Genomic DNA, 57,467 nt, shown 5'->3' with positions numbered 1-57,467 from the left:
CAACGACGTGGATGCGCAGTACGGTTCTGCCAGCCCGCTGGACATGAGCAACCCGCAGTACGGTAATGCGAATGTGTCCGTCAACTTCCCGTACGCGGTACTTAACCGTATGGAGCAGACGGGGCTCTATGCGCAGGATCAGATCGAGTGGGATAAATGGGTACTGACGTTAGGTGGTCGCTACGATTACGCGAAAACGTCAACACTCACCCGCTCAAGCAACGATTTAGCGGAGAAGAACGACCAGCAGTTTACCTGGCGCGGTGGTTTGAACTATCTGTTTGATAACGGTATTTCTCCGTACTTCAGCTACAGTGAATCTTTCGAGCCAACTTCCGGCTCCACGAAAGAAGGCACCCCATTCGATCCGTCTCGTGGTAAGCAGTACGAAGCAGGCGTGAAGTATGTACCAAAAGACAGACCTATCGTGCTGACTGCGGCGTTGTATGAGCTGACCAAAAATAAAAACCTGACGGCGGATCCGAACGACCCAACGGGTCTGTATAGCGTACAGACAGGTGAAATTCGTTCCCGCGGCATTGAGCTGGAAGCAAAAGCGGCGTTGAATGAAAATATCAACCTGACTGCGGCCTACAGCTATACGGATGCAGAATATACGGAAGATACCATCTTCAAAGGTAAGCGTCCGGCAGAGGTACCGCGTAACCAGGCTTCCCTGTGGGCGGATTATACTCTCTATGATACCGTCTTGAGCGGTCTGACCTTTGGCGCAGGCGTTCGTTATACGGGCTCCACCGTAAGCTACTACAAAAACGATACCTCGACCGGGACGAAAAACGAGTCGTTCAATGTCGGCAGCTACACCGTGGCTGATGCGATGGTGAAATACGATCTGACGCGTTTTGGCCTGCCGGGTTCGTCTGTCGCGGTGAACGTCAACAACCTGTTTGACCGTGAATATGTCTCCAGTTGCTATAGCGAATATGCATGCTACTGGGGCGCGGAACGTCAGGTTGTCGCGACAGCGACCTTCCGCTTCTAATCTCTCCTATCGGGCGCGGTTTATCCGCGCCCTTTGACAAGTTGACGGCTATGCAGGACATCACAACCTCTCCCGATACCACCTTTGCGCTCGAAAACGTCACGTTTCGGGTTCCAGGCCGCACACTGCTTCATCCTCTCTCGCTCACTTTCCCTGTGGGGAAAGTTACCGGTCTTATCGGCCACAACGGCTCCGGTAAATCCACGCTGCTGAAAATGCTGGGGCGTCATCAGGCGCCGTCAGAAGGGGATCTCCTGCTGGACGGTCAGCCGCTTGAGAGCTGGAACAGCAAAGCATTTGCCCGCAAAGTCGCCTATCTGCCGCAGCAGTTACCGCAGGCGGAAGGCATGACGGTGCGCGAACTGGTGGCGATTGGCCGCTATCCGTGGCACGGTGCGCTGGGGCGTTTTGGCGTAGCCGACCGCGAAAAAGTGGAAGAAGCGATTACGCTCGTCGGTTTAAAACCGCTGGCTCATCGTCTGGTCGATAGCCTTTCCGGCGGCGAGCGTCAGCGCGCGTGGATTGCCATGCTGGTTGCGCAGGACAGCCGCTGTCTGCTGCTGGATGAACCGACATCGGCGCTGGATATCGCCCATCAGGTTGATGTGCTGGCGCTGGTGCACCGCTTAAGTCAGCAGCGCGGGTTGACGGTCATCGCGGTGCTGCACGATATCAACATGGCGGCACGCTACTGTGACTATTTAGTCGCGCTGCGCGGCGGCGAGATGATCGCTCAGGGCACGCCGGATGAACTGATGCGTAGCGAAACGCTGGAACATATTTATGGTATCCCGATGGGGATACTGCCACACCCGGCAGGCGCAGCGCCGGTGAGTTTTGTCTATTAATGGATGATTCCTCTTTGATTAGCCGTCGACGCCTGTTGACGGCGATGGCGCTCTCGCCGTTGCTCTGGCAAATGCGTAACGCGCAGGCGGCGACGGTTGATCCTCATCGTATTGTGGCGCTGGAGTGGCTCCCGGTTGAACTGCTGCTGGCGCTGGGCATCACGCCTTACGGCATTGCCGATATCCCGAACTACAGGCTGTGGGTTAACGAGCCCGTATTGCCGGAATCGGTCATTGATGTTGGCCTGCGGACTGAACCCAATCTTGAACTGCTGACCCAGATGAAACCATCGTTTCTGGTCTGGTCGGCGGGCTATGGCCCCTCACCCGAGACGCTGGCGAAAATCGCCCCAGGGCGTGGTTTCGCGTTCAGCGACGGCAAACAGCCGCTGGCGCAGGCGCGACGCTCGCTGATTGAGATGGCGCAACTGCTCGGGCGCGAGCCGCAGGCGCAGCGTCACCTGCAGGAATATGACGCCTTTATTGAAAGCCTGAAACCTCGCTTTGCTGCGCGTGGCGACCGTCCGTTGCTGATGGTCACGCTGCTGGATGCGCGTCATATGCTGGTTTTTGGGCCAAACTGCCTGTTCCAGGAGATGCTCGACACGATAGGCGTCAAAAACGCCTGGCAGGGCGAAACCAACTTCTGGGGCAGCGTAGTGGTCGGCATTGACCGACTGGCGGTCTACAAAGATGCGGATGTGCTCTGCTTCGACCACGGCAACGACCCGGAAATGCGTAAGCTGATGGCAACGCCGCTGTGGCAGGCAATGCCCTTCGTGCGGGCAAATCGCTTCCAGCGAGTCCCGGCGGTCTGGTTTTATGGCGCGACGCTCTCAACGATGCATTTTGGCCGCGTACTGGACAACGCGCTGGGAGGTAAAGCGTGAGAACAAAAATCTCCCCGTTTGCTGCGCTGCTGTTAATGGTGCTGTTTATTGCCTCGCTGGCGCTCACCTGGTTTAACTTCAATATCGCATTGCCATACACGCAATGGGGACAGGCGCTGTTCCAGCCGAATATTGATTCCATCGCCCAGATGCTGTTCCACTACAGCCTGACGCCGCGCCTGGTGATTTCGCTGCTCGTCGGCGCGGGGCTTGGGCTGGTGGGGGTACTTTTCCAGCAGGTGCTGCGTAACCCGCTGGCGGAACCGACCACACTGGGGGTGGCAACTGGCGCACAGCTTGGAATGACCGTCACCACGCTGTGGGCGATTCCCGGTGCGCTTACCTCGCAGTTTGCCGCGTTGGCCGGCGCCTGCATTGTGGGGGCGCTGGTGTTTGGCGTGGCGTGGGGCAAGCGTCTCTCGCCGGTGACGCTGATTCTGGCGGGCCTGGTGGTCAGCCTCTACTGTGGGGCCATCAACCAGTTGATGGTGATTTTCCACCATGACCAGTTACAGAGCATGTTCCTGTGGAGTTCCGGTACGCTGACGCAGACTGACTGGAGCATCGTTCAGCGCTTGTGGCCACAATTGCTGGGGGGCGTCATTATCACGCTGCTACTCCTGAGGCCATTAACCCTGATGGGGCTCGATGACGGCGTGGCGCGCAACCTGGGGCTGGCGCTATCACTGGCGCGTCTGGCAGCGTTGACGCTGGCGATTGTGATCAGCGCCTTCCTCGTTAACGCGGTAGGCATAATCGGTTTTATCGGCCTGTTTGCGCCGCTGCTGGCGAAGATGCTGGGAGCCCGACGATTGCTGGCGCGCCTGATGCTGGCGCCATTGATTGGCGCGTTGATCCTCTGGCTCTCTGACCAAATTATTCTCTGGCTCACCCGCGTGTGGATGGAAGTCTCTACCGGCTCCGTTACCGCGCTGATCGGCGCACCGCTGCTGCTCTGGTTGCTGCCGCGGCTTCGTAGCATGACCGCGCCGTCGATGAATGCCAGCGACAGCGTCGCGCCGGAGCGTTATCACGTTCCAGCATGGGCGATAGCAGGGCTGGTGGTTTTGCTGGTCGCTGTCTTTGCGGCACTGGCGTTTGGTCGTGATGTTGATGGCTGGCGCTGGGCGAGTGGCTCACTGCTGGATGAATTGCTGCAATGGCGCTGGCCGCGCGTGCTCTCTGCGCTGATCGCCGGGATGATGCTGGCGGTGGCAGGCTGTATTATTCAGCGTCTCACGGGCAACCCGATGGCCAGCCCGGAAGTGCTGGGGATTAGCTCCGGCGCGGCGTTTGGCGTGGTATTGATGCTGTTTCTCGTGCCGGGGAATGCCTTTGGCTGGCTGCTGCCTGCCGGGAGTCTCGGTGCTGCGGTGACGCTGTTGGTGATTTTGATTGCCGCCGGGCGCGGCGGCTTTTCGCCTCACCGCATGCTGCTGGCGGGGATGGCGCTCAGTACTGCGTTCACCATGCTGTTGATGATGCTGCAGGCGAGCGGCGATCCGCGTATGGCGCAGATCCTGACGTGGATTTCCGGCTCAACCTACAATGCTACAGGTAAGCAGGTGCTGCAATCTGCGGTGGTGATGGCGGTGCTGTTCCTGCTGGTACCGTTGAGTCGCCGCTGGTTAACGATTCTGCCGCTGGGAGGCGATACTGCGCGGTCTGTTGGTATTGCGCTAACACCCGCACGAATTGCCTTACTCTTGTTGGCGGCCAGTCTGACGGCGGCGGCGACGCTAACCATCGGCCCGCTGAGCTTTGTTGGCCTGATGGCGCCGCATATCGCACGGATGATGGGCTTTCGCCGCACAATGCCGCATATTGTGATGTCTACGCTGGTAGGGGGCTTGCTGCTGGTGTTCGCCGACTGGTGCGGGCGTATGATCATGTTCCCGTATCAGATCCCGGCAGGGTTACTTTCGACCTTTATCGGTGCGCCGTATTTTATTTATTTGCTGAGAAAGCAGAGTCGCTAAAATGCGCATGGTCGGTTCCCTCTCCCGACGGGAGAGGGAAGGGGGAAAGGCTACAACTGCGCAAACACCTTCCGTGCCGCATCAATCGTTTTATTGATATCGTCCGGCGTATGCGCGACGGACATAAAGCCCGCTTCAAACGCCGACGGCGCCAGATAAATCCCTTCGTCCAGCATCATGTGGAAGAAACGCTTGAAGCGTTCAACGTCGCACTTCAGGACGTCCTGATAGCAGGTCACAGTTTGTGCATCGGTGAAGAAAATCCCAAACATTCCGCCAACGTGGTTAATAACCAGAGGAATGCCTGTCTCCTGTGCCGCTTCCAGCAATCCTTCCGCCAGTTGGGAGGTGAGCTCGTCTAAGGTTTCGTGAACGCCCGGCTGCGCCACCTGGGTCAGACAGGCGTAGCCTGCCGCCATGGCAATCGGGTTGCCTGAAAGCGTACCAGCCTGATAAACCGGGCCAGTTGGCGCCAGCGCGTTCATCACATCACGGCGTCCGCCGAATGCGCCTACTGGCATGCCGCCGCCGATGATCTTGCCAAGGCAGGTCAGATCCGGCACGACGTCATAGTAAGACTGCGCGCCCGCCAGAGCGACGCGGAAACCGGTCATGACTTCATCGATAATCAGCAGCGCGCCGAACTCATCGCACAGGGCGCGCAGGCCTGGCAGAAATTCCGGCAACGGTGGTACGCAGTTCATGTTGCCCGCGACCGGTTCCACGATGATGCAGGCGATCTCCTGCGGGAACTGCTCGAACGCCTCGCGCACGGAGGCGAGATCGTTATAGGTGCAGGTCAGGGTATGTTTGGCGAAATCTGCCGGAACACCAGGGGAGTTTGGCTGGCCGAGGGTCAGCGCGCCGGAACCGGCTTTCACCAGCAGGTGGTCGGCATGGCCGTGGTAGCAACCTTCGAATTTGATGATTTTATCGCGGCCGGTGAAGCCACGCGCCAGACGAATGGCGCTCATGGTCGCTTCCGTACCCGAGTTCACCATGCGTACCATATCCATGGTCGGCACCAGTTCGGTCACCAGTTCCGCCATTTTCACTTCCATTTCGGTTGGCGCGCCGAAGCTCAGGCCACGTTCGGCAGCTTCAATCACCGCGTTACGAATGGTGGCGTTATTATGGCCCAGCACCATCGGGCCCCAGGAGCCGACGTAATCCACGTAGGCTTTGCCGTCCGCATCATATAAGTAAGCCCCATCCGCACGTTCGATAAACAGCGGCGTGCCACCCACGCCGGTGAAGGCGCGTACCGGTGAGTTGACGCCGCCGGGAATGAGTTCCCGCGCTGCGTTGTAGAGGTTTTCCGATTTGCTCATGAAACGGCTCCTGATTCGGGGGAGAAAAAAGATTAACGGGCTATTCTAATTATTCCAGGAAGGTTATGAAAGTTTTGCCGAAATGAAACACCCGGCAATTCAGGGGATTTTTTACGCGACGAGGGGCGAGAGGCCCGCTAGAATGCCCCCTTCGGATTTGTATTACCAATTAATGATAAGCAGATGAAAGCAGATTCTTCCTCTTTTGAGTCACAGCAAATTGCACGCTTACGTCGTGGCGATACGATACGGCGGTTGTTGAACCGCGATAAAGCGCCGTTAAAAATTCTGTTGATGGCCGCGCTGGTCGGCACCGTCGCCGGTTTCGTCGGCGTGGCGTTCGAAAAAGCGGTCAACTGGGTGTCGAACCTTCGCATGGCGTCGATAGCCCAGGTGGCGGATCACTGGTTTATCGTCTGGCCGCTGGCGTTTATTCTTTCCGGGCTGCTGGCGATGGTGGGCTACCTGCTGGTGCGCCGCTTCGCGCCGGAGGCTGGCGGCTCCGGCATCCCTGAAATTGAGGGGGCGCTGGAAGAGTTGCGTCCGGTGCGCTGGTGGCGCGTGCTGCCAGTGAAATTTATCGGCGGGATGGGGACGCTTGGTGCCGGGATGGTACTGGGGCGCGAAGGGCCGACGGTGCAAATCGGCGGCAACATTGGGCGCATGATCGGCGATATCTTCCGCATGCGCAGCGCCGAAGCGCGTCACACCCTGCTGGCGACCGGGGCGGCGGCGGGGCTGTCGGCGGCGTTTAATGCGCCGCTGGCGGGGATCCTGTTCATTATTGAAGAGATGCGCTCGCAGTTCCGCTATAACCTGGTCTCCATCAAAGCTGTCTTTACTGGCGTCATCATGTCGAGCATCGTGTTCCGCATCTTCAACGGCGAAACGCCGGTGATAGAGGTGGGCAAACTGACCAACGCGCCGGTGAACACGCTGTGGCTTTATCTGGTGCTGGGGATGATTTTTGGTATCGTCGGCCCCATTTTTAATACGCTGGTGCTGAGAACGCAGGATATGTTTCAGCGCATTCACGGCGGCGAAATCAAAAAGTGGGTGCTGGTCGGCGGCCTGATTGGCGGGCTGTGTGGCGTGCTTGGGCTGATTGAACCGGCGGCGGCGGGCGGTGGTTTTAACCTGATTCCGATTGCGGCTGCGGGTAACTACAGCGTAGGTTTGCTACTGTTTATCTTTATCGCGCGCGTGCTGACCACGCTGCTGTGCTTCTCCTCCGGCGCGCCGGGTGGGATTTTCGCCCCGATGCTGGCGCTCGGTACGCTGTTGGGTACCGCTTTTGGCATGGCAGCCATGAATATCTTTCCGGGCTATCATCTGGAGGCGGGCACCTTTGCGATTGCAGGCATGGGCGCGTTAATGGCGGCGTCGGTGCGCGCTCCCCTCACCGGGATTGTGCTGGTGCTGGAGATGACCGACAATTATCAGCTCATTTTGCCAATGATTATTACCTGCTTAGGTGCAACGCTATTAGCGCAGTTCCTGGGCGGCAAACCGCTCTACGCCACCATCCTTGCGCGCACTCTGGCGAAGCAGGAAGCGGAGCAGGCGGCAAAAGCCCAGCAAGCGGCCGGGCAGAATACTTGAATGAATTACCAGGGTATTAGATAATGACCAAAAGAATCGGGTTATTATTTGCCCAGATTACAGCATTAATGGGAGCAAAAAATGAGTGATGACGTAGCGCTGCCGCTGGAGTTTACCGACGCCGCAGCCTCTAAAGTAAAAAACCTGATTGCGGACGAAGACAATCCGAATCTGAAATTGCGCGTGTACATCACCGGTGGTGGTTGCAGCGGCTTCCAGTACGGCTTCACCTTTGACGATCAAATCAACGAAGGCGATATGACCATTGAGAAACAGGGCGTTGGTCTGGTGGTTGACCCGATGAGCCTGCAGTATCTGGTCGGCGGTTCCGTTGATTATACCGAAGGTCTGGAAGGTTCCCGTTTCATCGTGACCAACCCGAACGCCACCAGCACCTGCGGTTGCGGCTCTTCGTTCAGTATCTGATACTCGCCGGTTTATCCGGCGTGGAAATGAATACCGTTCTACAGAAGCGGTAAATATAAAAAGCCTGAATACCTATGGTGTTCGGGCTTTGTTTTTATGGCTAATAACACGGAATGTAACTTTTTAATATTAAAGGACTTAATTATGAAATACGCTAAATTAGCGGCTGTTTTTGCATTTTCTCTGGCGGGCTCACACAGCGCAATGGCTCTGGATATTCAGCCTGGTGAATGGGTCATGGAAAGTCAGGGGACGGCTATCCATATGTGTTATACGGAAAAAATGGCCGAAGATTCGAAAAAAATCGCCAAAGGTTTTGAAACTACCGTAGAAGGTTGTACCACGAAGTTTACCGAAAGCACGGATACGCTGCTGGTAAACGAAACCACCTGCGATAAGCCAGGCAGCAAAATGCACACTGTCGTTGAGACGAAAAAAATCAGCGATACCGAGTTCCACATGACCATGAAGATGGATCTCGAAAACGGTGGTCAGAAGATGAGTAACAGCAGCGAAACCGTGCAGAAGTTTGTCGGGAAAGAGTGCTCAGAAGCCTCAAAAGGAAAAGTGCAGAAATAATTCCCCAGCCCGATGACGCCACGTCATCGGGCTGAATCACATCATTTCCCCGGCTCGTCCAGCGCAAATGTCGGCAGCTTCAGATGCCAGCGAATCGCTGCCAGGCGAATAACTAAGGTGATGACCATCCCAATCATGCTGGCGCTCTCCAGCGGAACGTCAAACGTATAAAACGCAGTCGCATGTACGATGCCGCCAATAATACAGGCGGTGGCGTAGATCTCCGTGCGCAGGATCATCGGCACTTCGCGCGCCAGAACGTCGCGAATAATGCCGCCGCCGACGCCTGTAATCACCCCCATACAAACGGCGACCAGTGGCCCGGTTCCGGCAAGAAACGCTTTATTGACCCCGATACCGACGAACACAGCCAGGCCGACGGCGTCCAGCACCGGCAGCACCCATTTGGGTAATCTGCGCGGCTGACGAATCAGCACGATGGTGAGCATACAGGTGACCATCGCCGCCACCAGGTCGGTGGGATCTTTCACCCAAAAGACCGGGCCGTGATCGAGCGCCATATCGCGGATTGTTCCACCGCCAACAGCAGTAACCACGCCCAACACCAGCACGCCGAAGGGATCCATACGCAGTTTTCCCGCCAGCAGAACGCCGGAGACTGCAAATACAATAGTGCCAAGAATATCCAGCCAGTAGACGAGCATATCCCGAATTACCTGATCAATTAACCTGCGCGAGGGCAGTACAGAGTTGTTTCGCGGCGAGGATGATACGTGGGCTTGCGCGCTCAAACCAGTCGCTATTGAGAGGAATCACCGGGATTGTGAGCTGACTACCCCAATACTGCTCAATTTTCGCTATCTGACTTGTGTCGCCCGCCACCACAATAGCCTGCGGCTGTTGCGTCAGCACCTGTTCGCGGCTGACCTGCGGCCAGGGGACGCGACTGTTGGCAAAGACGTTTTCACCGCCGCAAATCTCCAGCACCTGGCTTTGAATCGCGTTTTTATTACTGGTGAAGATAGGGTTGAAACCAAACTGAAGGAAAACACGTTTTTTCGCCTGCTGCGCATACTGCGCTTTCAGTTCAGTGTAATCATGCAGAAGCTGGCTCGCGGCCTGTTCCGCTTTTTCCGGATGCGGGCTCCAGCGGGCGATTTCCCGCAGCGTGCCGGCGATACTTTCAATGGTGTGGTTATCGATCCAGATAACTTTGATGCCGAGTGAACTCAACTGGTTAACCTGCCGTTCGGCATTTCCTTCGCGCCAGGCGAGCACGACGTCAGGCTTGAGCGCCACGATGCGTTCGAGGTTGATACCCTGCCAGGAGGCGACCTGCTCAATGTTTTTCGCGGCTTCGGGATAATCAGAGTAGTTGCTGACGCCAATCGGCGTGATCCCGGCAGCAAATGCCAGCTCCGTATTGGCCGGGGAGAGGGTAATGACCCGCGGCGCGGCACTAAGCCACGCCGGGGTAATCAGTGCAAGGGCGAGAAGCCCCGAAAGCCACGACTTAACCACGCGCCAGCTTCTGCACCAGGGTTTCCACCATCAGGGTGGACTGTTTTGCCGCAACAGCCAGGAACTCATCAAAGCTCAGGTGAGACTGTTGATCGGCGACGTCAGAGATTGCGCGAACCACCACGAACGGGACGTTAAAGTTGTGGCAGACGTGCGCGATGGCGGTCGCTTCCATCTCAACAGCCACCGCCTGCGGGAAGTTGTGACGGATTTTCGCCAGACCTACGGAGCCGTTGATGAAGGCGTCACCGCTGACGATCAGGCCGCGCACCGCATGCAGATTTAATGCTTCAATGCACTCTTCTGCCGCAGAGATCAGTTTTTCGTCAGCTTTAAAACCTGCCGGGCAGCCCGGAAGCTGGCCAAATTCGTAGCCAAACGCAGTGACGTCCGCATCGTGATAGCGCGCTTCATCGGAAACGACGATATCACCTACCTTCAGCGTCGGCGCCAGGCCGCCCGCAGAACCGGTGTTAACAATCACGTCCGGCTGGCAACGTTCCAGCAGCAGGGTTGCGCCCATTGCGGCAGCGACTTTACCGATTCCGGACTTCAGTAACGCGACATCCACCCCGTTAAGCTTGCCGATATAAATTTCACTTCCGCCGATTAAGAGAGTTTGACGGTTTTCGATTTTGTCACGCAGCAGCGTAACTTCTTCTTCCATTGCGCCAATGATGCCGATTTTCATAGATTTACTCGCGATATGCCCTATTTGGATGCATAGTCTACCATGGGGTTCAGGGGAAGCGCATTTCCCGCGATGGAGAGGCTATGGCTAAGATTGATTTTCGCAACAAGATTAACTGGGGTCGGCGCTATCGCTCGCCGGAAGGTGTGACCTCTGAGCATGAGATCCTGCAAATATTTGAAAGCGATCGCGGGCGTATTATTAACTCTCCGGCGATTCGCCGCCTGCAGCAGAAAACCCAGGTTTTTCCGCTGGAGCGTAACGCCGCCGTGCGCACGCGCCTGACCCATTCGCTGGAAGTGCAGCAGGTGGGGCGCTATATCGCGAAAGAAGTGCTCAGCCGCCTGAAAGAGAAAAATCTGTTAGCCGCTTATGGGCTGGATGAGCTGACCGGGCCGTTCGAAAGCATCGTGGAGATGGCCTGCCTGATGCACGATATCGGTAATCCGCCATTTGGCCATTTTGGCGAGGCGGCGATTAACGACTGGTTTCGCCAACGACTGGTTCCGGCGGATGCCACACAGCAGCCATTGAGCCACGACCGCTGCCACGTTGCGTCTCTGCGTTTACTTGAAGGGGATGAGACGCTAAACGAATTACGCCGCAAGGTGCGTCAGGATCTCTGCCATTTCGAAGGGAATGCGCAGGGGATCCGCATGGTGCATACATTAATGCGTATGAACCTTACGTGGGCGCAGGTCGGTTGTATTCTGAAATATACCCGTCCGGCCTGGTGGGCCTGCGATGTACCGGCAAGCCACAGCTATTTAATGAAAAAGCCTGGCTATTATTTAGCCGAAGAGCACTATATTGCGCGCTTACGTAAAGAACTGGATTTAGCCCCTTACAATCGTTTTCCCCTAACCTGGATTATGGAGGCGGCGGATGATATCTCCTATTGTGTGGCGGATCTTGAGGACGCGGTAGAAAAACGGATCTTTAGCGTTGAACAGCTTTATCAGCATTTATATGATGCCTGGCCTGAGCATGGGAAAGGCTCGCTGTTTGCGCAGGTGGTGGAAAACGCGTGGGATAAATCGCGTTCCAATTCATTAAGCCGCAGTACGGTCGATCAGTTCTTTATGTATTTACGCGTCAATACATTAAATAAACTGGTGCCGTTCGCCGCCCAGCGCTTTATTGATAATCTGCCGGATATCTATCGTGGTGACTTTAATCATGCGCTACTGGAAGACGAAAGCGATTATAGCCAGCTATTAGACCTCTATAAAAAAGTCGCTATAAAACAAGTTTTTAGTCATTCTGATGTCGAGATGCTTGAACTCCAGGGTTATCGGGTGATTAGCGGGCTGCTGGAGATCTATTCCCCTTTGTTGAATTTATCGCAACACGACTTCACCTTATTGGTTGAGAAAGAGCGTATCGTTTCACTGCCGATTGAGTCTCGTTTGTTCCAGAAACTCTCGCGCAACCATCGGCTCGCCTATATCGAGGCCGTAAATAAAGTGCCGCGTGAGTCGGTCGAATTTCCGGTGATGGAATACTATTACCGCTGCCGTTTGATTCAGGACTATATCAGCGGGATGACCGATCTCTATGCGTGGGATGAATATCGTCGCCTGATGGCCGTGGAATAATCGTGAGTTTTGTAAAGACAGACAATAAATTTTTACTTTTTCCAGCGCTTTAGGCGTGGAACTTCGCGTTATAAAATGACTCTGATAGTCACGTACACAGCAACTTTGCATAATCTGAAATTGAGATTGAAACACATGAAAAAAACCACGTTAGCAATGAGTGCACTGGCTCTTAGTTTAAGTTTGGCACTGTCTCCGTTGTCCGCTAGCGCGGCCGAGACGGCTTCATCCGCCGCTACCGCACAACAGATGCCAAGTCTGGCTCCGATGCTGGAAAAAGTGATGCCCTCCGTCGTCAGCATTAATGTTGAAGGCAGCACCACCGTAAATACCCCGCGTATGGGGCGTAACTTCCAACAGTTCTTCGGCGACAACTCGCCGTTCTGTCAGGATGGATCACCGTTCCAGAACTCTCCATTCTGCCAGGGCGGCGGAGCGCAGGATGGTGGCCAGGGCGGCGGCCAGCAGCAAAAATTCCAGGCGCTGGGTTCGGGCGTCGTGATTGACGCGGCGAAAGGCTACGTCGTGACAAACAACCACGTGGTGGATAACGCCACCACGATCAAAGTCCAACTGAGCGACGGGCGTAAATTCGACGCTAAAATTGTTGGCAAAGATCCGCGCTCTGATATTGCGCTGATCCAGATTCAGGATCCGAAAAACCTGACGGCGATTAAGATGGCAGACTCCGACGCGCTGCGCGTGGGTGACTATACCGTTGCTATCGGCAACCCGTTCGGCCTGGGTGAAACTGTGACCTCCGGTATCGTTTCTGCACTGGGACGTAGCGGCCTGAACGTTGAAAACTATGAAAACTTTATCCAGACCGATGCGGCGATTAACCGGGGTAACTCCGGCGGCGCGCTGGTGAACCTCAACGGTGAACTGATCGGTATCAACACCGCGATTCTGGCACCGGACGGCGGCAACATCGGTATCGGCTTCGCTATCCCGAGTAACATGGTGAAAAACCTGACCTCGCAGATGGTGGAATTTGGCCAGGTGAAACGCGGTGAGTTGGGTATCATGGGTACCGAGCTGAACTCCGAGCTGGCGAAAGCGATGAAAGTTGACGCTCAGCGCGGCGCCTTTGTAAGCCAGGTGATGCCGAACTCATCCGCCGCAAAAGCGGGTATCAAAGCGGGTGACGTGATCACCTCGCTGAACGGTAAACCGATCAGCAGCTTTGCGGCGCTGCGCGCGCAGGTTGGCACCATGCCAATCGGCAGCAAAATCAGTCTCGGCCTGCTGCGCGACGGCAAACCGGTCACTGTGAGCCTGGAACTGCAACAGAGCAGTCAGAACCAGGTTGAGTCCAGCTCCATCTTTAGCGGTATTGAAGGGGCGGAAATGAGCAATAAAGGCCAGGATAAAGGCGTGGTGGTTAACACGGTGAAAGCCGGTTCCCCTGCTGCGCAGATTGGCCTGAAAAAAGGTGACCTGATTGTCGGTGCGAACCAGCAGGCAGTGAAAAACATCGCTGAACTGCGCAAAATCCTCGACAGCAAACCGTCCGTACTGGCGCTGAACATTCAGCGTGGTGATAGCTCAATCTACCTGCTGATGCAGTAATCTCCTCACCCCTTTCCCCATCCTGGGAAAGGGGTTTATCACTGTTCTGTGAAGCCCCCCACAACTCCATATTTCTTACTCCGGCTTTGTGCATTTGCACAGTGCGACAGTTAACCATCTTCCTTATGCTGTAACCTGCTCACAGGAGGATTACATGGCTGGCTGGCATCTTGATACCAAAATGGCGCAGGATATCGTGGCGCGAACCATGCGCATCATCGACACCAACATCAACGTAATGGATGCCCGTGGTCGTATTATTGGCAGCGGCGATCGCGAACGAATTGGGGAATTGCACGAAGGCGCGCTACTGGTGCTGTCCCAGGGCAGGGTTGTCGATATTGATGATGCCGTGGCGAGGCACCTGCACGGCGTGCGTCAGGGGATCAACCTACCGCTGCGTCTGGAAGGTGAGATTGTTGGCGTCATCGGCCTGACTGGCGAACCGGAGACGCTGCGTAAATACGGTGAACTGGTCTGTATGACCGCCGAAATGATGCTTGAACAGTCGCGTCTGATGCACCTGCTGGCGCAGGATAGCCGTCTGCGTGAAGAACTGGTGATGAACCTGATTCAGGCGGAAGAGAATACCCCCGCCTTAACCGAATGGGCGCAACGTTTGGGTATCGATTTAAACCAGCCGCGCGTGGTGGCGGTGGTGGAAGTGGATAGCGGGCAACTTGGTGTTGACAGTGCGATGGCGGAGCTTCAGCAGCTACAGAATGCGCTGACCACGCCCGAGCGCAACAACCTGATTGCGATTGTTTCACTCACCGAAATGGTGGTGCTGAAACCCGCGCTCAATCAGTTTGGTCGCTGGGACGCGGAAGATCACCGTAAGCGCGTTGAGCAGCTTATTTCGCGCATGAAAGAGAACGGGCAACTGCGTTTTCGCGTCTCGCTGGGCAACTATTTCACCGGGCCGGGGAGTATTGCGCGCTCTTATCGTACCGCGCGCACTACCATGATGGTGGGTAAGCAACGGATGCCCGAGAGTCGCAGCTATTTTTATCAGGATCTGATGCTGCCTGTGTTGCTCGATAGCCTGCGCGGTGGCTGGCAGGCTAATGAACTGGCGCGCCCGCTTACGCGATTAAAAGCGATGGATAACAATGGCCTGCTGCGGCGCACGCTGGCGGCGTGGTTTCGCCATAACGTTCAGCCGCTGGCGACATCGAAGGCGTTGTTTATACACCGCAATACGCTGGAGTATCGTCTGAACCGGATTTCGGAGTTAACGGGGCTGGATTTGAGTAATTTTGACGACCGGCTGCTGCTGTATGTGGCGTTGCAGCTTGATGAGCAGCCGTAGCTGACGGCGTCACCCTCACCCTAACCCTCTCCCTGAGGGAGAGGGGATCGACGGTGCCATGGGTTAAATGTGTGTGCGGTTTTCACCCTCTCCCCGAGAGAGAGGACAGATGGTGCTATGGGTTAAATGTGTGTGCGGTTTTCACCCTCTCCCTGAAGAAGAGGGGATCGACGGTGCCATGGGTTAAAAGTGTGTGCGGTTTTCACCCTCTCCCCGAGAGAGAGGACAGATGGTGCTATGGGTTAAATGTGTGTGCGGTTTTCTTCCTCTCCCTGTGAGGGTGGGGACTGATAGTGCCATGGGTTAAATGTGTGTGCGGTTTTCTCCCTCTCCCTGAGGGAGAGGGCGGGGTGAGGGTGCTATTTATTCCGCGTCAGTTTTTCCAGATCGGCTTCAATCTCGCTGATCTTGTTGGTTACCACCGACTCCAGATGGCGCAGATCGTCCAGGATCTTACGCTTCAGATCCACCTCTGTACGATCGCGCTGACAGAGCTGATCCAGCTCATCAATCACATAACGCAGGTTGGGGCTAATCTCCTGCACCTCTTTGTAACCCTGACCTACACCGTCAGCCGCCACGGTTTTGCGGTGCCGCGGATACTTAAACTTCACGCTCTTGGCGAAAAACTCACCCTTATCCTTCTGAAAGTAGATTTTCAGGATATCGTTGTTGGCTTCCTGCCGGAGGCTGTAACGATCGATTTCATCAGGATTGGTAATGCCCAAACTTTTCAGATTATCGTACATAGCGGTACCTCAAAAGGAGTCAGTTAATTTTGATTATCTTATCATCCAGCCCGGTGGCTCCGGCTCGACTATTATCATGGCGTAAAAATTAGAAAATTACCTGTTTTATCTTAGCGATACCCCACGGAACGGGTTCGCTTCCTGTTGCCTCATCATTCATATAGTCAACGACGGGTTGCCAGTCGGGAACGTTGTTGTAGAGGCCGTGTTCGTTGAGTGTGAGGCCAAAGCGCCGGTGGAGATCGTTGTGCAGGCCGTGACAGTGGGAGGTGTGAAATTCACCGCCTATATCCAGACCCACAATATCGTATCCAAGGAACTGTTCATTGATATCATCATTCTCCGGTTGCCGGAGCATTAATTTTTGCGGGATACCCAACAGGCCGTCGCGCTCACTTTTCGGCTGCCAATGGGCGATAAATCTCCGGGCGTCGCTATCATTAAAGTAAAGACCAAAAAGGTAGCAATTTTGTGCGTGCTGGAAGAACTGTTTTTTATATTCAATAGCCGTGGCGGCTGACATAAAAACGCCACACCAACCGATAAGCTCCTGGTCGAACTTTTCATTCACCCAGATACGAATGTTTTCTCGTGCAATGTCGTCCAGCCCGAAGGCGGATTCAAGGTGGTCAAAGAGCGTTGTTGAGGCATCATAAAGCGTGTCTTTAACATCAATGCCCCAGCCATAGGACCAGGCGTTAAGCAGGCTTTCGTTAAAACAGGTACTGCACGTCAGTAGCGGTTTGCCATCCAACTGCGGGTGTAAATGGTTAACCGGTAAACAGCGCAATAAAAGATAGCCGCCCAAATAATAATCCATCATTTTTTCTCCCTTTAAAGCAATTCCAGAATCGTCACTTCTGGTCGGCAGTTTAACCGCAATCCATATAAGCTCCCCACGCCGCGCGTGGTGTAGATTTGGCGTTCGCCATATGCATTCAGCCCTGCGACATACCTTTTGTCCTGGACGGGAGCAAAAGGTTCGCCAATTAGCGGAATATGTATTTGCCCACCGTGGGTATGCCCACACAGCATCAAATCCCATACCCCATCGCGCAGTACGTCTTTGCTATCGGGATTATGTGCCAGCACCAGGCGCGGTAATTCTGCGTTGCGCCAGCCAGGGACGGCTGCACTATTACATTGCCCACACCATAAATCGCCCACGCCAGTTAATTCAAACTGCTGTTTTTCCTTCGTAATAACCGTAGTGTGATTAAATAAAAGGGTCACGCCCGCATTGATAAGCGCCTGACTTATCGCATCATTGTGCGCGCTTCCTGCTTTGCGATCATGGTTGCCGAAACAGGCAAAAACAGGCGCATGCGCCGCCAGTGGCGAGAGTACCTTACTGAATGCCGGAAAATTCAGCGGCATATCAAATAATACATAATCACCACCCAACAGAATGAGGTCAGGATCGTGTGCAAGCCCCAGAGTTATCGCTTCTGAAATCAAGGATAAAGGAACGTAGCGAGAGTAATGAAGATCCGCCAGAAACAGGATTTTAAAGGGTTGTGTAGAAGGTGAGGGGGAAGGAAAAAAAGAAATTCGCTGGCGGATAACCTCAAGCCAGCCGGGCTCCCGGTAATGGGCGTTTATACCGCTTGCTGTGCCGATCGTAGCGGCTGCCCCTAAAAGAAAACGCCTGCGAGAAATCATTGGTCGTCCATGATGTAAAAAAGGGTGACATCGTGTCACCCGTTGTTGCGCGATTAGTCGATAGTCCGCAGCAGTTCGTTGATGCCCACTTTACCGCGGGTTTTGGCGTCCACTTTCTTGACGATCACTGCGCAGTACAGGCTGTATTTGCCATCTTTCGACGGCAGGTTGCCGGAAACGACAACGGAGCCCGCCGGAACGCGGCCATAGAAGACTTCGCCGGTTTCACGGTCGTAGATTTTGGTGCTCTGGCCCAGGTATACGCCCATGGAGATAACAGAGCCTTCTTCAACGATCACGCCTTCAACCACTTCAGAGCGCGCGCCAATGAAGCAGTTGTCTTCGATGATGGTCGGGTTCGCCTGCAGCGGTTCCAGTACGCCGCCGATGCCAACGCCGCCGGACAGGTGGACGTTTTTACCGATTTGCGCGCAGGAGCCAACGGTCGCCCAGGTGTCAACCATGGAACCTTCATCAACGTATGCGCCGATGTTGACGTAGGACGGCATCAGCACGGTGTTGCGTGCGATATATGCGCCCTGACGAACGGCAGCAGGTGGCACCACGCGGAAGCCTTCTTTCTGGAAGCGCGCTTCGTCGTAGTCGGCGAATTTCATCGGCACTTTATCGAAGTAGCGGCTTTCCGCACCATCGATAACCTGGTTATCGTTAATACGGAAAGAGAGCAGAACCGCTTTCTTCAGCCACTGGTGAGTGACCCACTGTCCGTCGATTTTTTCCGCGACACGCAGTGCGCCGGAATCCAGTAAAGCGATAACCTGGTTTACCGCTTCGCGGGTTACGGTGTCGACATTGGCTGGGGTAATGTCGGCGCGACGCTCGAAAGCGGACTCAATAACGTTCTGTAATTGCTGCATTGTTACTCTTTCCATCTGTGTAAAAAAATGATTACCCTTTATCGTTTGGATTGAGGGCTGCTGTCAACCGTTGTTGTACCTCTAATTGCAGCGCATTATTAAGCGCACGCCGGTCGGCGGTGGCGATTATAAATAAATCTTCTACTCGTTCACCAATTGTCGTAATTCTGGCCCCGTGGAGGGAGATCCCGAGGTCGGCAAAGACTTTGCCGACGCGCGCTAACAGGCCTGGCTGATCGAGCGCAATCAGTTCAAGGAACGATTTTCGGTCTGTATGGGTCGGCAGAAAATTGACCTCCGTGTCGACAGAGAAGTGGCGCAGTTTTGCCGGCTGACGACGAGGTGGCGGTGCCTGCCAGCTACGCTGGGTAATCGTCTGTTCCAGCCCAAGACGGATAGCCTCATGGCGATCGGAAGAGAGCGGGCTGCCGTCAGGTTCCAGTACGATAAAGGTGTCCATCGCCATGCCGTCGCGAGTGGTGAAAATCTGCGCGTCGTGAACGCTGAGGTTACGTCTGTCCAGCTCCGCGCAGACTGCTGCGAAGAGGTAAGGGCGATCCGGGCTCCAGATGAAAATTTCTGTTCCGCCGCGCGTGGCTTGTGGGCTTAACAGGATCATCGGTTCTGTCAGATTATGCCTTAACAGGTGCCGGGCGTGCCAGGCGAGCTGGTTTGGGCTGTGGCGCACAAAGTAGTTCGCACGGCAGCGGCTCCAGATTTGATGTAGCGCTTCTTCATCTATATTGTCCATGCGCAGCAGGGCGAGCGCCTGCATCTGATGGTGACGCACCCGTTCGCGCATATCCGGTGTATTTTCCATGCCCCGACGTAGCTGTTTTTCAGTGGCGAAGTAGAGTTCCCGCAACAGGCTCTGCTTCCAGCTATTCCACAGGGTTTCGTTGGTGGCGCAAATGTCGGCCACCGTCAGGCATACCAGATACCGCAGGCGGTTTTCTGTTTGCACGATTTCGGCAAACTGCTTAATGACCTCTGGATCCTGGATGTCGCGACGCTGAGCGGTGACGGACATCAATAGATGATGGCGCACCAGCCAGGCGACCAGTTGCGTTTCGCGGGAGTTAAGGCCATGTAGTTCGGCAAACTTGAGTACGTCTTCCGCACCGAGAATCGAGTGATCGCCGCCGCGCCCTTTGGCGATGTCGTGAAACAGCGCGGCCATCAGGATCAGTTCCGGATGGGTGAGGCGTGGCCAGAGGTCGACGCACAGCGGGTGACGCGGGCGTGTCTCTTCTTCCGCAAAGCTTTCCAGCTTAAGCAGTACGCGAATAGTGTGTTCATCCACCGTGTAGGCATGGAACAGGTCAAACTGCATCTGGCCGACAATATGCGACCACTGCGGCATATAGGCCCATAGCACACTGTGGCGATGCATCGGCAGCAGGCCGCGTTTCACCGCGCCAGGGTGGCGTAGCATGCTGAGAAAAATTGAACGCGCCTCCGGGATGTAACACAACGGCTGCGCCAGATGGCGGCGCGCATGGCGCAGATGGCGCAGGGTGGTGGAGTAGATCCCGGTGATGTTGCTGTTGCGCACCATCAGCGAGAACATGCGCAGGATCGCCTGCGGCTCCCGCATAAACAGCGTGTCGTCACGCAGATCGATAAGCGAACCGCGTAGCTGGAAGTCATCATCAATCGGACGCGGCTTTTCATCTTCCGTCAGAGCGAGGATGGCTTCGTCGAACAGTTGCAGCAACATGTGATTGAGTTCGCCTACCCGGCGGGTAACGCGATAGAAATCCTTCATCATGTGCTCAACCGGCTGGTTGCCTTCGCCGCCGTAGTTCAGACGCTGGGCAACACTTAGCTGGCGGTCGAACAGCAGGCGGTTATCGTAGCGGCTGATTTCCAGGTGCAGGGCAAAGCGAATACGCCACAGCAGATGCAGACATTCGTTGAGTTCGTTACGCTCGGCTTCGGTCAGAAAGCCGAAACCGACCATTTCATCCAGCGATGTCGCGCCAAAATGACGACGCGCAACCCACTGTAAAGTCTGGATGTCGCGCAGGCCGCCAGGGCTACTTTTGATATCTGGCTCCAGGTTATAGCTGGTGCCGTGATAGCGCTGGTGGCGCGCGTTCTGCTCTTCTACCTTGGCAGGGAAGAATTTCTCCGACGGCCAGAAACCCTCGCTGAAAATATGTTTTTGCAGTTCGAGGAACAGGGCGACGTCGCCAATCAGCAGACGTGATTCAATCAGGTTGGTGGCAACGGTCAGGTCTGAAAGACCTTCCAGCAAGCACTCTTCCAGCGTTCGCACGCTGTGACCCACTTCCAGTTTGAGATCCCAAAGGAGCGTTAACAGTTCGCCGATTTTCTGTGCCTGCTCATCGGGCAGTTTTTTCCGGCTTAAAATCAGCAGGTCGATGTCCGAAAGCGGGTGCAGTTCGCCGCGACCGTAGCCGCCTACGGCAACCAGCGCCGCATCTTCAACATCGCCAAAACCGTACTGAAGCCACAGGCGTTGCAGAAGCTGGTCGATGAACTCGGTGCGGGCTTCAATGAGCTGTTCGGCGGAAATTCCATTATCAAAGGCCGCGCCCAGCCAGCGCTGGAAATCGTCGAGATGGGCTTTGATTGTTGTAATGGTCAGTGCGTCAGCAGGCCAGGCGCCCGGATTTTGCGGCTGGTCAGGAAGGGTGGGAAGAGCGGTGTTTGCGTGTTGTTCAGGAAGAGTTTTCATTGATTATGCGCCACCCATATAAAAAGCCGGATGGCGGCGCACGCGTTATCCGGCCTAAGATGCATCCGCATCGCCATCAGGCAAATCAATTATTCGTCGTGCGAGATGACCGCCGGGATGGTGTCATCCTTACGCAGCGTCAGAATTTCGCAGCCGTTCGCCGTTACCACAATAGTATGCTCGTACTGAGCAGACAAGCTGCGGTCTTTAGTTTTTACCGTCCAGCCATCTTTCATGGTGCGGATGCGGTAGTCACCGGCGTTCAGCATCGGTTCGATGGTGAACGTCATCCCCTCTTTCAACACCACGCCGCCGTCGTCCGCATCATAGTGCAGTACCTGCGGTTCTTCGTGGAAGCCGCGACCGATACCGTGACCGCAATATTCACGTACTACAGAGAAACCTTCCGCTTCCGCGTATTTCTGAATGGCGGCGCCGATGGTGCGCAGGCGAATGCCCGGTTTCACCATTTTGATGCCGAGATACAGGCTTTCCTGAGTGACGCGGCACAGACGCTCGCCCAGAATGGTCGGTTTACCGACGATAAACATTTTTGAGGTATCGCCGTGGAACTCGTCTTTAATCACGGTGACATCGATGTTGACGATATCGCCATCTTTCAGATGTTTAGCATCGTCAGGGATCCCGTGGCAGACCACTTCGTTAATCGAGATGCACACCGATTTTGGGTAACCGTGGTAGCCAAGGCAGGCGGAGATCGCGTGCTGGTGGTTGACGATCCAGTCGTCACAGATGCGATCCAGCTCGCCGGTGCTCACGCCCGGTTTGATGTGCTGCTCGATCATCTCCAGCACTTCGGCTGCCAGACGACCCGCGACGCGCATCTTTTCAATTTCTTCAGGTGTTTTAATAGAAATAGCCATGGAGTTTGTCCATCAGGGTCGAATTTATCGACAATAATTGTGTAAGTGCTGTCAATGTTAACAGTCTGAAGCATCCACTACCAGATTGAGAATCAGTTACAGCATCGAGTGCCAACAATTATTGGTGTCGGCGGCGTATTTGTGGTATAAAGCGCGCCGGACTTCCGTTCCATTTGATATACACAGAATGGACTGAAGCGACAATCTCACTTTGTGTAACAACACACACGTATCGACACATGTTCCGGGGTGCCCTTCGGGGTCGGTAATATGGGATACGTGGAGGCATAACCCCAACTTAATCTATAGAGGTTTTAAATCATGGCAACTGTTTCCATGCGCGACATGCTCAAGGCTGGTGTTCACTTCGGTCACCAGACCCGTTACTGGAACCCGAAAATGAAGCCTTTCATCTTCGGCGCGCGTAACAAAGTTCACATCATCAACCTTGAGAAAACTGTACCGATGTTCAACGAAGCTCTGGCTGAACTGAACAAGATCTCTGCTCGTAAAGGTAAAATCCTTTTCGTTGGTACTAAACGCGCTGCAAGCGAAGCGGTGAAAGAAGCTGCTAATAGCTGCGATCAGTTCTTCGTGAACCATCGCTGGCTGGGCGGCATGCTGACTAACTGGAAAACCGTTCGTCAGTCCATCAAACGTCTGAAAGACCTGGAAACTCAGTCTCAGGACGGTACTTTCGAAAAGCTGACCAAGAAAGAAGCGCTGATGCGTACTCGTGAGCTTGAGAAACTGGAAAACAGCCTGGGCGGTATCAAAGACATGGGCGGCCTGCCGGACGCACTGTTTGTAATCGATGCTGACCACGAGCACATCGCTATCAAAGAAGCGAACAACCTGGGTATCCCAGTGTTCTCTATCGTTGATACCAACTCCGATCCAGACGGCGTTGATTTCGTTATCCCGGGTAACGACGATGCAATCCGTGCTGTAACCCTGTACCTGAGCGCTGTAGCGGCTACCGTTCGTGAAGGCCGTTCTTCTGACCTGGCTTCCCAGGCTGAAGAAAGCTTCGTAGAAGCTGAATAATAAGGAACGCTCGTTAGAGCCCCCTTATAGACCAGGTAGTATCAAGTTTGGTTAAGGGGCCCTTTATGGCCCCTTTTTCACTTTTTTAAATCCGTTCGGTTATCAGGCCGGGCGGATCACTCTTCCGAGGATTTTAGAATGGCTGAAATTACCGCATCCCTGGTAAAAGAGCTGCGTGAACGTACCGGCGCAGGCATGATGGATTGCAAAAAAGCACTGACTGAAGCTAATGGCGACATCGAGCTGGCAATCGAAAACATGCGTAAATCTGGTGCGATCAAAGCGGCTAAGAAAGCAGGCAACGTTGCTGCTGACGGCGTGATCAAAACCAAAATCGAAGGCAACTTCGGCGTGATTCTGGAAGTTAACTGCCAGACTGACTTCGTTGCTAAAGATGGTGGTTTCCAGGCGTTCGCAAACAAAGTTCTGGACGCGGCTGTTGCTGGTAAAGTAACTGACGTTGAAGTTCTGAAAGCTCAGTTCGAAGAAGAGCGTGTTGCACTGGTTGCTAAAATCGGTGAAAACATCAACATCCGTCGCGTTGCAATCCTGGAAGGCGACGTTCTGGGTAGCTATGAGCACGGTGCGCGCATCGGTGTTCTGGTTGCGGCTAAAGGCGCTGATGAAGAACTGGTTAAACACCTGGCAATGCACGTTGCTGCAAGCAAGCCAGAGTTCGTTAAACCAGAAGACGTATCTGCTGAAGTAGTAGAAAAAGAGTACCAGGTTCAACTGGACATCGCGATGCAGTCCGGTAAGCCGAAAGAAATCGCAGAGAAAATGGTTGAAGGCCGCATGAAGAAATTCACCGGCGAAGTTTCTCTGACTGGTCAGCCGTTCGTTATGGATCCAAGCAAAAACGTGGGCCAACTGCTGAAAGAGCACAACGCTGACGTGACTGGCTTCATCCGCTTTGAAGTGGGCGAAGGCATCGAGAAAGTCGAAGCTGACTTCGCAGCAGAAGTTGCTGCAATGTCCAAACAGTCTTAATTGCACTGTCCGGAGCCGCCTCAGGGCGGCTCCTTTTTGTACCCGTCATGTGAAAATCAGCCAGCTCTTATAGGGGCGAACCGGCAGGAAGCGCATGATGTCACCTGATTTAAATCATCCCATTCGTGACACTCGCAGGAAAGAAAATGGCTACCAACGCAAAACCCGTCTACAAACGCATTCTGCTTAAACTGAGCGGCGAAGCATTGCAGGGGACTGAAGGTTTCGGTATTGACGCAAGCATCCTTGACCGTATGGCACAAGAGATTAAAGAACTTGTTGAACTGGGCATTCAGGTTGGCGTAGTGATTGGCGGCGGTAACTTGTTCCGCGGTGCAGGTCTGGCGAAAGCGGGTATGAACCGCGTTGTGGGCGACCACATGGGCATGCTGGCGACAGTAATGAACGGCCTGGCAATGCGTGACGCACTGCATCGCGCCTATGTGAACGCCCGCCTGATGTCCGCCATTCCGCTGAACGGCGTGTGCGACAACTATAGCTGGGCAGAGGCTATCAGCCTGCTGCGCAACAACCGCGTGGTGATCCTCTCCGCAGGTACCGGCAATCCATTCTTCACCACAGACTCCGCAGCCTGCCTGCGTGGTATTGAAATTGAAGCCGATGTTGTTCTGAAAGCGACCAAAGTGGACGGCGTGTTTACCGCTGACCCGGCGAAAGATCCAACCGCCACCATGTACGAGCAGTTGACCTATAGCGAAGTACTGGATAAAGAGCTGAAAGTCATGGATCTGGCGGCGTTTACGCTGGCTCGTGACCACAAATTGCCGATTCGCGTCTTTAACATGAACAAGCCTGGCGCACTGCGTCGCGTGGTCATGGGTGAAAAAGAAGGCACTTTAATCACGGAATAATTTCCGTGAGCGCCAAATACGGGTAAGATTCCGCTTTAATTATGCCGGTCACTTACCCGGTGGCATATTTTAAACGAGACTATACTTAGCGCATCAGTGCTACCGTCTGGTCTGTCTGAGACTAGTTTTCAAGGATTCGTAACGTGATTAGCGATATCAGAAAAGATGCTGAAGTGCGCATGGAAAAATGCGTTGAAGCGTTCAAAACCCAAATCAGCAAAATACGCACGGGTCGTGCTTCTCCCAGTCTGCTGGATGGCATTGTCGTTGAATATTACGGCACCCCGACCCCACTGCGTCAACTGGCAAGCGTAACGGTAGAAGATACCCGCACGCTGAAAATCAACGTGTTCGACCGTTCAATGGGCCCGGCCGTTGAAAAAGCGATCATGGCATCAGACCTCGGTCTGAATCCGAGCTCCGCGGGTACCGATATCCGTGTTCCGCTGCCTGCACTGACCGAAGAGCGTCGTAAAGATCTGATCAAAGTCGTGCGTGGCGAAGCAGAACAGGGTCGTGTCTCTGTGCGTAACGTTCGTCGTGACGCTAACGACAAAGTTAAAGCGCTGCTGAAAGATAAAGAAATCAGCGAAGATGACGATCGTCGTTCTCAGGACGACGTGCAGAAACTGACCGATGCCGCCATCAAGAAAATTGATGCGGCGCTGGCAGATAAAGAAGCGGAACTGATGCAGTTCTAATCTGCATTTGTTTCCAGCAAACGCCGTACAGGAAGCGTAATGCTTTGCTGACGGCGTTTTGCTTTTTAGCGCCTCAAATAGCAAGCTGGACCTCACATGAAGCAAATAACCGTACTGGGCTCAACGGGCTCTATTGGCTGTAGCACGCTGGACGTGGTGCGCCATAACGTCGACCGCTTTGCCGTTGTTGCACTGGTGGCCGGGAAAAACGTTAACCGGATGGTCGAACAGTGCCTGGAGTTTTCCCCGCGTTTCGCGGTGATGGATGACGCCCGGAGCGCCGAGGCTGTAAAAATTGCGCTGCGTGAACATGGCAGCGCGACGGAAGTGCTCTGCGGAAAGCAGGCTGCCTGCGAGGTCGCGGCACTGGATGAGGTTGATCAGGTGATGGCGGCGATTGTCGGCGCCGCGGGTTTAGTTCCGACCCTTGCCGCGATTCATGCCGGAAAAACGGTTTTACTGGCTAATAAAGAGTCGCTGGTGACTTGCGGACGCCTGTTCCTGGAAGCCGTTAAGTCGAGTGGGGCGCAGCTTTTGCCCGTGGATAGCGAACATAACGCCATCTTTCAGAGTTTGCCGCAAACTTTTCAGCAAGACCTGGGTTACGCTGATCTCGGGCAGCATGGCGTCACGTCCATTCTGCTTACCGGGTCTGGTGGCCCGTTCCGTGAGACGCCAATCAGCGATCTGCGCGCAATGACGCCGGATCAGGCTTGTCGTCATCCGAACTGGTCGATGGGGCGTAAAATTTCCGTCGACTCTGCCACCATGATGAATAAAGGTCTGGAATACATTGAAGCCCGCTGGCTGTTCAACGCCTCCGCCGCGCAAATGGAAGTGGTGATTCACCCGCAGTCGGTTATCCACTCTATGGTGCGCTATAAAGATGGCAGCGTGATCGCGCAACTGGGTGAGCCCGATATGCGCACGCCTATCGCCAACGCGATGGCCTGGCCGGGGCGCGCAGAGTCTGGCGTGAAGCCGCTTGATTTTTGTAAGCTGGGCGCACTGACATTTAGCGAACCGGATTACGGCCGCTATCCTTGCCTGAAACTGGCGATGGATGCGTTCGACCAGGGGCAGGCGGCAACGACCGCACTCAATGCCGCGAACGAAATCACCGTCGCCGCATTCCTGGATTCGCAGATTCGCTTTACCGATATTGCGGCGGCTAATCTGGCCGTGCTGGAAGCGATGTCGCTTGCGGAGCCGCAGTCCGTCGATGAGGTGCTGAAGATTGATGCCCTTGCGCGTGATGTGGCGCGAAAACAAGTGACGCGTTTCGCAAGCTGAGGATTATCAGCCTGGGAACTGTCATGGTATTTGTTAGCGTCTGGCTTCAGTGATATAGTCTGCGCCACCGATTGCGCCTCTGTTATCAGGGGGAATCGTGAAAGCCGTGCTTCAACACGGCTTTTTTGCGAGAGAAATATCAGTATTCCGGGGTACCGCTCATTCCTTTTCATGGACTAAAAACGCGTTATGTTGTCTGCTAATCAACCAATCAGCGAAAATGTGCCTGCCCACGGGTGTCGCCATGTGGCAATCATCATGGACGGCAATGGTCGCTGGGCGAAGAGACAAGGGAAGATTCGCGCCTTTGGACATAAAGCCGGGGCGAAGTCTGTTCGCCGCGCCGTATCGTATGCGGCGAATAACGGCATTGAAGCATTAACCCTGTATGCGTTCAGCAGTGAAAACTGGAATCGCCCCGAGCAAGAAGTTAGCGCATTGATGGAGCTTTTCGTGTGGGCGCTGGATAGCGAAGTAAAAAGCCTGCACCGCCACAATGTTCGGTTGCGTATCATCGGTGATACTAGCCGGTTCAACGTCCGCCTGCAGGAGCGTATCCGTAAAGCGGAAGCGTTGACTGAAAATAATACCGGGCTGACGTTAAACATCGCCGCCAATTATGGTGGTCGATGGGATATTATTCAGGGAGTTCAGCGACTGGCTGAACAGGTTCAGGAAGGGTTACTCCGTCCCGATCGCATCAGTGAAGAGATGCTAAGTCAGCAAATCTGCATGCATGAACTGGCTCCCGTAGATTTGGTAATTAGGACAGGGGGAGAACATCGCATCAGTAATTTTCTTATCTGGCAAATTGCCTATGCTGAACTTTACTTTACCGATGTTCTTTGGCCCGATTTCGATGAACAAGACTTTGAGGGTGCGCTGCATGCTTTTGCAAATCGCGAACGTCGTTTCGGCGGCACCGAGCCTGGTGGCGAAAAGGCCTGATGGGGGTAGCTTTTGCTGAAGTATCGCCTGATTTCTGCATTAATTTTAATACCCGTTGTTATTGCGGCGCTGTTTTTGCTGCCGCCAGTGGGGTTCGCCATTGTTACGCTGGTCGTCTGTATGCTGGCGGCGTGGGAATGGGGACAACTGAGCGGATTTAGCTCGCGTACGCAGCGGGTATGGCTGGCGGTACTTTGCGGCCTGTTGTTGGCGGTGATGCTCTTCTTGCTTCCTGAGTATCATCATAACCTCCATCAACCGGTTGTTGAGATTTCGCTATGGGCCTCACTGGCCTGGTGGGTTGTGGCGCTATTACTGGTGCTGACCTATCCAGGTTCAGCGTCGTCATGGCGTCATTCAAAAACGCTGCGTCTGCTGTTTGGCCTGCTGACTATTGTGCCGTTCTTCTGGGGCATGGTGGCGCTGCGCGCCTGGCACTATGACGATAACCACTATAGCGGCGCGCTGTGGCTGCTGTATGTCATGATCCTCGTCTGGGGCGCGGATTCCGGCGCGTATATGTTTGGCAAACTGTTTGGCAAGCATAAGCTGGCGCCGAAGGTCTCGCCGGGGAAAACCTGGCAGGGATTCATCGGCGGGCTGTTTACAGCAGCGATCATTTCCTGGGGCTATGGAATGTGGGCAAATCTGGACGTAGCCCCCTCAACGCTATTAATATGCTCCATTGTCGCCGCGCTGGCCTCTGTGCTGGGTGACTTGACTGAGAGCATGTTTAAGCGTGAAGCCGGTATCAAGGACAGTGGACATTTGATCCCCGGTCACGGCGGTATTCTGGACCGAATTGACAGCCTGACGGCGGCGGTACCAGTGTTTGCGTGCTTGCTGTTGTTAGTTTTCAGGACGATTTAACGGATGGGTCTATGCTGAGCATACTCTGGAATCTGGCGGCATTTATTGTTGCCCTGGGTGTATTGATCACCGTCCATGAATTTGGTCACTTCTGGGTTGCTCGCCGCTGTGGCGTTCGCGTAGAGCGTTTTTCCATTGGTTTTGGCAAATCGCTCTGGCGACGTGTCGATAAACACGGCACTGAATTTGTTATCGCCCTCATTCCCCTGGGCGGCTACGTCAAAATGCTGGATGAGCGCGTCGAGCCGGTTGCACCGGAGATGCGCCACTATGCATTCAACAATAAAACGGTGGGACAACGTGCTGCCGTTATTGCTGCCGGCCCTGTCGCTAATTTCCTTTTTGCTATCTTCGCCTACTGGCTGGTGTTTATCATCGGCGTCCCTGGCGTTCGTCCTGTTGTTGGTGAAATAACCCCCAATTCGATTGCGGCGGAAGCACAAATTGCACCAGGTACGGAACTAAAAGCCGTAGATGGTATCGAAACGCCTGATTGGGATGCAGTGCGTTTGGCGATGGTCGCGAAAATTGGCGACGAGCGCGCGACCCTTACTGTTGCCCCTTTCGGCAGTGAACAGCGTCAGGATAAAATCCTGAATTTGCAGCACTGGGCGTTCGAACCGGATAAAGAAGATCCTATCGCTTCACTCGGTATTCGCCCGCGCGGTGCGCAGATTGAACCTGTTCTCGCCGAGATTCAGGCCGACTCTGCTGCCAGCAAAGCCGGTTTGCAAGCAGGCGACAGGATCGTTAAAGTCGATGGTCAGCCGCTGGAAAACTGGATGATGTTTGTCACGCTGGTGCGTGATAACCCCGGTAAAGGACTGCGGTTAGATATCGAAAGGCAGGGGAGTCCCTTGTCTTTGACGCTGATACCGGATACAAAACACGGTAACGGAAAAGCGGAAGGGTTTGCGGGTGTGGTTCCAAAAGTGATCCCGCTGCCTGACGAATACAAGACAGTGCGCCAGTATGGGCCGTTCAGCGCCATCGCACAGGCCACGGATAAAACGTGGCAGTTGATGAAGCTGACGGTAAGCATGCTGGGAAAATTGATTACCGGTGACGTCAAACTGAACAACCTCAGTGGGCCGATTTCGATCGCTCAGGGGGCTGGGATGTCAGCGGAGTACGGGTTGATTTACTATCTGATGTTTCTTGCGCTCATCAGTGTGAATCTGGGTATCATCAACCTGTTCCCGCTCCCCGTGTTAGACGGGGGCCATCTGCTGTTTTTGGCGATTGAAAAGCTGAAGGGCGGTCCGGTATCCGAGCGAGTTCAAGACTTTAGTTATCGCATTGGCTCAATACTGCTGGTGCTGTTAATGGGGCTTGCACTTTTCAATGATTTCTCTCGGTTATGAGAGTTAGTTAGGAAGAACGCATAATAACGATGGCGATGAAAAAGTTGCTTATAGCGTCGCTGCTGTTTAGCAGCGCGACCGTATACGGTGCTGACGGGTTCGTGGTGAAGGACATTCATTTCGAAGGCTTGCAGCGAGTCGCTGTTGGTGCGGCCCTCCTCAGTATGCCAGTACGTCCTGGTGATACCATAACTGATGACGATATCAGTAATACCATTCGCGCACTGTTTGCCACTGGCAACTTTGAGGACGTTCGCGTCCTGAGAGACGGCGATACGTTACTGGTTCAGGTTAAAGAGCGTCCAACGATTGCCAGCATCACCTTCTCCGGCAACAAGTCGGTGAAAGATGACATGCTCAAGCAGAACCTTGAAGCATCTGGCGTTCGCGTGGGTGAATCTCTTGACCGCACCACCCTCTCGGATATCGAAAAAGGGCTGGAGGACTTCTACTACAGCGTCGGTAAGTACAGCGCAAGCGTCAAAGCCGTTGTCACTCCGCTGCCGCGTAACCGTGTTGACCTGAAACTGGTCTTCCAGGAAGGCGTCTCCGCGCAGATCCAACAGATTAACATCGTGGGTAATCACGCGTTCAGCACCGAAGATCTCATCTCTAACTTCCAGTTACGTGATGAAGTGCCGTGGTGGAACGTAGTGGGCGATCGTAAATATCAGAAACAGAAACTGGCGGGTGACCTTGAAACCCTGCGCAGCTACTATCTGGATCGCGGTTACGCACGTTTCAACATCGATTCCACGCAGGTGAGTTTGACGCCGGATAAAAAAGGCATCTACATCACCGTTAACATCACCGAAGGCGACCAGTACAAGCTGGAGAGCGTTCAGGTGAGCGGGAATCTGGCAGGTCACTCTGCTGAAATCGAAGCGCTGACCAAAATTGAGCCGGGCGAGCTGTATAACGGCACCAAAGTGACCAAAATGGAAGACGATATTAAAAAGCTTCTGGGTCGCTATGGTTACGCCTATCCGCGCGTTCAGTCTCAGCCGGAAATCAACGATGCGGATAAAACCGTTAAGTTGCATGTAAACGTCGATGCGGGTAACCGTTTCTACGTGCGCAAAATCCGCTTTGAAGGTAACGACACCTCGAAAGATTCCGTTCTGCGTCGCGAAATGCGTCAGATGGAAGGGGCATGGCTGGGCAGCGATTTAGTTGACCAGGGTAAAGAGCGTCTCAACCGTCTGGGTTACTTCGAAACCGTGGATACCGACACCCAACGTGTACCGGGCAGCCCGGATCAGGTGGATGTGGTTTACAAGGTGAAAGAGCGCAACACCGGTAGCTTCAACTTTGGTGTCGGTTACGGTACAGAGAGCGGCGTCAGCTTCCAGGTTGGCGTACAGCAGGATAACTGGTTGGGTACGGGCTACTCCGTTGGTATCAACGGCACCAAGAACGACTACCAGACCTATTCTGAGTTTTCTGTGACCAACCCGTACTTTACGGTCGATGGTGTGAGCCTCGGCGGGCGTATCTTCTACAATGACTTTAAAGCAGATGATGCGGATCTCTCCTCCTACACCAATAAAAGTTATGGTGTAGATGGAACGCTGGGCTTCCCGATCAACGAATACAACACGCTGCGCGCGGGTCTGGGGTACGTCCACAATGACCTGTCCAACATGCAGCCGCAGGTGGCGATGAACCGTTACCTGGAGTCAATTGGTCAGAATGCCAGCACCACGTCCGATGATAATAACTTCTCGGCGGATGACTTCACCTTCAACTACGGTTGGACGTATAACAAACTGGACCGCGGCTACTTCCCGACGGACGGTTCGCGCGTTAACCTGAACGGTAAGGTGACAATTCCGGGCTCTGATAACGAGTTCTATAAAATCACCCTGGATACCGCGTCCTACTTCCCGATTGATGACGACCACAAGTGGGTTGTGCTGGGTCGTACACGTTGGGGTTATGGTGATGGTCTGGGTGGCAAAGAACTGCCGTTCTATGAAAACTTCTATGCCGGTGGTTCCAGCACCGTGCGTGGCTTCCAGTCGAACAACATCGGCCCTAAAGCGGTTTACTACGGGCCGGGTACGGATAACTGCGAAACCACGAAAACTGGCGTATGTTCTTCTGATGATGCAGTCGGCGGTAACGCCATGGCCGTTGCAAGTATGGAGCTGATTGTTCCGACCCCGTTCGTGAGTGATAAATACGCGAACTCTATCCGTACATCCGTCTTCTGGGATGCGGGTACCGTATGGGATACTAACTGGAGCACGAAAGGGATGCCGAGCGATATCCCTGACTACAGCGATCCAAGCAACATCCGTATGTCTGCGGGTATCGCATTACAATGGATGTCCCCATTGGGGCCGTTGGTCTTCTCCTACGCCCAGCCGTTCAAGAAATACGATGGAGACAAAGCCGAGCAGTTCCAGTTTAACATTGGTAAAACCTGGTAATTGCTCACTAGCAAAGGAATGCAGTGCAGTGTAGTGACGCTGTATAGGCATAGCGTTAAGTGGCCTTCGGGCCACACAAAAAACGGTACCTTCGGGTACGCATGGGATGGTAAGGAGTTTTATTGTGAAAAAGTGGTTAGTAGCTGCAGGTTTAGGTTTAGCAATGGCTGCGTCTGCTCAGGCAGCAGATAAAATCGCAATTGTTAACATGGGCAACCTGTTCCAACAAGTTGCACAGAAAACCGGTGTTTCCAGCACGCTGGAAAATGAGTTCAAAGGCCGTGCCAGCGAACTTCAGCGTATGGAAGGCGACCTGCAGTCTAAAATGCAGCGTCTGCAATCCATGAAAGCAGGTGCAGACCGCACCAAGCTGGAAAAAGACATCACTTCTCAGCGCCAGACTTTCGCTCAGAAAGCCCAGGCATTTGAGCAGGATCGTCAGCGTCGCACCAACGAAGAACGTGGCAAACTGGTTACCCGTATCCAGACTGCTGTGAAATCTGTTGCAAGCAGCCAGAGCATCGACCTGGTTGTTGACGCTAACGCCGTTGCATTCAACAGCAGCGATGTTAAAGACATCACCGCTGATGTACTGAAACAGGTTAAATAAGTAATGCCTTCAATTCGACTGGCTGATCTCGCGCAGCAGTTGGATGCGGAATTACACGGTGATGGCGATATCGTCATCACCGCTGTCGCGTCCATGCAATCCGCGACCACAGGCCATATTACGTTCATGGTGAATCCTAAGTACCGTGAACACCTGGCCGCTTGCCAGGCCTCTGCTGTCGTCATGACCGCAGACGATCTTCCTTTCGCCAAAAGCGCGGCGCTGGTAGTGAAGAATCCCTACCTGACTTATGCCCGCATGGCTCAAATTTTAGATACCACGCCGCAACCGGCGCAGGATATCGCCCCCAGCGCGGTCATCGACCCTACGGCGACGCTCGGTAATAACGTCTCTATCGGCGCGAACGCGGTGATTGAATCCGACGTTGTGCTTGGCGACAACGTGGTGATTGGGGCCGGCTGTTTTGTCGGTAAAAAGACGAAAATCGGCGCAGGCTCGCGTCTGTGGGCAAACGTCAGCATTTACCACGACATCGAGATCGGTGAAAATTGCCTGATCCAGTCCAGCACCGTGATCGGCGCGGATGGTTTTGGCTACGCTAACGATCGTGGCAACTGGATTAAGATCCCACAATTAGGTCGCGTCATTATTGGCGATCGCGTGGAGATTGGCGCCTGTACCACTATTGACCGCGGTGCGCTTGACGATACGGTAATCGGCAATGGTGTTATTATTGATAACCAGTGCCAGATTGCACACAACGTGGTGATTGGCGACAATACCGCGGTGGCAGGCGGCGTTATTATGGCCGGCAGCCTGAAAATTGGCCGTTACTGTATGATTGGCGGCGCCAGCGTCATTAATGGTCATATGGAAATTTGCGACAAGGTTACAGTAACCGGCATGGGCATGGTGATGCGCCCGATTACTGAACCTGGCGTTTATTCTTCTGGTATTCCGCTACAACCGAATAAGGTGTGGCGTAAGACAGCAGCACTGGTGATGAATATTGATGATATGAGCAAGCGTCTGAAAGCTATAGAACGCAAGATCAGTCAACAAGACTAAACAGTCACCCACATTGAACTGTCCCCGACTCCCCGGGTTTTGCTCTGGTGTGACGGCGTGACATTTATCGGCCTGTCGGATTTCTTCAAATCTGGCAGGCCGTGTTATTATTGCCATTCAGTATATTTTGACAGGAAGAGTATTTTGACTACCGACACTCATACTCTGCACATTGAAGAGATTTTAGAACTTCTGCCGCACCGTTACCCGTTCTTGCTGGTCGATCGCGTGCTGGATTTTGAAGAAGGTCGTTTTCTGCGCGCAGTGAAAAATGTTTCCGTAAATGAGCCGTTTTTCCAGGGCCACTTCCCTGGTAAGCCGATTTTACCTGGCGTGCTGATTCTGGAAGCGATGGCGCAGGCTACCGGTATTCTGGCGTTCAAAAGCGTAGGTAAACTGGAACCTGGCGAACTTTACTACTTCGCAGGTATTGATGAAGCGCGCTTTAAGCGCCCTGTTGTGCCTGGCGATCAGATGATTATGGAAGTCACCTTCGAGAAAACCCGTCGCGGCCTGACGCGCTTTAAAGGCGTTGCGCTGGTTGACGGCAAAGTTGTCTGCGAAGCGACTATGATGTGTGCGCGTAGCCGGGAGGCCTGATCCGTGATTGATAAAACCGCCTTTATCCATCCTACCGCCATTGTTGAAGACGGCGCCGTTATCGGTGCTAACGTTCACATTGGCCCATTTTGTATTGTGGGGGCCAACGTCGAAATTGGCGAAGGTACCGTTCTGAAGTCTCACGTTGTAGTTAACGGCAACACCAAAATTGGCCGTGATAACGAGATTTATCAGTTTGCCTCCATTGGTGAAGTGAACCAGGATCTGAAATATGCTGGCGAACCTACCCGCGTGGAGATTGGCGATCGCAACCGCATTCGCGAAAGCGTCACCATTCATCGTGGCACAGTACAGGGTGGTGGATTGACGAAGGTGGGCAGCGATAACCTGCTGATGATCAACGCGCACGTCGCGCATGATTGCCAGCTTGGCGATCGCTGTATCCTTGCCAACAACGCCACGTTGGCAGGTCACGTTACGCTGGATGATTTTGTGATTATCGGCGGTATGACTGCGGTTCATCAGTTCTGCATCATTGGTGCGCACGTGATGGTTGGCGGTTGTTCCGGCGTTGCGCAGGACGTTCCACCGTTCGTGATCGCGCAGGGCAACCATGCCACGCCGTTTGGGGTGAACATCGAAGGTCTGAAACGTCGCGGATTTAGCCGTGAGGCGATTACTGCTATCCGTAATGCGTACAAAGCGTTGTACCGTAACGGTAAAACGCTGGATGAAGCGAAAGCTGAAATCGCTGAACTGGCAGAGCAGTATCCGGAAGTGAAAGCGTTTACGGAATTTTTCGCGCGTTCTACCCGCGGTCTGATTCGTTAATGACTGAGCGTCCATTAACGATTGCACTGGTCGCCGGAGAAACTTCCGGCGATATTCTTGGTGCTGGCCTGATCCGTGCCCTCAAGGCACGGGTGCCCAATGCGCGGTTTGTCGGCGTTGCCGGCCCGCGCATGCAGGCTGAAGGTTGTGAAGCCTGGTATGAGATGGAAGAGCTGGCGGTGATGGGGATTGTCGAAGTCCTTGGCCGTTTGCGTCGACTGTTGCACATTCGTGCCGATCTCACTAAGCGTTTTAGCGAACTGCAGCCGGATGTTTTCGTCGGCATTGATGCCCCGGATTTTAACATCACGCTTGAGGGCAACCTGAAGAAGCAGGGCATTAAAACCATCCACTACGTCAGCCCGTCCGTCTGGGCCTGGCGACAGAAACGTGTTTTCAAAATAGGCAGAGCCACCGACCTGGTGCTCGCATTTCTGCCTTTCGAAAAAGCGTTTTACGACAAATTTAACGTTCCCTGCCGCTTTATTGGACACACCATGGCCGACGCCATGCCGCTGGATCCGGATAAAAACGCGGCGCGGGATGTGCTGGGTATTCCCCATGATGCTCACTGTCTGGCTCTGCTGCCGGGCAGTCGCGGCGCGGAAGTGGAAATGCTCAGCGCTGATTTTCTGAAAACGGCGCAAATTCTGCGTCATCACTATCCGGATCTGGAAGTGGTGGTGCCGCTGGTTAATGCTAAACGTCGTGAACAGTTCGAACGCATTAAGGCCGAGATTGCGCCGGATCTCCACGTTCACCTGCTGGATGGCATGGGGCGTGAAGCGATGGTTGCCAGCGATGCGGCACTGCTGGCCTCAGGTACGGCAGCGCTGGAGTGCATGCTGGCGAAATGCCCGATGGTGGTGGGCTATCGCATGAAACCGTTCACCTTCTGGCTGGCGGAACGACTCGTTAAAACTGATTATGTGTCGCTGCCTAACCTGCTTGCCGGGCGCGAGCTGGTGAAAGAGCTGCTGCAGGACGAGTGCCAGCCGCAGGCGCTTGCAGATGCGTTACTGCCGCTGCTGGCGAATGGCAAAACCAGCCACGCTATGCACGACACTTTCCGCGAGCTACATCTGCAAATCCGCTGTAACGCCGATGAGCAGGCAGCCGACGCGGTTCTGGAGTTAGCACGATGATTGAATTTGTTTATCCACACACCCATTTAGTGGCCGGTGTGGATGAAGTTGGCCGCGGCCCGCTGGTCGGTGCCGTGGTGACGGCGGCGGTGATCCTCGATCCCGCCCGTCCGATTGTGGGTCTGAATGACTCCAAAAAACTGAGTGAAAAACGCCGTCTGGCGCTGTTTGATGAAATCAAAGAAAAAGCGCTGTGCTGGAGCCTGGGTCGTGCAGAGCCGCATGAAATCGATGAACTGAATATTCTGCATGCGACAATGCTGGCGATGCAGCGCGCTGTCGCAGGTCTGAGCATTGTGCCGGAGTATGTGCTGATTGATGGCAACCGTTGCCCCGCATTACCGATGCCCTCGATGGCGGTGGTGAAGGGCGACAGCCGTGTGGCGGAAATCAGTGCCGCCTCGATCATGGCGAAAGTGACGCGTGATGCTGAAATGGCCGCACTTGACGGTATATTTCCGCAATATGGCTTTGCCCAGCACAAAGGCTATCCAACCGCTTTCCATCTGGAAAAGCTGGCAGAATACGGTGCCACCGAGCACCACCGACGCAGTTTCGGCCCGGTCAAACGGGCGCTGGGTCTGGTATCCTGAATCTCTACGCCCTCAGTAAGCAACGCGGGATCTAACAATGGCTGAACCACGTTTCGTACACCTTCGGGTGCACAGTGACTACTCCATGATCGATGGCCTGGCGAAAACGGCGCCGCTGGTAAAAAAAGCGGCGGCATTAGGCCAGCCAGCTCTGGCGATCACCGATTTTACTAACCTCTGTGGTCTGGTGAAGTTCTACGGCGCAGGCCATGGCGCGGGGATCAAACCGATCGTCGGCGCGGATTTCCACGTGCAGTGCGATCTGCTCGGCGATGAGATGACGCAGCTTACCGTACTGGCGGCTAACAACGTCGGCTATCAGAATCTGACGCTGCTGATTTCGCGTGCCTATCAACGTGGCTACGGTGCCGCAGGCCCGTGGATTGACCGCGACTGGCTGGCGGAGGTGAAAGAGGGGTTAATCCTCCTTTCCGGCGGCCGGATGGGCGATGTCGGTCGCTGTCTGCTGCGCGGGAACATGCCGTTGGTAGAAGAGTGCGTCTCGTTCTATGAAGAACACTTCCCGAACAGCTATTTTCTGGAATTAATTCGTACCGGTCGTCCGGACGAAGAGAGTTATTTGCACGCTGCCGTTGAACTGGCTGAAACCCGTGGCTTACCTGTCGTCGCAACCAACGACGTTCGTTTCCTTGAAACGGGCGACTTTGATGCACATGAAATTCGCGTTGCCATCCATGATGGTTTTACCCTTGATGACCCGAAACGCCCGCGTAACTATTCGCCGCAGCAATACATGCGCACTGAGGAGGAGATGTGCGAACTGTTTGCCGACCTCCCGGAAGCGCTGGAGAACACGGTAGAAATTGCCAAGCGCTGTAACGTTACGGTGCGTTTGGGCGAATACTTCCTGCCGCAGTTCCCCACCGGAGATATGAGCACCGAAGACTTCCTGGTGGCTAAATCCCGCGAAGGGCTGGAAGAACGTCTGGCATTCCTGTTCCCGGATGAAGCGGTGCGTCAGGAGCGCCGTCCGCCGTATGACGAACGTCTGGAGACTGAACTTAAAGTTATCAACCAGATGGGCTTCCCCGGCTACTTCCTGATCGTTATGGAGTTTATCCAGTGGTCGAAAGATAACGGCGTGCCCGTCGGCCCTGGCCGTGGTTCCGGTGCGGGTTCGCTGGTGGCGTATGCGCTGAAGATAACCGACCTCGATCCGCTGGAATTTGATCTGCTGTTCGAACGTTTCCTTAACCCTGAACGTGTATCCATGCCTGACTTCGACGTTGACTTCTGTATGGAGAAACGCGACCGGGTTATCGATCACGTAGCAGAAATGTATGGCCGCGACGCGGTCTCGCAGATCATCACCTTCGGTACCATGGCGGCGAAAGCGGTTATCCGCGACGTCGGCCGCGTGTTGGGTCATCCGTATGGCTTTGTGGATCGCATCTCCAAACTGGTGCCGCCCGATCCGGGAATGACGCTGGCAAAAGCGTTTGAAGCAGAACCTCAGCTACCGGAAATCTACGAAGCAGACGAAGAAGTTAAAGCGCTTATTGATATGGCGCGCAAGCTGGAAGGTGTCACCCGTAACGCCGGTAAGCACGCGGGTGGGGTCGTTATCTCACCCACCAAAATCACCGATTTTGCGCCACTTTACTGTGATGAAGCGGGTCAGCACCCGGTAACTCAGTTTGATAAAAGCGATGTTGAATACGCAGGCCTGGTGAAGTTCGACTTCCTTGGCCTGAGAACGCTCACCATCATCAACTGGGCGCTGGAGATGATCAACGCCCGGCGTGAAAAACAGGGCGAGCCGCCGCTGGATATCGCGGCTATTCCGCTTGATGACAAGAAAAGTTTCGACATGCTGCAACGCTCGGAAACCACAGCGGTATTCCAGCTTGAATCGCGCGGCATGAAAGACCTGATTAAACGCCTGCAGCCTGACTGCTTCGAAGATATGATAGCCCTGGTGGCCCTGTTCCGCCCGGGCCCGTTGCAATCGGGGATGGTAGATAACTTTATCGACCGTAAGCATGGTCGCGAAGAGATCTCTTATCCGGACGTTCAGTGGCAGCACGAATGCCTGAAACCGGTACTGGAGCCGACCTACGGCATCATCCTGTACCAGGAACAGGTTATGCAGATTGCCCAGGAGCTTTCCGGCTATACCCTCGGCGGTGCAGATATGCTGCGTCGCGCAATGGGTAAGAAAAAGCCGGAAGAGATGGCCAAACAGCGCGGCGCGTTTGAAGAAGGCGCCAAAAAACGCGGCGTTGACGGCGAACTGGCGATGAAAATCTTTGACCTGGTGGAGAAATTCGCCGGTTACGGGTTTAACAAATCGCACTCCGCCGCCTATGCGTTGGTCTCTTACCAGACGCTGTGGCTGAAAGCACACTACCCGGCTGAGTTTATGGCGGCGGTAATGACCGCGGATATGGACAACACCGAGAAGGTGGTCGGGCTGGTGGATGAGTGCTGGCGTATGGGGCTGAAAATTCTGCCGCCAGATATTAACTCCGGTTTATATCATTTCCACGTTAATGATGACGGGGAAATCGTGTATGGTATCGGCGCGATTAAGGGCGTCGGTGAAGGGCCAATTGAGGCTATCATCGAAGCGCGTAACAACGGCGGCTATTTCCGCGAACTGTTCGACCTCTGCGCGCGCACTGATACCAAAAAACTGAACCGTCGCGTGCTGGAAAAACTGATCATGTCCGGCGCGTTCGACCGGCTTGGCCCGCACCGCGCGGCGTTGATGAACTCGCTTGGCGATGCGCTGAAAGCGGCGGATCAACACGCGAAGGCGGAAGCCATCGGGCAGGCCGATATGTTTGGCGTGCTGGCGGAAGAGCCGGAACAGATTGAACAATCCTACGCCAACTGCCAGCCGTGGCCGGAGCAGGTGGTGCTGGATGGTGAACGGGAAACGTTAGGTCTGTACCTGACGGGCCACCCGATCAACCAGTATTTAAAAGAAATTGAGCGCTATGTCGGAGGCTACAGGCTAAAAGACATGCATCCGACAGATCGTGGTAAAGTCACCACGGCTGCGGGGCTCGTGATTGCTGCAAGGGTTATGGTCACCAAGCGCGGCAATCGTATCGGCATCTGTACGCTGGATGACCGTTCCGGGCGGCTGGAGGTGATGTTGTTCACCGACGCGCTGGATAAATACCAGCAATTGCTGGAAAAAGACCGCATACTTATCGTCAGCGGACAGGTCAGCTTTGATGACTTCAGCGGTGGGCTTAAAATGACCGCCCGAGAAGTCATGGATATTGACGAAGCCCGGGAAAAATATGCTCGCGGGCTTGCTATCTCGCTGACGGACAGGCAAATTGATGACCAGCTTTTAAACCGACTCCGTCAGTCTCTGGAACCCCACCGCTCGGGGACAATTCCAGTACATCTCTACTATCAGAGGGCGGATGCACGTGCGCGGTTGCGTTTCGGTGCAACGTGGCGTGTCTCTCCGAGCGATCGTTTACTTAACGATCTACGTGGCCTCATTGGTTCGGAGCAGGTGGAACTGGAGTTTGACTAATACAGGAATACTATGAGTCTGAATTTCCTTGATTTTGAACAGCCGATCGCAGAGCTGGAAGCGAAAATCGATTCTCTGACTGCGGTTAGCCGTCAGGATGAGAAACTGGATATTAACATCGACGAAGAAGTGCATCGTCTGCGTGAAAAAAGCGTAGAGCTGACGCGCAAAATCTTTGCCGATCTCGGCGCATGGCAGGTAGCCCAACTGGCGCGCCATCCACAGCGCCCGTACACCCTGGATTATGTCCGCCTGGCGTTTGATGAATTTGACGAACTGGCCGGCGACCGTGCTTATGCTGACGATAAAGCTATCGTCGGCGGTATCGCGCGTCTGGATGGACGTCCGGTGATGATCATTGGTCATCAGAAAGGCCGTGAAACCAAAGAGAAAATCCGTCGCAACTTTGGTATGCCAGCACCAGAAGGTTACCGTAAAGCCCTGCGTCTGATGGAGATGGCTGAACGCTTTAACATGCCGATCATCACCTTCATCGACACCCCGGGTGCATACCCTGGTGTGGGTGCGGAAGAACGCGGTCAGTCTGAAGCGATTGCGCGTAACCTGCGTGAAATGTCACGTCTGAGCGTGCCGGTTATCTGCACCGTTATTGGTGAAGGTGGCTCCGGTGGCGCGCTGGCGATTGGCGTGGGTGATAAAGTGAATATGCTGCAGTACAGCACCTATTCCGTTATCTCTCCGGAAGGTTGTGCCTCTATTCTGTGGAAAAGCGCGGATAAAGCCCCGCTGGCCGCAGAAGCGATGGGTATCATTGCCCCGCGTCTGAAAGAGTTGAAACTGATTGATTCTATCATTCCGGAACCGCTGGGCGGCGCGCATCGTAACCCGGAAGCGATGGCGGCCTCACTGAAAGCGCAACTGCTGGCAGACCTGGCTGACCTTGAAGTGCTGAGCAAAGACGACCTCAAAAACCGTCGCTATCAGCGTCTGATGAGCTACGGCTACGCATAATCGAATCATTTTCTGAAAAGGCCACGTAATGTGGCCTTTTTTTGATCTTCATAATGGCCAGTTTGTATCAATCTGGACTTTTTCCAGCCCGCTGTGGCGCTGTTTTTCCCGAATCCTGAGGTTATAATATACCCACTTTATTTGTGGTTATTGATTTTTTCTAAGGATGAGAAAGATGAAAACGATTTTGGGATTCGATCGTCTGTTAATGCCGAGCGTACTGGTCTTTTTTTACTGGATTTCCATGCTCGTTATTTTGGTTGGCGGTTTGTATGTCATGTTTACCGTAAGCCTGGTCTACTATTTTTTCTGTACGATTTTTGGCCTGATTAGTTGCCGCATGACCTTCGAATTGATTATGGTGGCGTTCAAAAATAACGAGTATTTGCGTCGCATTGCTGAAAATACGCAGGAAACCTCCGCAGAGTAAGCTCGAGGATTTTCCTCATCTACTTTCTCAAAAGGGCTGATGATTCAGCTCTTTTTTTTCGTTGATATCCGCCGGTAAGAAAATGATGTCGCGATGAGCATTGATGATTAACGTTTTCGAACTGTCTCCCGTAAAACTGCCATTACTGTCAGGCACCTGGCCTGGATAGAAAATTAACGAAATTCAAGGAGAATCACGATGGCATTACGGAAAACGATGGCGTTAAGCGCGGTAGCGGCCGGGGTATTATTAAGTGTATCTGGCGCGCAGGCTGCATCACTGCTGAGCAGCAGTGAGCCAATGACAATCAAAGCGAGCGAATTAGCGGCAAAAGAGAAAGCGCTGACCAGCTTCCCTTTAATGAACGCAGTGAAAACGTCAATTGCGACGCTGCCTAACAGCGAAGTTGAACTTATCGCGCCGGGTCGCGCAGCTAACCCGGCTAACGTTAAACGTGTTGAAAGCATGCTGAAAGAGAGCGACTGGGATTATCTTTTCCCGATGCGCGCTCCGGAATATACCTATACCAACTTTTTGAAAGCAATTGGCAAGTTCCCGGCAGTTTGCGGTACCTATACCGATGGTCGCGACAGCGATGCTATCTGTCGTAAAACCCTGGCGACCATGTTTGCTCACTTTGCCCAGGAGACGGGCGGACATGAAAGCTGGCGTGATATTCCTGAATGGCGTCAGGCGCTGGTTTATCTGCGTGAAGTTGGCTGGGTGGAGGGCCAGAAGAATGGCTATAACGGCGAGTGTAACCCGAACGTCTGGCAGGGACAGACCTGGCCTTGTGGCAAGGACAAAGACGGCGACTTCCTGAGCTACTTTGGCCGCGGGGCAAAACAGCTCTCTTATAACTATAACTATGGCCCCTTCTCGGAGGCGATGTACGGCGACGTTCGCACGTTGCTCGATAAGCCTGAACTGGTCGCGGATACCTGGATGAACCTGGCCAGCGCGGTATTCTTCTTTGTTTACCCACAGCCGCCGAAGCCTTCTATGCTGCACGTTATCGACGGCACCTGGCAGCCGAATGACCGTGATAAGGCCAATGGCCTGGTGACCGGTTTTGGCGTGACCATTCAGATCATCAACGGCGGCGTAGAGTGCGGCGGCGCAGAAGAAAATGCGCAGTCTCTGAACCGCATCGCTTACTACAAAGAGTTCGCGAAATATCTGAAGGTGCCGGTTCCGGCAGATGAAGTGCTGGGCTGTAAGAAGATGAAGCAGTTCGACGAAGGCGGCGCGGGCGCTCTGCCAATCTACTGGGAACAGGATTGGGGATGGAGCAACGATACGGCTGACGGTAAGACGTATTCCTGCCAACTGGTAGGCTATCAGACGCCGTATACCGCATTTAAAGAGGGCGATTACACCAAATGCGTACAGCACTACTTCAATGTCAACATTGTGGATGACAAGGGAGAGACGACTCCGGCAGAGGATAAAACTCCGGACAATCAGCCTGCTCCGGTCACCAACGTGGCGCCAGTTGCCCACATCGCCGGGCCGGTTGGTGCGGTAGCCGCTGGCAGCCAGGTTTCCCTGAGCGCGGAAGGCTCCACGGACGCCAATGGCGATAAGCTGAGCTATAAGTGGATGGCGCAGAATGGTCAGACCGTCAGTGGTCAGGATCGCGCGGTGATTAATTTCAATGCGCCGCAAAGCGATCGTGACGCGCAGTACGTGATTAGCCTGACGGTGAGCGATGGCTCTTTATCCAGCACGACCAGCTACACGCTGAACGTGAAAGCGAAAGCAACGGCTGATGAAGGTAAGGGCGGCACTGTCACTTATCCTTCCTGGAGCAGCAGCCAGAAATGGAATGCGGGCGATATCGTCAATAACCACGGTGCGCTGTATCAGTGTAAACCGCTACCGGTAGGCGCATGGTGTAATGTTGCGCCGGCCTACTACGAGCCAGGTGCCGGTCTTGCGTGGCAGGATGCGTGGAACGCCCTTTAATATTGATGTGGACAATACGCCAGTGCATAGCACTGGCGTGATTGTTACTATGCTTACCTCAGGGATTAGCCAGGAGGAGCGCATGAATATAATCGCCATAATGGGGCCGCACGGCGTCTACTACAAAGATGAGCCGATAAAAGAGCTGGAAGGCGCGCTGCTGGCGCAAGGCTTCAAAATTATCTGGCCGCAGAACAGCGCGGATCTGCTGAAATTTATTGAACATAACCCGCGTATCTGTGGCGTCATTTTTGACTGGGACGAATATAACGTCGAGTTGTGCAGCGATATTAATCAGTTAAACGAATATCTCCCGCTGTATGCTTTTATCAATACGCACTCGACGATGGATGTCAGCGTTCATGATTTGCGTATGGCGTTGTGGTTCTTTGAGTATGCGCTGGGACAGTCTGGCGATATCGCCACCCGCATTCGCCAGTACACCGATGAGTATCTGGATAACATCACCCCACCGTTTACCAGGGCGCTGTTTACCTACGTTAACGAAGGCAAGTACACCTTCTGTACGCCAGGCCATATGGCGGGAACGGCGTATCAAAAAAGCCCGATTGGCTGCCTGTTTTATGATTTCTTCGGTGCCAATACCCTGAAGGCCGATGTCTCTATTTCCGTCACTGAGCTGGGGTCGCTGCTGGATCACACCGGCCCGCATCTGGAAGCCGAAGAGTATATTGCCCGCACGTTTGGCGCTGAGCAGAGTTATATGGTGACAAACGGTACTTCTACCTCGAATAAAATTGTTGGTATGTACGCTGCGCCCGCGGGGAGTACGCTGCTGATTGACCGTAACTGCCATAAGTCGCTCGCACACCTGCTGATGATGAGCGATGTGGTGCCGCTGTGGCTAAAGCCGACCCGCAATGCGCTGGGGATTTTAGGCGGTATTCCACGCCGGGAATTTACCCGCGATAGCCTGCAACAAAAAGTCGACTCTACTGCCAACGCACAATGGCCGGTGCATGCGGTGATCACCAACTCCACCTATGATGGCCTGCTGTATAACACCAACTGGATCAAGCACACGCTGGACGTACCGTCGATTCACTTTGACTCGGCGTGGGTGCCCTATACCCACTTCCACCCGATTTATCAGGGCAAAAGCGGTATGAGCGGCGATCGCGTTCCGGGTAAAGTGTTCTTCGAAACTCAGTCAACACACAAAATGTTGGCGGCGTTGTCGCAGGCCTCGCTGATTCATATCAAGGGCGACTACGATGAAGATACCTTCAACGAAGCCTTTATGATGCACACTTCTACGTCGCCAAGCTATCCGATTGTCGCTTCGATTGAGACGGCGGCGGCGATGCTGCGCGGCAATCCGGGCAAACGTCTGATTAATCGCTCGGTGGAGCGCGCACTCCATTTTCGTAAAGAGGTACAGCGGCTGCGGGAAGAGTCAGATAGCTGGTTCTTCGATATCTGGCAGCCGGAAGAGATCGACGAAGCTGAATGCTGGCCCGTCTCGCCGGGAGCCGACTGGCACGGATTTACCGATGCTGATAACGATCATATGTTTCTCGATCCGGTCAAAGTGACCATCCTGACGCCGGGTATGGATGAGCAGGGCAACATGAGCGATGAAGGTATTCCTGCGGCGCTGGTGGCGAAATATCTCGATGAGCACGGCGTGGTGGTGGAGAAAACCGGGCCTTACAACCTGCTGTTCCTCTTCAGTATCGGCATCGATAAAACCCGTGCGATGGGCCTGCTGCGTGGCCTGACGGAGTTCAAGCGCGCCTATGATCTTAATTTACGGGTGAAAAACATGCTGCCGGATCTCTATGCAGAAGATCCGGATTTCTACCGCAATATGCGTATTCAGGATCTGGCGCAAGGGATCCACAAACTGATCCGCCAGCACGATCTGCCGCGGTTAATGCTACGCGCGTTCGATGTACTGCCAGAGATGAAAATGACGCCGCATCAGGCGTGGCAGCAACAGATCAAAGGCGAGGTAGAAACGGTGGCGCTGGAAGAAGTGGTGGGGCGTATCTCCGCGAATATGATCCTCCCCTATCCGCCGGGCGTACCGCTGCTGATGCCGGGGGAGATGATCACCGAAGAGAGTCGCTCGGTGCTCGATTTCCTGCTGATGTTGTGTTCTGTAGGGCGTCACTATCCTGGCTTCGAGACGGATATTCACGGCGCGAAGCGTGATGAGAACGGTGTTTACCGGGTTCGAGTCTTAAAAAGTGGCGAAGGGGTTGCGCGTTAAGCCCGGGCAAAGGTAATGTGCTGAAAACGATAAAGGAGAATAAGAATGCTGGGTTTAAAACAGGTTCACCATATTGCCATTATTGCGTCTGATTATGCGAAGAGTAAGGCCTTTTACTGCGATATTCTGGGCTTTACCTTACAGAGTGAGTTTTACCGTGAAGAGCGTGACTCCTGGAAGGGCGATCTGGCGCTGAATGGGCAGTATGTGATTGAGCTGTTTTCGTTCCCGTTTCCGCCTGCGCGTCCAAGCCGCCCGGAAGCCTGCGGCCTGCGGCATCTGGCCTTTAGCGTTGACTCTCTTGATACGGCGATTGCTCATCTGGAAGCGCACGGAGTAGCCTGTGAAGCCGTTCGTGTTGATCCGTTTACCGATAAGCGCTTCACTTTCTTCAACGACCCGGATGGCCTGCCGCTGGAACTATACCAGCAGTAGTCCTTGCAAGCGTAAGCCTTGCCCGGTAACGTGCCGGGCTTAGCCTCCCTAATGACAACATCATGACGACGATTTCCTCCCTTTCTCCACAGCGCCAGTTTCTGGTGGCTTTTAGCGGTGGCCTGGATTCCACGGTATTACTGCACCAACTGGTTTGCTGGCGGCAGAGAGAGCCTTCGGTCGCACTGCGGGCAATTCATATCCATCATGGGTTAAGTACTCATGCGGATGCGTGGGTGGAGCACTGCCGACAGCAATGCGAAGCGTGGAATGTCCCTTTGCAGGTGGAATACGTAAAGCTGGCGCAAAATGGTCTTGGCATCGAAGCCCATGCGCGTCAGGCTCGTTATCAGGTATTCAGTGACGCCTTACGGGCAGGAGAGGCATTGGTCACGGCACAGCATCTGGACGATCAGTGTGAAACCTTCCTGCTGGCTCTCAAGCGTGGCAGTGGCCCTGCGGGGCTGTCGTCAATGCCTGCCCGCATGCCGTTTGCCGATGGTTTCCTGGTTCGCCCGCTGCTTAATGAGACACGAGCCTCTCTGTTAGCGTGGGCGAAAAATCATCATCTTTCATGGATAGAAGATGAGAGTAACCAGGATGATGCCTATGACCGTAATTTTCTCCGTTTGCGCGTCGTGCCGCTGTTAACTGAACGCTGGCCCCATTTTGCACAGGCGACAGCGCGCAGCGCAGCGCTGTGTGGCGAGCAGGAACAACTGCTGGATGAACTGCTCGCCGATGAACTGGCAAATCTGATGACGCCGGAAGGGGCGCTGGAATTAGGGCCAATGCAATCGATGAGCGAGCCGCGCCGTGCCGCGCTGTTGCGCCGCTGGCTGGCGTCTCATCATGCCGCGATGCCTTCGCGCGATATGCTGGCGCGTATCTGGCAGGAGGTTGCTCTGGCGCGCGAAGATGCATCACCGTGTCTGCGTCACGGAGAGTATGAGATTCGTCGTTACCAGCAGCGACTCTGGTGGGTAAAAACGCTGGTTTCACCGGGGGATTCACCGATCTACTGGCCTGATATTACCCGACCTCTGACGTTATCCTTCGGAAGCTTGTCTGTAGTGAGCGGTGGTGATATCCGCCCGCCCCATGAAAATGAAACAGTCTCTATTCGCTTTAAAGCTTCTGGTACGCTGCACATTGTTGGTCGCAATGGTGGCCGCAAGCTGAAGAAAATCTGGCAGGAACTGGGGGTGCCGCCGTGGCTGCGCGACACCACGCCGCTGCTGTTTTATAACGATATTCTTATTGCGGCGGCGGGGCGATTTATTACACAGGAAGGGGCGGTTACGCCAGGTGCGGGTTTACGGCTGGAATGGGAAAAAACGGGCAGCTAAGCTGCCCGTTGTTCACTCAGGATTCGCTCACCACGACGGTGCCGATTTGCGGATGGCTGAAGCTTGCGATGCGGTCGAGGCGCACTTCGCGGCTCTCTCCACCGGTTTCAACCACCAGGTACTCGACGTTTTTACGCGAGAGCAGGTCGTTGGCTTTCGCCTGCAGCACTTCGCCGTCTTTCAGTTCCAGCGTCAGCACAAGGTGATGCTGGCAGGCGAGCTCGAGATTGTCATAGTCGTCACAATTGATAGGTTGATAGATCTCATTCATTGACATAATCGCTCACCAGTAAGTTTGCTGCCGCATAGGCCGCTTTTTCCCTGATCGACTCTGAAAGGGCGCTATCCGCCGCAACTTCGTTTAATACTTTCAGTACACAGCCCAGCGCATCCGGGATGTACCCTAAATCTCCGCTGGCAATTTCCGCATAGCGTTGACGAATCAACTCACAATAATTGTCCACATGCCCTCCTGTCAGCGTTCTGACTCAACCGTGGATGCAAGTTAAGCCTACGAAGATAAACTCTGTTTAGCAAGGTGACTATATCATACTCATTTAAGCATTATCAGCAGGATGAATGTCGGCCCCTGTAAATCCCGACAGCCTTTTACCGTTGATTTCGTTACAATGAGCGCCATTTTTACAGGAGCTAATATATGGCACTGAAAGCGACAATTTACAAGGCGGTGGTCAATGTGGCCGACATCGACCGCAGCCAGTTCCTCGATGCGTCCCTGACGCTGGCGCAGCATCCGTCCGAAACGCAGGAACGCATGATGCTGCGCCTGCTGGCGTGGATTAAATATGCCGATGAGCGTCTCCAGTTCACCCGTGGCCTGAGCGCCGATGATGAGCCGGAAATCTGGCTACGTAACGACCATCTGGGCATCGATCTGTGGATTGAACTCGGCCTGCCGGACGAGCGCCGCATCAAGAAAGCGTGCAGCCTGGCGAAGGAAGTGGCGTTGTTCACCTATAACAGCCGTGCGGCTGAAATCTGGTGGCAACAAAACCAGAGCAAACTGGCATCATTCGACAAACTGAGCATCTGGTACCTGGATGATGAGCAACTGGCGAAGCTCAGCGCCTTTGCCTCTCGCACCATGACGCTGCAGGCGACGTTACAGGAAGGCGCGATTTGGTTATCGGATGCTCAGAATAATCTGGAAATTCATTTTACGCCGTGGCAGCAACCGGCATGATTGTTCTCTCACGGGCGGTCAGTATCCCGGATGAAGAGATAACCATTACCGCCATCCGGGCGCAGGGGGCGGGGGGCCAGCACGTCAATAAGGCCTCGACGGCTATCCATTTGCGTTTCGATATCCGCGCTTCCAGCCTGCCGGACTATTATAAAGAGAAGCTGCTGGCAGCCAGTCACCACTTAATTTCTGCCGACGGTGTGTTTATCATTAAAGCGCAGGAGTATCGCAGTCAGGAGATGAACCGCGAAGCGGCCATTGCGCGGCTGGTGGCTGTCATTAAGGAATTAACGGCAGAACAGAAAAGTCGGCGTGCAACCCGGCCAACGCGCGCGTCCAAAGAACGCAGGCTGAATGCCAAAGCGCAAAAATCGAATGTAAAAACATTGCGTGGCAAGGTGAACTACTAACGACTGCGGACGTAATAAGAAATCAAAGAGGGAATTGATGGTGAAAAAAGCAATATTGACGATAGCTGCCGCCGGTATGCTGTTTGCACTGTTTGGGTGTAACAATCGTGCGGAAGTGGAAACGCTGTCCCCGGCACAAATGGCTGAATTGAAACCGATGCAGCAAAGCTGGCGTGGTATTTTGCCTTGCGCCGATTGCGAAGGGATCGAAACCTCGCTGTTCCTCGCCGAAGACGGCACCTGGGTAATGAATGAGCGCTATCAGGGCGTGACGAAAGAGCCGTCGTCGTTCGCCAGCTACGGTACCTGGGCGCGTACCGCCGGGAAGCTGGTGTTAACCGACAGTAAAGGTGAGAAGTCCTGGTATCGGGTGAAGGGGGATAACCTGGAGATGCTCGACCAGGAAGGTAACCCGATTGAGTCCACGCTTAACTACACGCTGGCACCGGTGAAGGCGAGCCTGCCGACAACGCCAATGGCGATGCGCGGGATGTATTTCTACATGGCGGATGCGGCAATCTTCACCGATTGCGCCACAGGCAAGAAGATGGCGGTGGCCAGCAATGCGCAGTTAGAGCGTGATTATGCGGTTGCGCGCGGCACGGAAACGAAGCCTGTACTGCTGGTGGTGGAAGGGCATTTCACCCTGGAAGCTAACCCGGACACCGGCGAGATGGTGAAAACGTTACAACCGGACAGCAATACGAAGTTTATTCCGGGGAAAGATTGTTACTGATCCGGAGTGCAGGACGGGTAAACCAGACAAAAAAAGCCTCGCAATCGCGAGGCTTTTTCACATCATAACCCAACTTAGCCTTTGATAGCTTTCACCAGGTAATCGACGATATCGCCGGTTTTAATCAGTTGCTTCTCGCCGCTACGACGATATTTGTATTCGATATCATCATTGTCGAGGTTACGGTCGCCCAGAACGATGGTATGCGGAATACCAATCAGCTCCATATCTGCGAACATCACGCCCGGACGCTCTTTACGGTCGTCCATCAGCACTTCGATACCCTGCGCACGCAGCTCAGCGTACAGTTTTTCAGCCAGTTCCTGCACGCGGTAAGATTTGTGCATGTTCATCGGCAGAATCGCCACCTGGAACGGTGCGATAGCTTCTGGCCACAGGATCCCACGGTCATCAAAGTTCTGTTCGATTGCGGCAGCAACAACGCGAGTTACCCCAATGCCATAGCAGCCCATGGTCAGGGTCTGGTTACGACCATCTTCACCTTGTACAGACGCTTTCATCGCTTCAGAGTACTTGGTACCCAACTGGAAGATATGGCCGACTTCGATACCGCGTTTAATCAGCAGGGTACCTTTGCCGTCCGGGCTTGGGTCGCCGGCAACGACGTTACGGATATCCGCCACTTCTGGTGTTGCGACATCGCGATCCCAGTTGATACCGAAGTAGTGCTTACCGTCGATGTTGGCGCCAGCACCGAAATCGCTCATTACAGCAACGGTACGGTCGATAACCATCGGAATCGGCATGTTTACCGGGCCCAGCGAACCCGGGCCTGCTTTCACCACAGAGCGAATTTCTTCTTCGGTGGCGAAGGTCAGCGGGCTGGCAACCTGCGCCAGTTTTTCAGCTTTGACTTCGTTCAGTTCGTGGTCACCGCGTACCAGCAGAGCAACCAGTGGAGATTTGCTGCCTTCTGCGGCTTTCACCAGCAGCGTTTTGACGGTTTTTTCGACAGGCAGATTAAACTGTTCAACCAGCTCGGCGATAGTTTTCGCATTCGGCGTATCAACCAGCGTCATCTCCTGAGTCGCTGCGGCGCGAGGCTCTTTCGGCGCCACGGCTTCAGCAAATTCGATGTTAGCCGCGTAATCGGAAGAGTCAGAGAAGATCACGTCATCTTCGCCGCTTTGCGCCAGCACCTGGAATTCATGGGATGCGTTACCGCCGATAGAACCGGTGTCAGCTTGTACGGCACGGAAATCCAGACCCATACGGCTGAAGATTTTGCTGTAGGCGGCGTACATGGCATCGTAAGTTTCCTGCAGGGATTCCTGAGAAGTGTGGAAAGAGTAAGCATCTTTCATCAGGAACTCACGGGAACGCATTACGCCGAAACGCGGGCGAACTTCGTCACGGAATTTTGTCTGGATCTGGTAGAAGTTCAGCGGGAGCTGTTTGTAAGAACTCAGTTCATTACGAATCAGGTCGGTAATAACTTCTTCGTGAGTAGGGCCGAGTACGAACGGACGCTCGCCACGGTCGGCGATACGCAGCAGTTCCGGGCCGTACTGTTCCCAGCGACCACTCTCTTGCCACAGTTCAGATGGCTGAACTACCGGCATCAACACCTCGATAGCACCGGCGTTGTTCATCTCTTCACGCACGATGTTTTCGACTTTTTTCAGGACGCGCACGCCGGTCGGCAGCCAGGTGTATAACCCGGAGGCCAGCTTGCGGATCATCCCGGCGCGCAGCATCAGTTGGTGACTGATTACCTCGGCGTCGGCAGGTGTCTCCTTGAGAGTGGAGAGCAGGTATTGGCTAGTACGCATGTTGTTACGATTCCAGTTGGACAATCGAACAGGCTCAACGAGAGCCTGATGCAAAAAAAGTGATTTAGTTTACCAGCGTGAAAGGGATGTCAAAAGAGAGCGCGGCGAAATTACCTGGCTTCCAGCACAAAGACTTCAAAGCCAGCAGACGTTACGCGCCAGCGCACGTTGAAATCAAGCAGCCAGACAGCGTAAGTTTTTCCCTCTTCTTCATTTTTACGGTAGGCCGGACGTGGGTCTTGTGCCAGCACTTCACGGATAAACTGTTGTAAACGCGGGTAGCGTTTCTCCAGATGCAAAAGCTGCTGCTGTACATCCGGCGTAAATGTGATATCGACGGCGGCCTGTGGCGCATCTTGCGCATAGCTGGCGTTTGCATGCGGCAGTGCTTCAGCAAAGGGCAGATAGGGTTTGATATCGACTACCGGTGTGCCATCGACTAAATCCAGGCTACCCAGTTCCAGAATCACCTGGTCTTTCTGCGTGCGGATCCCGCGTAGTTCAACCAGCGACATCCCAATAGGGTTTGGGCGAAAAGTTGAACGCGTGGCGAAAACGCCCATGCGGGTATTGCCGCCCAGGCGAGGAGGGCGAACCGTTGGGCGCCAACCGCCTTCCATCGTCTGGTGGAAAACGAACAACACCCATAAATGGCTGAAACCTTCCAGGCCGCGAACGGCATCCGCCTGGTTATAAGGTGCTATTAAGTGAAGTTCACCGCCACCGCTTTTCACAAGACCTGGCTGGCGTGGAACGGCAAACTTCTCTTTATACGGTGAGCGAATAACGCCTATTTGCTCAAACTGAAAGGTGCTCATTTTGCCGAAACGTTAAGCGCCGATCCAATGCAGACGGCCTGACGGTAGCAGCCTGGTGTACCACTGGTGACTTCGCAGCTATGTAGCAGAACTGCATTCGCTTTCATTTTAGAGGCGTTGATCTGCATACGTTTGCGAGCGGTAGGGATGTTTGGCGGAGAGTCCTGATTTGTCGCCTGGCAGGAATCGCCGGAGACTTCACCTAAATCACGGAAAGGTTTACCGACCAAATCTTCAGCCTTGGTGTAGATCCTGACCGGGGTAGCGCGGACAGGTTTTGGTTTTACGGTTTCCGTTTTAGGCGTAGACGCAGTGCTTTGAACAGGTTCAACGGGTGATCTGTTTAGCATCGAACAGCCGCCTAACATCAGTGCTAATAAACAGATCGGTAAAGCACGCATAATATATCCTCAATTTATGGTAGACCTGCGCTTATTGAATCAGGTGCTTGCAGAAATGACAAGACGGGCATGAGCCCGTCCTGAAAGATAGTGCTTAATGGGGGTAACTTACCAGCCTTTTACCGCGCCACCGTTGAAGACTTTGTTAGCAGCTTCGTACACTTCGTCAGACTGGTAAGCCTCAACGAATTTCTTCACATTTTCCGCGTCCTTGTTATCTTCGCGAGTCACGATCAGGTTAACGTACGGAGAGTCTTTGTCTTCAACAAAGATGCCGTCTTTCGCCGGGGTCAGGCCAATCTGGCTGGCGTAAGTGGTGTTGATTACCGCCAGCGCGATTTGTGCGTCGTCCAGAGAACGCGGCAATTGCGGCGCTTCCAGTTCAACAATCTTCAGGTTTTTCGGGTTCTCGGTGACATCCAGAACGGTTGGCAGCAGACCAATACCGTCTTTCAGTTTGATCAGACCCACTTTCTGCAGCAGCAGCAGGGAACGGCCAAGGTTGGTTGGGTCGTTAGGAACGGCAACCTGAGAACCTGGTTGCAGCTCATCCAGCGATTTGATTTTTTTCGAGTAGCCCGCGATCGGGTAAACGAAGGTGTTACCTACGGATACCAGTTTGTAGCCGCGGTCTTTGATCTGCTGATCAAGATAAGGTTTATGCTGGAAGGCGTTAGCATCGATGTCGCCTTTACTCAGCGCTTCGTTAGGCAGCACGTAGTCATTGAAGGTCACCAGTTCTACGTCCAGGCCGTATTTTTCTTTCGCCACTTTCTGAGCAACTTCAGCAACCTGCTGTTCTGCGCCGACAATCACGCCGACTTTGATGTGGTTGGGATCTTTCTCATCCTGACCGCAACCCGCCAGTGCCAGAGTACCGATCAGAGCGCCGACCGCCGCAAAAGTTTTAAACTTAAACGCCATGTTATTTCCTTAATTCTTCGAGTTGTGTTGTCTATACTCTTCATCCTTCAACTTGCTTCTGTGTTGGCTGCGGATTACTCGGCTCATCCATGAGCCTCGCCCTTACGGGCCACCGCTTTGCGGTGTTCAAACCTGTTCCTGACAGATTTGTCGCTCACCCCAGTCACGTACTTATGTACGCTCCTGGGGATTCACTCTCTTGCCGCCTTGAAGCAACTCGAATGATTTTGAGTATATTACGTTATTTATGAGTTACAGTCCGAACGATGCGATCGCCAGATAGCTGAATTAAATAAACCAGAACGACCAGTAATACCAGCACTGTATTCATTACCGTTGCGTTATAGCCGATATACCCGTACTGGTAGCCAATCTGACCCAGGCCGCCTGCGCCGACGGCACCGCCCATCGCAGAATAACCAACCAGCGTGATCAAGGTGATGGTGGCGGCATTCACCAGGCCCGGCAGCGCTTCCGGCAGCAGGACTTTGCGCACGATCTGCATCGGCGTGGCGCCCATTGCGCGAGAAGCCTCAATCAACCCGGTCGGGATTTCCAGCAGGGCGTTTTCAACCATACGGGCGATAAACGGCGCAGCACCAACGGTCAGCGGAACAATAGCGGCCTGCAAACCAATTGACGTACCGACGATCACGCGGGTGAACGGAATCATCCACACCAGCAAGATAATAAAAGGAATAGAACGGAAGATGTTTACCAGCGCCGACAAAATGCGGTAGAGCTTTGCGTTCTCAATAATTTGCCCCGGACGGGTGACGTACAGCAGCACGCCCGCCGGTAAGCCAATCACAAAACCGAAAAAGCCGGACACAAAGGTCATCGCCAGCGTTTCCCAGACGCCACGCGCCAGTAACCACATCATTGGCTCAGACATAACCCAGTACCTCTACTTTTACATGGTGTTGTTGCAGCCAGGCAATGGCGGCTTGTGTATCGTTTTGTTCGCCGTGCATTTCGGTCAGCATGATGCCGAACTTCACGCCGCCGGCGTAATCCATCTGGGCGCTAATAATGTTGTTGTTGACGTTGAAGCGACGCGCGGTTTCTGAGAGCAGCGGCGCATCCACGGACTGGCCAGTGAACTCCAGGCGCAGCATCGGCACGCTGTCAGCGAACGGTTCGACTTTCAGGCGGGCCTGATAGTCATCCGGAATGTCCAGATGCAGCGTAGACTGAATAAACTGTTGTGCCAGCGGGGTTTTCGGATGGGAGAATACTTCGCTTACCGTATCCTGTTCAATCAGCTCACCGTTGCTGATGACGGCCACGCAATCGCAGATGCGCTTCACCACATCCATTTCGTGGGTGATGAGCAGGATAGTCAGCCCCAGACGGCGGTTAATGTCTTTCAGCAGTTCGAGAATCGAGCGGGTGGTCGCCGGGTCAAGCGCGCTGGTGGCTTCATCGCACAGCAACACTTTCGGATTGCTTGCCAGTGCGCGGGCAATCGCGACGCGCTGTTTCTGGCCGCCGGAGAGATTTGCCGGGTAGCTGTCATGTTTGTCGCCAAGACCGACCAGATCCAGCAACTCGGTGACGCGACGTTTCACTTCCTCTTTAGAGGTGTTGTCCAGCTCCAGCGGTAATGCCACGTTACCAAAAACGGTACGGGAGGAGAGCAGGTTAAAGTGCTGGAAAATCATGCCAATTTGACGGCGTGCTTTGGTCAGCTCACCTTCAGAAAGCGCGGTCAGCTCCTGGCCGCCTACTTCAACGCTTCCCTGGGTTGGGCGCTCAAGCAGGTTCACGCATCGAATCAGCGTACTTTTACCCGCGCCGGATGCGCCAATGACGCCGTAAATCTGCCCGGCAGGAACATGCAGGCTAACGTTGTTCAACGCCTGTATGGTGCGGTTTCCCTGCTGGAACACTTTGGTAATATTCGAAAGTTTAATCATTAGACTATTTATTATCGCTTATGGGTTTGCCGTGGCATTTTCTTCTGCCAGAAACGGTCGATAGCCGTCAACTGAACGGATGTTAAGGCATCCAGACGTCTAAATCAATCCGGCTTTGTACGATCAGCACTTTATTGCCCGTCGAAACATGAGATACTAACGTCACATGCCTTATTCAGGAGCAACACGGTGGCAAAGTCTGTACCCGCTATTTTTCTCGATCGTGATGGCACGATTAATGTCGATCATGGCTACGTCCATGAAATAGACGATTTCGAATTTATCGATGGCGTGATCGATGCCATGCGTAAATTAAAGGAAATGGGCTACGCGCTGGTGCTGGTGACTAACCAGTCCGGAATTGCGCGTGGCAAATTTACCGAAGCGCAGTTTGAAACCCTGACCGAGTGGATGGACTGGTCGCTGGCCGATCGCGGTGTTGACCTGGATGGCATCTATTATTGCCCGCATCACCCGCAGGGGACGGTAGAAGAGTATCGCCAGGTGTGTGATTGCCGTAAACCGCATCCGGGAATGTTGAAATCCGCCCAGGAGTATCTGCACATTGATATGGCTTCTTCTTATATGGTGGGCGATAAACTGGAAGACATGCAGGCCGCTGCGGCAGCCAGTGTCGGCACGAAGGTTCTGGTTCGCACCGGCAAGCCGGTAACAGAGGAAGCGGAACAGGCGGCAGATATCGTGATTAACAGCCTTGCAGACCTGCCCACGCTCGTTAAGCCGCATAACTAAACCCTGTTTAAATGGCTAATTGTGGATAACTCTGTGGGCAAGTGGGTATAAAGTGGGGTGTTGCTGTGGAATGCAGCAGTCAGTCATTTTTCTGTCATTTTTCTATTGCGGCCTACAGAG

At 54.0% G+C, this 57,467-nt stretch carries 54 protein-coding genes (1 of these 54 running past the window's edge); 36 read left to right on the top strand and 18 right to left on the bottom strand.

Features of this window, described 5'->3' with window-relative positions; all coding sequences use genetic code 11:
* The 4 genes in view from fhuA to fhuB are tightly spaced (each overlapping or abutting the next) and all read left to right on the top strand, a layout consistent with a single transcriptional unit that may run on beyond the window.
* Positions 1-1,003 carry the end of a ferrichrome porin FhuA gene (fhuA, locus tag VSR74_RS09090; RefSeq protein ID WP_347794429.1) on the top strand. The gene continues 1,208 nt to the left of window position 1, outside the view, so only the last 1,003 of its 2,211 coding nucleotides appear in the window; the start codon falls outside the window, past its left edge; it ends in the stop codon at positions 1,001-1,003.
* Positions 949-1,851 (top strand): Fe3+-hydroxamate ABC transporter ATP-binding protein FhuC, encoded by a 903-nt coding sequence (gene fhuC, locus VSR74_RS09085; protein WP_411914245.1) that lies wholly within the window; start codon positions 949-951, stop codon positions 1,849-1,851. The genes fhuA and fhuC overlap by 55 nt, the downstream gene beginning before the upstream one ends.
* A complete protein-coding gene (fhuD, locus tag VSR74_RS09080) occupies positions 1,851-2,741 on the top strand; it encodes a Fe(3+)-hydroxamate ABC transporter substrate-binding protein FhuD (RefSeq protein WP_347794427.1) in 891 nt (296 codons plus the stop codon). Before fhuC ends, fhuD begins: the two co-directional genes overlap by 1 nt.
* Positions 2,738-4,720, top strand: a complete 1,983-nt coding sequence (fhuB, locus tag VSR74_RS09075; RefSeq protein WP_347794426.1) for a Fe(3+)-hydroxamate ABC transporter permease FhuB — start codon at positions 2,738-2,740, stop codon at positions 4,718-4,720. Before fhuD ends, fhuB begins: the two co-directional genes overlap by 4 nt.
* A 50-nt stretch (positions 4,721-4,770) precedes the next feature.
* On the opposite strand, the gene hemL is transcribed toward fhuB, so the two are convergent.
* Entirely contained in the window at positions 4,771-6,051 is a 1,281-nt protein-coding gene (gene hemL / locus VSR74_RS09070) for a glutamate-1-semialdehyde 2,1-aminomutase (protein ID WP_347794425.1), read from the bottom strand.
* Between the two features lie 183 nt (positions 6,052-6,234).
* On the opposite strand from hemL, the gene clcA reads away from it, so the two are divergent.
* The 3 genes from clcA to VSR74_RS09055 all read left to right on the top strand — a co-directional run bounded on the left by clcA (position 6,235) and on the right by VSR74_RS09055 (position 8,658).
* A complete protein-coding gene (gene clcA, locus VSR74_RS09065; protein WP_347794424.1) occupies positions 6,235-7,653 on the top strand; it encodes a H(+)/Cl(-) exchange transporter ClcA in 1,419 nt (472 codons plus the stop codon).
* Between the two features lie 81 nt (positions 7,654-7,734).
* Positions 7,735-8,079: an iron-sulfur cluster insertion protein ErpA gene (gene erpA, locus VSR74_RS09060; protein WP_108476977.1), complete on the top strand. Its 345-nt coding sequence runs from the start codon at positions 7,735-7,737 to the stop codon at positions 8,077-8,079.
* A 144-nt stretch (positions 8,080-8,223) separates the two neighbouring features.
* Positions 8,224-8,658: a DUF3617 domain-containing protein gene (locus VSR74_RS09055; RefSeq protein WP_411914244.1), complete on the top strand. Its 435-nt coding sequence runs from the start codon at positions 8,224-8,226 to the stop codon at positions 8,656-8,658.
* Between the two features lie 41 nt (positions 8,659-8,699).
* Here VSR74_RS09055 and VSR74_RS09050 read toward each other — a convergent pair whose 3' ends face one another.
* From VSR74_RS09050 to mtnN, 3 genes are read right to left on the bottom strand one after another with little or no spacing between them, the layout of a single operon-like run.
* Entirely contained in the window at positions 8,700-9,323 is a 624-nt protein-coding gene (locus tag VSR74_RS09050) for a TRIC cation channel family protein (RefSeq protein ID WP_347794423.1), read from the bottom strand.
* Positions 9,324-9,339: 16 nt separating this feature from the next.
* Positions 9,340-10,140: a vitamin B12 ABC transporter substrate-binding protein BtuF gene (gene btuF / locus VSR74_RS09045; protein ID WP_347794422.1), complete on the bottom strand. Its 801-nt coding sequence runs from the start codon at positions 10,138-10,140 to the stop codon at positions 9,340-9,342.
* Positions 10,133-10,831: a 5'-methylthioadenosine/S-adenosylhomocysteine nucleosidase gene (gene mtnN / locus VSR74_RS09040; protein ID WP_347794421.1), complete on the bottom strand. Its 699-nt coding sequence runs from the start codon at positions 10,829-10,831 to the stop codon at positions 10,133-10,135. Before mtnN ends, btuF begins: the two co-directional genes overlap by 8 nt.
* Positions 10,832-10,914: 83 nt before the next feature.
* Here mtnN and dgt point away from each other — a divergent pair, with 83 nt between their 5' ends.
* From dgt to cdaR, 3 genes are all read left to right on the top strand, one after another.
* On the top strand, positions 10,915-12,429 hold the full coding sequence (gene dgt, locus VSR74_RS09035; protein WP_347794420.1) for a dGTPase: 1,515 nt from the start codon (positions 10,915-10,917) through the stop codon (positions 12,427-12,429).
* A gap of 135 nt (positions 12,430-12,564) precedes the next feature.
* Positions 12,565-14,001, top strand: a complete 1,437-nt coding sequence (gene degP, locus VSR74_RS09030; RefSeq protein ID WP_347794419.1) for a serine endoprotease DegP — start codon at positions 12,565-12,567, stop codon at positions 13,999-14,001.
* 154 nt (positions 14,002-14,155) lie between these two features.
* The gene (cdaR, locus tag VSR74_RS09025; protein WP_347794418.1) at positions 14,156-15,313 is read left to right on the top strand and encodes a DNA-binding transcriptional regulator CdaR; all 1,158 of its coding nucleotides are present in this window, start codon (positions 14,156-14,158) and stop codon (positions 15,311-15,313) included.
* A 359-nt stretch (positions 15,314-15,672) separates the two neighbouring features.
* Here the strand turns inward: cdaR and VSR74_RS09020 are convergent, their stop codons facing one another.
* The 6 genes from VSR74_RS09020 to map all read right to left on the bottom strand — a co-directional run bounded on the left by VSR74_RS09020 (position 15,673) and on the right by map (position 22,190).
* Positions 15,673-16,062, bottom strand: a complete 390-nt coding sequence (locus tag VSR74_RS09020) for a DUF3461 family protein (protein ID WP_347794417.1) — start codon at positions 16,060-16,062, stop codon at positions 15,673-15,675.
* Between the two features lie 88 nt (positions 16,063-16,150).
* Positions 16,151-16,885 (bottom strand): hypothetical protein, encoded by a 735-nt coding sequence (locus VSR74_RS09015; RefSeq protein ID WP_347794416.1) that lies wholly within the window; start codon positions 16,883-16,885, stop codon positions 16,151-16,153.
* An 11-nt stretch (positions 16,886-16,896) separates the two neighbouring features.
* On the bottom strand, positions 16,897-17,724 hold the full coding sequence (gene yaeI / locus VSR74_RS09010) for a phosphodiesterase YaeI (protein ID WP_347794415.1): 828 nt from the start codon (positions 17,722-17,724) through the stop codon (positions 16,897-16,899).
* A 53-nt stretch (positions 17,725-17,777) separates the two neighbouring features.
* Positions 17,778-18,602: a 2,3,4,5-tetrahydropyridine-2,6-dicarboxylate N-succinyltransferase gene (dapD, locus tag VSR74_RS09005; protein WP_347794414.1), complete on the bottom strand. Its 825-nt coding sequence runs from the start codon at positions 18,600-18,602 to the stop codon at positions 17,778-17,780.
* Between the two features lie 31 nt (positions 18,603-18,633).
* Positions 18,634-21,306: a bifunctional uridylyltransferase/uridylyl-removing protein GlnD gene (gene glnD / locus VSR74_RS09000; RefSeq protein WP_347794413.1), complete on the bottom strand. Its 2,673-nt coding sequence runs from the start codon at positions 21,304-21,306 to the stop codon at positions 18,634-18,636.
* An 89-nt stretch (positions 21,307-21,395) separates the two neighbouring features.
* Positions 21,396-22,190, bottom strand: a complete 795-nt coding sequence (gene map / locus VSR74_RS08995; protein ID WP_108476968.1) for a type I methionyl aminopeptidase — start codon at positions 22,188-22,190, stop codon at positions 21,396-21,398.
* A 321-nt stretch (positions 22,191-22,511) separates the two neighbouring features.
* On the opposite strand from map, the gene rpsB reads away from it, so the two are divergent.
* The 22 genes from rpsB to tilS all read left to right on the top strand — a co-directional run bounded on the left by rpsB (position 22,512) and on the right by tilS (position 48,389).
* A complete protein-coding gene (gene rpsB / locus VSR74_RS08990) occupies positions 22,512-23,237 on the top strand; it encodes a 30S ribosomal protein S2 (protein WP_347794412.1) in 726 nt (241 codons plus the stop codon).
* A 138-nt stretch (positions 23,238-23,375) separates the two neighbouring features.
* Complete coding sequence (gene tsf / locus VSR74_RS08985; RefSeq protein ID WP_347794411.1) at positions 23,376-24,227, top strand: translation elongation factor Ts; 852 nt, start codon at positions 23,376-23,378, stop codon at positions 24,225-24,227.
* Between the two features lie 146 nt (positions 24,228-24,373).
* A complete protein-coding gene (gene pyrH, locus VSR74_RS08980; protein WP_015965845.1) occupies positions 24,374-25,099 on the top strand; it encodes a UMP kinase in 726 nt (241 codons plus the stop codon).
* A gap of 143 nt (positions 25,100-25,242) precedes the next feature.
* Complete coding sequence (gene frr, locus VSR74_RS08975) at positions 25,243-25,800, top strand: ribosome recycling factor (protein ID WP_231825333.1); 558 nt, start codon at positions 25,243-25,245, stop codon at positions 25,798-25,800.
* Positions 25,801-25,896: 96 nt separating this feature from the next.
* A complete protein-coding gene (gene ispC, locus VSR74_RS08970) occupies positions 25,897-27,093 on the top strand; it encodes a 1-deoxy-D-xylulose-5-phosphate reductoisomerase (RefSeq protein ID WP_347794410.1) in 1,197 nt (398 codons plus the stop codon).
* A gap of 189 nt (positions 27,094-27,282) precedes the next feature.
* Positions 27,283-28,041, top strand: coding sequence for a (2E,6E)-farnesyl-diphosphate-specific ditrans,polycis-undecaprenyl-diphosphate synthase (gene ispU, locus VSR74_RS08965; RefSeq protein WP_347794409.1), 759 nt, complete (start codon positions 27,283-27,285; stop codon positions 28,039-28,041).
* A 12-nt stretch (positions 28,042-28,053) separates the two neighbouring features.
* Positions 28,054-28,911: a phosphatidate cytidylyltransferase gene (cdsA, locus tag VSR74_RS08960; protein ID WP_347794408.1), complete on the top strand. Its 858-nt coding sequence runs from the start codon at positions 28,054-28,056 to the stop codon at positions 28,909-28,911.
* Between the two features lie 11 nt (positions 28,912-28,922).
* Positions 28,923-30,275 carry a sigma E protease regulator RseP gene (gene rseP / locus VSR74_RS08955; RefSeq protein WP_347794407.1) on the top strand — a complete coding sequence of 451 codons (1,353 nt, stop codon included), beginning with the start codon at positions 28,923-28,925 and terminating at the stop codon, positions 30,273-30,275.
* 29 nt (positions 30,276-30,304) lie between these two features.
* Positions 30,305-32,710, top strand: coding sequence for an outer membrane protein assembly factor BamA (gene bamA, locus VSR74_RS08950; protein WP_347794406.1), 2,406 nt, complete (start codon positions 30,305-30,307; stop codon positions 32,708-32,710).
* Positions 32,711-32,834: 124 nt separating this feature from the next.
* Positions 32,835-33,320, top strand: coding sequence for a molecular chaperone Skp (skp, locus tag VSR74_RS08945; RefSeq protein WP_041686314.1), 486 nt, complete (start codon positions 32,835-32,837; stop codon positions 33,318-33,320).
* Positions 33,321-33,323: 3 nt separating this feature from the next.
* Positions 33,324-34,349, top strand: a complete 1,026-nt coding sequence (lpxD, locus tag VSR74_RS08940) for a UDP-3-O-(3-hydroxymyristoyl)glucosamine N-acyltransferase (protein ID WP_347794405.1) — start codon at positions 33,324-33,326, stop codon at positions 34,347-34,349.
* Positions 34,350-34,493: 144 nt separating this feature from the next.
* Complete coding sequence (fabZ, locus tag VSR74_RS08935; RefSeq protein ID WP_004145858.1) at positions 34,494-34,949, top strand: 3-hydroxyacyl-ACP dehydratase FabZ; 456 nt, start codon at positions 34,494-34,496, stop codon at positions 34,947-34,949.
* Between the two features lie 3 nt (positions 34,950-34,952).
* Positions 34,953-35,741, top strand: a complete 789-nt coding sequence (gene lpxA, locus VSR74_RS08930) for an acyl-ACP--UDP-N-acetylglucosamine O-acyltransferase (protein WP_347794404.1) — start codon at positions 34,953-34,955, stop codon at positions 35,739-35,741.
* Positions 35,741-36,886, top strand: a complete 1,146-nt coding sequence (gene lpxB, locus VSR74_RS08925) for a lipid-A-disaccharide synthase (RefSeq protein ID WP_347794403.1) — start codon at positions 35,741-35,743, stop codon at positions 36,884-36,886. Before lpxA ends, lpxB begins: the two co-directional genes overlap by 1 nt.
* On the top strand, positions 36,883-37,479 hold the full coding sequence (gene rnhB, locus VSR74_RS08920; protein WP_347794402.1) for a ribonuclease HII: 597 nt from the start codon (positions 36,883-36,885) through the stop codon (positions 37,477-37,479). Before lpxB ends, rnhB begins: the two co-directional genes overlap by 4 nt.
* Positions 37,480-37,516: 37 nt before the next feature.
* On the top strand, positions 37,517-40,999 hold the full coding sequence (dnaE, locus tag VSR74_RS08915) for a DNA polymerase III subunit alpha (RefSeq protein ID WP_347794401.1): 3,483 nt from the start codon (positions 37,517-37,519) through the stop codon (positions 40,997-40,999).
* A gap of 12 nt (positions 41,000-41,011) precedes the next feature.
* The gene (gene accA, locus VSR74_RS08910; RefSeq protein WP_347794400.1) at positions 41,012-41,971 is read left to right on the top strand and encodes an acetyl-CoA carboxylase carboxyl transferase subunit alpha; all 960 of its coding nucleotides are present in this window, start codon (positions 41,012-41,014) and stop codon (positions 41,969-41,971) included.
* Positions 41,972-42,146: 175 nt separating this feature from the next.
* Positions 42,147-42,401 carry a DUF4282 domain-containing protein gene (locus tag VSR74_RS08905; RefSeq protein ID WP_347794399.1) on the top strand — a complete coding sequence of 85 codons (255 nt, stop codon included), beginning with the start codon at positions 42,147-42,149 and terminating at the stop codon, positions 42,399-42,401.
* Positions 42,402-42,599: 198 nt separating this feature from the next.
* Positions 42,600-44,369: a glycoside hydrolase family 19 protein gene (locus VSR74_RS08900; protein ID WP_347794398.1), complete on the top strand. Its 1,770-nt coding sequence runs from the start codon at positions 42,600-42,602 to the stop codon at positions 44,367-44,369.
* An 82-nt stretch (positions 44,370-44,451) separates the two neighbouring features.
* Complete coding sequence (locus tag VSR74_RS08895) at positions 44,452-46,605, top strand: lysine decarboxylase LdcC (RefSeq protein ID WP_347794397.1); 2,154 nt, start codon at positions 44,452-44,454, stop codon at positions 46,603-46,605.
* 45 nt (positions 46,606-46,650) lie between these two features.
* Positions 46,651-47,040 carry a VOC family protein gene (locus VSR74_RS08890; protein WP_347794396.1) on the top strand — a complete coding sequence of 130 codons (390 nt, stop codon included), beginning with the start codon at positions 46,651-46,653 and terminating at the stop codon, positions 47,038-47,040.
* Between the two features lie 62 nt (positions 47,041-47,102).
* Positions 47,103-48,389, top strand: a complete 1,287-nt coding sequence (gene tilS / locus VSR74_RS08885) for a tRNA lysidine(34) synthetase TilS (RefSeq protein ID WP_347794395.1) — start codon at positions 47,103-47,105, stop codon at positions 48,387-48,389.
* 16 nt (positions 48,390-48,405) lie between these two features.
* Here the strand turns inward: tilS and rof are convergent, their stop codons facing one another.
* Both rof and VSR74_RS08875 read right to left on the bottom strand, forming a co-directional pair.
* Complete coding sequence (gene rof / locus VSR74_RS08880) at positions 48,406-48,666, bottom strand: Rho-binding antiterminator (RefSeq protein ID WP_347794394.1); 261 nt, start codon at positions 48,664-48,666, stop codon at positions 48,406-48,408.
* The gene (locus VSR74_RS08875; RefSeq protein ID WP_015965826.1) at positions 48,653-48,853 is read right to left on the bottom strand and encodes a YaeP family protein; all 201 of its coding nucleotides are present in this window, start codon (positions 48,851-48,853) and stop codon (positions 48,653-48,655) included. Before VSR74_RS08875 ends, rof begins: the two co-directional genes overlap by 14 nt.
* Positions 48,854-49,047: 194 nt before the next feature.
* On the opposite strand from VSR74_RS08875, the gene VSR74_RS08870 reads away from it, so the two are divergent.
* The 3 genes from VSR74_RS08870 to nlpE are packed head-to-tail and all read left to right on the top strand — an operon-like array spanning position 49,048 to position 50,739.
* Positions 49,048-49,593, top strand: coding sequence for a YaeQ family protein (locus VSR74_RS08870; RefSeq protein WP_347794393.1), 546 nt, complete (start codon positions 49,048-49,050; stop codon positions 49,591-49,593).
* Complete coding sequence (gene arfB, locus VSR74_RS08865) at positions 49,590-50,003, top strand: alternative ribosome rescue aminoacyl-tRNA hydrolase ArfB (RefSeq protein ID WP_015965824.1); 414 nt, start codon at positions 49,590-49,592, stop codon at positions 50,001-50,003. The genes VSR74_RS08870 and arfB overlap by 4 nt, the downstream gene beginning before the upstream one ends.
* Before the next feature lie 37 nt (positions 50,004-50,040).
* Positions 50,041-50,739: an envelope stress response activation lipoprotein NlpE gene (nlpE, locus tag VSR74_RS08860; protein WP_411914243.1), complete on the top strand. Its 699-nt coding sequence runs from the start codon at positions 50,041-50,043 to the stop codon at positions 50,737-50,739.
* A 74-nt stretch (positions 50,740-50,813) separates the two neighbouring features.
* On the opposite strand, the gene proS is transcribed toward nlpE, so the two are convergent.
* The 6 genes from proS to metN form a co-directional block, all read right to left on the bottom strand.
* Positions 50,814-52,532, bottom strand: a complete 1,719-nt coding sequence (gene proS / locus VSR74_RS08855) for a proline--tRNA ligase (RefSeq protein ID WP_347794391.1) — start codon at positions 52,530-52,532, stop codon at positions 50,814-50,816.
* A 110-nt stretch (positions 52,533-52,642) separates the two neighbouring features.
* Entirely contained in the window at positions 52,643-53,350 is a 708-nt protein-coding gene (tsaA, locus tag VSR74_RS08850) for a tRNA (N6-threonylcarbamoyladenosine(37)-N6)-methyltransferase TrmO (protein WP_347794390.1), read from the bottom strand.
* The gene (gene rcsF, locus VSR74_RS08845) at positions 53,347-53,751 is read right to left on the bottom strand and encodes an Rcs stress response system protein RcsF (RefSeq protein ID WP_347794389.1); all 405 of its coding nucleotides are present in this window, start codon (positions 53,749-53,751) and stop codon (positions 53,347-53,349) included. The genes tsaA and rcsF overlap by 4 nt, the downstream gene beginning before the upstream one ends.
* Positions 53,752-53,859: 108 nt before the next feature.
* The gene (gene metQ / locus VSR74_RS08840) at positions 53,860-54,675 is read right to left on the bottom strand and encodes a methionine ABC transporter substrate-binding lipoprotein MetQ (RefSeq protein WP_347794388.1); all 816 of its coding nucleotides are present in this window, start codon (positions 54,673-54,675) and stop codon (positions 53,860-53,862) included.
* A 241-nt stretch (positions 54,676-54,916) separates the two neighbouring features.
* The gene (locus VSR74_RS08835; protein ID WP_015965818.1) at positions 54,917-55,570 is read right to left on the bottom strand and encodes a methionine ABC transporter permease MetI; all 654 of its coding nucleotides are present in this window, start codon (positions 55,568-55,570) and stop codon (positions 54,917-54,919) included.
* Positions 55,563-56,594 (bottom strand): methionine ABC transporter ATP-binding protein MetN, encoded by a 1,032-nt coding sequence (metN, locus tag VSR74_RS08830; RefSeq protein WP_347794387.1) that lies wholly within the window; start codon positions 56,592-56,594, stop codon positions 55,563-55,565. The genes VSR74_RS08835 and metN overlap by 8 nt, the downstream gene beginning before the upstream one ends.
* Positions 56,595-56,783: 189 nt before the next feature.
* Here metN and gmhB point away from each other — a divergent pair, with 189 nt between their 5' ends.
* On the top strand, positions 56,784-57,347 hold the full coding sequence (gene gmhB, locus VSR74_RS08825) for a D-glycero-beta-D-manno-heptose 1,7-bisphosphate 7-phosphatase (RefSeq protein ID WP_347794386.1): 564 nt from the start codon (positions 56,784-56,786) through the stop codon (positions 57,345-57,347).
* Positions 57,348-57,467: the final 120 nt, after the last annotated feature.

This window comes from Pseudocitrobacter cyperus (assembly GCF_039889165.1).
GTDB classification, from domain to species: domain Bacteria; phylum Pseudomonadota; class Gammaproteobacteria; order Enterobacterales; family Enterobacteriaceae; genus Pseudocitrobacter; species Pseudocitrobacter cyperus.
Note: the sequence above shows the minus strand (reverse complement) of the source record. Positions and strands in the feature narration are given on the sequence as shown.

What these genes read in the sequence shown, in the direction of transcription:
- rpsB (WP_347794412.1), top strand. Translation starts at nt 22,512, where the DNA reads ATGGCAACTGTTTCCATGCGCGACATGCTCAAGGCTGGTGTTCACTTC.
- hemL (WP_347794425.1), bottom strand. Translation starts at nt 6,051, where the DNA reads ATGAGCAAATCGGAAAACCTCTACAACGCAGCGCGGGAACTCATTCCC.
- nlpE (WP_411914243.1), top strand. Translation starts at nt 50,041, where the DNA reads ATGGTGAAAAAAGCAATATTGACGATAGCTGCCGCCGGTATGCTGTTT.
- VSR74_RS08890 (WP_347794396.1), top strand. Translation starts at nt 46,651, where the DNA reads ATGCTGGGTTTAAAACAGGTTCACCATATTGCCATTATTGCGTCTGAT.
- accA (WP_347794400.1), top strand. Translation starts at nt 41,012, where the DNA reads ATGAGTCTGAATTTCCTTGATTTTGAACAGCCGATCGCAGAGCTGGAA.
- VSR74_RS08900 (WP_347794398.1), top strand. Translation starts at nt 42,600, where the DNA reads ATGGCATTACGGAAAACGATGGCGTTAAGCGCGGTAGCGGCCGGGGTA.
- rof (WP_347794394.1), bottom strand. Translation starts at nt 48,666, where the DNA reads ATGTCAATGAATGAGATCTATCAACCTATCAATTGTGACGACTATGAC.
- VSR74_RS09015 (WP_347794416.1), bottom strand. Translation starts at nt 16,885, where the DNA reads ATGATGGATTATTATTTGGGCGGCTATCTTTTATTGCGCTGTTTACCG.
- ispC (WP_347794410.1), top strand. Translation starts at nt 25,897, where the DNA reads ATGAAGCAAATAACCGTACTGGGCTCAACGGGCTCTATTGGCTGTAGC.
- clcA (WP_347794424.1), top strand. Translation starts at nt 6,235, where the DNA reads ATGAAAGCAGATTCTTCCTCTTTTGAGTCACAGCAAATTGCACGCTTA.
- VSR74_RS08905 (WP_347794399.1), top strand. Translation starts at nt 42,147, where the DNA reads ATGAAAACGATTTTGGGATTCGATCGTCTGTTAATGCCGAGCGTACTG.
- rcsF (WP_347794389.1), bottom strand. Translation starts at nt 53,751, where the DNA reads ATGCGTGCTTTACCGATCTGTTTATTAGCACTGATGTTAGGCGGCTGT.
- dapD (WP_347794414.1), bottom strand. Translation starts at nt 18,602, where the DNA reads ATGCAGCAATTACAGAACGTTATTGAGTCCGCTTTCGAGCGTCGCGCC.
- rnhB (WP_347794402.1), top strand. Translation starts at nt 36,883, where the DNA reads ATGATTGAATTTGTTTATCCACACACCCATTTAGTGGCCGGTGTGGAT.
- yaeI (WP_347794415.1), bottom strand. Translation starts at nt 17,724, where the DNA reads ATGATTTCTCGCAGGCGTTTTCTTTTAGGGGCAGCCGCTACGATCGGC.
- mtnN (WP_347794421.1), bottom strand. Translation starts at nt 10,831, where the DNA reads ATGAAAATCGGCATCATTGGCGCAATGGAAGAAGAAGTTACGCTGCTG.
- tsaA (WP_347794390.1), bottom strand. Translation starts at nt 53,350, where the DNA reads ATGAGCACCTTTCAGTTTGAGCAAATAGGCGTTATTCGCTCACCGTAT.
- pyrH (WP_015965845.1), top strand. Translation starts at nt 24,374, where the DNA reads ATGGCTACCAACGCAAAACCCGTCTACAAACGCATTCTGCTTAAACTG.
- lpxD (WP_347794405.1), top strand. Translation starts at nt 33,324, where the DNA reads ATGCCTTCAATTCGACTGGCTGATCTCGCGCAGCAGTTGGATGCGGAA.
- tilS (WP_347794395.1), top strand. Translation starts at nt 47,103, where the DNA reads ATGACGACGATTTCCTCCCTTTCTCCACAGCGCCAGTTTCTGGTGGCT.
- lpxB (WP_347794403.1), top strand. Translation starts at nt 35,741, where the DNA reads ATGACTGAGCGTCCATTAACGATTGCACTGGTCGCCGGAGAAACTTCC.
- metN (WP_347794387.1), bottom strand. Translation starts at nt 56,594, where the DNA reads ATGATTAAACTTTCGAATATTACCAAAGTGTTCCAGCAGGGAAACCGC.
- ispU (WP_347794409.1), top strand. Translation starts at nt 27,283, where the DNA reads ATGTTGTCTGCTAATCAACCAATCAGCGAAAATGTGCCTGCCCACGGG.
- glnD (WP_347794413.1), bottom strand. Translation starts at nt 21,306, where the DNA reads ATGAAAACTCTTCCTGAACAACACGCAAACACCGCTCTTCCCACCCTT.
- fhuC (WP_411914245.1), top strand. Translation starts at nt 949, where the DNA reads ATGCTACTGGGGCGCGGAACGTCAGGTTGTCGCGACAGCGACCTTCCG.
- metQ (WP_347794388.1), bottom strand. Translation starts at nt 54,675, where the DNA reads ATGGCGTTTAAGTTTAAAACTTTTGCGGCGGTCGGCGCTCTGATCGGT.
- VSR74_RS08835 (WP_015965818.1), bottom strand. Translation starts at nt 55,570, where the DNA reads ATGTCTGAGCCAATGATGTGGTTACTGGCGCGTGGCGTCTGGGAAACG.
- VSR74_RS09050 (WP_347794423.1), bottom strand. Translation starts at nt 9,323, where the DNA reads ATGCTCGTCTACTGGCTGGATATTCTTGGCACTATTGTATTTGCAGTC.
- VSR74_RS09055 (WP_411914244.1), top strand. Translation starts at nt 8,224, where the DNA reads ATGAAATACGCTAAATTAGCGGCTGTTTTTGCATTTTCTCTGGCGGGC.
- rseP (WP_347794407.1), top strand. Translation starts at nt 28,923, where the DNA reads ATGCTGAGCATACTCTGGAATCTGGCGGCATTTATTGTTGCCCTGGGT.
- dgt (WP_347794420.1), top strand. Translation starts at nt 10,915, where the DNA reads ATGGCTAAGATTGATTTTCGCAACAAGATTAACTGGGGTCGGCGCTAT.
- dnaE (WP_347794401.1), top strand. Translation starts at nt 37,517, where the DNA reads ATGGCTGAACCACGTTTCGTACACCTTCGGGTGCACAGTGACTACTCC.
- cdaR (WP_347794418.1), top strand. Translation starts at nt 14,156, where the DNA reads ATGGCTGGCTGGCATCTTGATACCAAAATGGCGCAGGATATCGTGGCG.
- VSR74_RS08870 (WP_347794393.1), top strand. Translation starts at nt 49,048, where the DNA reads ATGGCACTGAAAGCGACAATTTACAAGGCGGTGGTCAATGTGGCCGAC.
- erpA (WP_108476977.1), top strand. Translation starts at nt 7,735, where the DNA reads ATGAGTGATGACGTAGCGCTGCCGCTGGAGTTTACCGACGCCGCAGCC.
- tsf (WP_347794411.1), top strand. Translation starts at nt 23,376, where the DNA reads ATGGCTGAAATTACCGCATCCCTGGTAAAAGAGCTGCGTGAACGTACC.
- VSR74_RS08895 (WP_347794397.1), top strand. Translation starts at nt 44,452, where the DNA reads ATGAATATAATCGCCATAATGGGGCCGCACGGCGTCTACTACAAAGAT.
- map (WP_108476968.1), bottom strand. Translation starts at nt 22,190, where the DNA reads ATGGCTATTTCTATTAAAACACCTGAAGAAATTGAAAAGATGCGCGTC.
- proS (WP_347794391.1), bottom strand. Translation starts at nt 52,532, where the DNA reads ATGCGTACTAGCCAATACCTGCTCTCCACTCTCAAGGAGACACCTGCC.
- arfB (WP_015965824.1), top strand. Translation starts at nt 49,590, where the DNA reads ATGATTGTTCTCTCACGGGCGGTCAGTATCCCGGATGAAGAGATAACC.
- VSR74_RS09020 (WP_347794417.1), bottom strand. Translation starts at nt 16,062, where the DNA reads ATGTACGATAATCTGAAAAGTTTGGGCATTACCAATCCTGATGAAATC.
- bamA (WP_347794406.1), top strand. Translation starts at nt 30,305, where the DNA reads ATGGCGATGAAAAAGTTGCTTATAGCGTCGCTGCTGTTTAGCAGCGCG.
- degP (WP_347794419.1), top strand. Translation starts at nt 12,565, where the DNA reads ATGAAAAAAACCACGTTAGCAATGAGTGCACTGGCTCTTAGTTTAAGT.
- fhuD (WP_347794427.1), top strand. Translation starts at nt 1,851, where the DNA reads ATGGATGATTCCTCTTTGATTAGCCGTCGACGCCTGTTGACGGCGATG.